Origin of the sequence: Rhizobium oryziradicis, from assembly GCF_001939045.1 — a bacterium.
GTDB lineage: Bacteria > Pseudomonadota > Alphaproteobacteria > Rhizobiales > Rhizobiaceae > Allorhizobium > Allorhizobium oryziradicis.
Genome location: NZ_MKIM01000031.1, coordinates 230685 through 285423 on the forward strand (window position 1 = coordinate 230685; position 54739 = coordinate 285423).

Annotated in this window: 59 protein-coding genes (1 of these 59 running past the window's edge); 25 read left to right on the plus strand and 34 right to left on the minus strand. The window is 56.0% G+C overall.

The genetic code is table 11. The features are described 5' to 3' along the window. Window positions 1-69 precede the first annotated feature (69 nt). The 14 genes from copD to ffh all read right to left on the minus strand — a co-directional run bounded on the left by copD (window position 70) and on the right by ffh (window position 10694). Window positions 70-954 carry a copper homeostasis membrane protein CopD gene (gene copD / locus BJF95_RS20970; RefSeq protein ID WP_075641427.1) on the minus strand — a complete coding sequence of 295 codons (885 nt, stop codon included), beginning with the start codon at window positions 952-954 and terminating at the stop codon, window positions 70-72. After that, entirely contained in the window at window positions 951-1322 is a 372-nt protein-coding gene (gene copC, locus BJF95_RS20975) for a copper homeostasis periplasmic binding protein CopC (RefSeq protein WP_075641428.1), read from the minus strand. The genes copD and copC overlap by 4 nt, the downstream gene beginning before the upstream one ends. Before the next feature lie 41 nt (window positions 1323-1363). Further along, entirely contained in the window at window positions 1364-1957 is a 594-nt protein-coding gene (locus tag BJF95_RS20980; RefSeq protein WP_075641429.1) for an SCO family protein, read from the minus strand. Continuing rightward, complete coding sequence (locus BJF95_RS20985) at window positions 1954-2469, minus strand: copper chaperone PCu(A)C (protein ID WP_075641430.1); 516 nt, start codon at window positions 2467-2469, stop codon at window positions 1954-1956. Before BJF95_RS20985 ends, BJF95_RS20980 begins: the two co-directional genes overlap by 4 nt. An 11-nt stretch (window positions 2470-2480) precedes the next feature. Then, window positions 2481-3260: an ABC transporter ATP-binding protein gene (locus BJF95_RS20990; RefSeq protein WP_075641431.1), complete on the minus strand. Its 780-nt coding sequence runs from the start codon at window positions 3258-3260 to the stop codon at window positions 2481-2483. Next, window positions 3257-4324 (minus strand): FecCD family ABC transporter permease, encoded by a 1068-nt coding sequence (locus tag BJF95_RS20995; RefSeq protein ID WP_075641432.1) that lies wholly within the window; start codon window positions 4322-4324, stop codon window positions 3257-3259. Before BJF95_RS20995 ends, BJF95_RS20990 begins: the two co-directional genes overlap by 4 nt. Then, a complete protein-coding gene (locus BJF95_RS21000) occupies window positions 4321-5430 on the minus strand; it encodes an ABC transporter substrate-binding protein (protein WP_075641433.1) in 1110 nt (369 codons plus the stop codon). The genes BJF95_RS20995 and BJF95_RS21000 overlap by 4 nt, the downstream gene beginning before the upstream one ends. Before the next feature lie 226 nt (window positions 5431-5656). Continuing rightward, complete coding sequence (locus tag BJF95_RS21005; RefSeq protein WP_075641434.1) at window positions 5657-6058, minus strand: DUF2946 family protein; 402 nt, start codon at window positions 6056-6058, stop codon at window positions 5657-5659. 156 nt (window positions 6059-6214) lie between these two features. Further along, window positions 6215-6751 carry a 50S ribosomal protein L19 gene (gene rplS / locus BJF95_RS21010; protein WP_075641435.1) on the minus strand — a complete coding sequence of 179 codons (537 nt, stop codon included), beginning with the start codon at window positions 6749-6751 and terminating at the stop codon, window positions 6215-6217. 188 nt (window positions 6752-6939) lie between these two features. Further along, the gene (trmD, locus tag BJF95_RS21015; protein ID WP_075641436.1) at window positions 6940-7635 is read right to left on the minus strand and encodes a tRNA (guanosine(37)-N1)-methyltransferase TrmD; all 696 of its coding nucleotides are present in this window, start codon (window positions 7633-7635) and stop codon (window positions 6940-6942) included. Next, on the minus strand, window positions 7632-8213 hold the full coding sequence (gene rimM, locus BJF95_RS21020; protein ID WP_075641437.1) for a ribosome maturation factor RimM: 582 nt from the start codon (window positions 8211-8213) through the stop codon (window positions 7632-7634). The genes trmD and rimM overlap by 4 nt, the downstream gene beginning before the upstream one ends. A gap of 138 nt (window positions 8214-8351) precedes the next feature. Beyond that, window positions 8352-8723, minus strand: coding sequence for a 30S ribosomal protein S16 (gene rpsP, locus BJF95_RS21025; protein WP_075641438.1), 372 nt, complete (start codon window positions 8721-8723; stop codon window positions 8352-8354). Window positions 8724-8783: 60 nt separating this feature from the next. Then, window positions 8784-9104 carry a chorismate mutase gene (locus BJF95_RS21030; RefSeq protein ID WP_075641439.1) on the minus strand — a complete coding sequence of 107 codons (321 nt, stop codon included), beginning with the start codon at window positions 9102-9104 and terminating at the stop codon, window positions 8784-8786. Between the two features lie 12 nt (window positions 9105-9116). Then, the gene (gene ffh, locus BJF95_RS21035; protein WP_075641440.1) at window positions 9117-10694 is read right to left on the minus strand and encodes a signal recognition particle protein; all 1578 of its coding nucleotides are present in this window, start codon (window positions 10692-10694) and stop codon (window positions 9117-9119) included. Between the two features lie 422 nt (window positions 10695-11116). On the opposite strand from ffh, the gene BJF95_RS23895 reads away from it, so the two are divergent. The 8 genes from BJF95_RS23895 (at window position 11117) to BJF95_RS21075 (ending at window position 17744) form a co-directional block, all read left to right on the plus strand. Continuing rightward, entirely contained in the window at window positions 11117-11323 is a 207-nt protein-coding gene (locus tag BJF95_RS23895) for a hypothetical protein (protein ID WP_075641441.1), read from the plus strand. Continuing rightward, window positions 11320-11706 (plus strand): hypothetical protein, encoded by a 387-nt coding sequence (locus tag BJF95_RS21045; protein ID WP_075641442.1) that lies wholly within the window; start codon window positions 11320-11322, stop codon window positions 11704-11706. The genes BJF95_RS23895 and BJF95_RS21045 overlap by 4 nt, the downstream gene beginning before the upstream one ends. A gap of 145 nt (window positions 11707-11851) precedes the next feature. Beyond that, window positions 11852-12850 carry an MBL fold metallo-hydrolase gene (locus tag BJF95_RS21050; protein ID WP_075641443.1) on the plus strand — a complete coding sequence of 333 codons (999 nt, stop codon included), beginning with the start codon at window positions 11852-11854 and terminating at the stop codon, window positions 12848-12850. A gap of 71 nt (window positions 12851-12921) precedes the next feature. Continuing rightward, window positions 12922-13833 (plus strand): diaminopimelate epimerase, encoded by a 912-nt coding sequence (gene dapF, locus BJF95_RS21055; RefSeq protein ID WP_075641444.1) that lies wholly within the window; start codon window positions 12922-12924, stop codon window positions 13831-13833. Then, complete coding sequence (gene mtaB, locus BJF95_RS21060; protein ID WP_075641445.1) at window positions 13830-15104, plus strand: tRNA (N(6)-L-threonylcarbamoyladenosine(37)-C(2))-methylthiotransferase MtaB; 1275 nt, start codon at window positions 13830-13832, stop codon at window positions 15102-15104. The genes dapF and mtaB overlap by 4 nt, the downstream gene beginning before the upstream one ends. Window positions 15105-15123: 19 nt before the next feature. Then, window positions 15124-16449, plus strand: a complete 1326-nt coding sequence (gene ftsY, locus BJF95_RS21065) for a signal recognition particle-docking protein FtsY (protein ID WP_075641446.1) — start codon at window positions 15124-15126, stop codon at window positions 16447-16449. A gap of 120 nt (window positions 16450-16569) precedes the next feature. Further along, entirely contained in the window at window positions 16570-17166 is a 597-nt protein-coding gene (locus tag BJF95_RS21070) for a septation protein A (protein WP_139317595.1), read from the plus strand. Continuing rightward, the gene (locus BJF95_RS21075) at window positions 17163-17744 is read left to right on the plus strand and encodes a DUF2585 domain-containing protein (protein WP_075641448.1); all 582 of its coding nucleotides are present in this window, start codon (window positions 17163-17165) and stop codon (window positions 17742-17744) included. Before BJF95_RS21070 ends, BJF95_RS21075 begins: the two co-directional genes overlap by 4 nt. Before the next feature lie 7 nt (window positions 17745-17751). Here BJF95_RS21075 and BJF95_RS21080 read toward each other — a convergent pair whose 3' ends face one another. The 5 genes from BJF95_RS21080 to ccmA all read right to left on the minus strand — a co-directional run bounded on the left by BJF95_RS21080 (window position 17752) and on the right by ccmA (window position 20700). Next, window positions 17752-18351, minus strand: a complete 600-nt coding sequence (locus tag BJF95_RS21080) for a DsbE family thiol:disulfide interchange protein (RefSeq protein ID WP_075641449.1) — start codon at window positions 18349-18351, stop codon at window positions 17752-17754. Then, complete coding sequence (ccmD, locus tag BJF95_RS21085; RefSeq protein WP_075641450.1) at window positions 18348-18518, minus strand: heme exporter protein CcmD; 171 nt, start codon at window positions 18516-18518, stop codon at window positions 18348-18350. Before ccmD ends, BJF95_RS21080 begins: the two co-directional genes overlap by 4 nt. Next, the gene (locus tag BJF95_RS21090) at window positions 18515-19279 is read right to left on the minus strand and encodes a heme ABC transporter permease (protein ID WP_075641451.1); all 765 of its coding nucleotides are present in this window, start codon (window positions 19277-19279) and stop codon (window positions 18515-18517) included. The genes ccmD and BJF95_RS21090 overlap by 4 nt, the downstream gene beginning before the upstream one ends. A 120-nt stretch (window positions 19280-19399) precedes the next feature. Continuing rightward, window positions 19400-20059, minus strand: a complete 660-nt coding sequence (gene ccmB / locus BJF95_RS21095) for a heme exporter protein CcmB (protein ID WP_075641452.1) — start codon at window positions 20057-20059, stop codon at window positions 19400-19402. Further along, on the minus strand, window positions 20056-20700 hold the full coding sequence (gene ccmA, locus BJF95_RS21100) for a heme ABC exporter ATP-binding protein CcmA (protein ID WP_075641624.1): 645 nt from the start codon (window positions 20698-20700) through the stop codon (window positions 20056-20058). The genes ccmB and ccmA overlap by 4 nt, the downstream gene beginning before the upstream one ends. Before the next feature lie 274 nt (window positions 20701-20974). Here ccmA and acnA point away from each other — a divergent pair, with 274 nt between their 5' ends. From acnA to BJF95_RS21115, 3 genes are all read left to right on the plus strand, one after another. Further along, window positions 20975-23668, plus strand: a complete 2694-nt coding sequence (gene acnA / locus BJF95_RS21105; protein WP_075641453.1) for an aconitate hydratase AcnA — start codon at window positions 20975-20977, stop codon at window positions 23666-23668. A gap of 187 nt (window positions 23669-23855) precedes the next feature. Then, entirely contained in the window at window positions 23856-24647 is a 792-nt protein-coding gene (locus BJF95_RS21110) for a DUF1223 domain-containing protein (RefSeq protein WP_075641625.1), read from the plus strand. 412 nt (window positions 24648-25059) lie between these two features. Next, window positions 25060-25458 carry a DUF2794 domain-containing protein gene (locus tag BJF95_RS21115; protein ID WP_075641454.1) on the plus strand — a complete coding sequence of 133 codons (399 nt, stop codon included), beginning with the start codon at window positions 25060-25062 and terminating at the stop codon, window positions 25456-25458. A gap of 21 nt (window positions 25459-25479) precedes the next feature. Here the strand turns inward: BJF95_RS21115 and BJF95_RS21120 are convergent, their stop codons facing one another. From BJF95_RS21120 to BJF95_RS21135, 4 genes are all read right to left on the minus strand, one after another. Next, window positions 25480-26037: a GNAT family N-acetyltransferase gene (locus BJF95_RS21120; RefSeq protein WP_075641455.1), complete on the minus strand. Its 558-nt coding sequence runs from the start codon at window positions 26035-26037 to the stop codon at window positions 25480-25482. Between the two features lie 121 nt (window positions 26038-26158). Next, on the minus strand, window positions 26159-26929 hold the full coding sequence (locus tag BJF95_RS21125) for a Bax inhibitor-1/YccA family protein (RefSeq protein WP_075641456.1): 771 nt from the start codon (window positions 26927-26929) through the stop codon (window positions 26159-26161). 185 nt (window positions 26930-27114) lie between these two features. Then, complete coding sequence (locus BJF95_RS21130) at window positions 27115-29661, minus strand: ABC transporter permease (RefSeq protein ID WP_075641457.1); 2547 nt, start codon at window positions 29659-29661, stop codon at window positions 27115-27117. Beyond that, window positions 29658-30374, minus strand: a complete 717-nt coding sequence (locus BJF95_RS21135) for an ABC transporter ATP-binding protein (RefSeq protein ID WP_075641626.1) — start codon at window positions 30372-30374, stop codon at window positions 29658-29660. The genes BJF95_RS21130 and BJF95_RS21135 overlap by 4 nt, the downstream gene beginning before the upstream one ends. A gap of 93 nt (window positions 30375-30467) precedes the next feature. On the opposite strand from BJF95_RS21135, the gene BJF95_RS21140 reads away from it, so the two are divergent. The 6 genes from BJF95_RS21140 to rlmN all read left to right on the plus strand — a co-directional run bounded on the left by BJF95_RS21140 (window position 30468) and on the right by rlmN (window position 35032). Continuing rightward, window positions 30468-31199, plus strand: coding sequence for an arylesterase (locus BJF95_RS21140; RefSeq protein WP_175577309.1), 732 nt, complete (start codon window positions 30468-30470; stop codon window positions 31197-31199). A 66-nt stretch (window positions 31200-31265) separates the two neighbouring features. Continuing rightward, window positions 31266-31847, plus strand: a complete 582-nt coding sequence (thpR, locus tag BJF95_RS21145) for an RNA 2',3'-cyclic phosphodiesterase (RefSeq protein ID WP_075641459.1) — start codon at window positions 31266-31268, stop codon at window positions 31845-31847. A 62-nt stretch (window positions 31848-31909) separates the two neighbouring features. Beyond that, a complete protein-coding gene (locus BJF95_RS21150; protein ID WP_075641627.1) occupies window positions 31910-32212 on the plus strand; it encodes a 4a-hydroxytetrahydrobiopterin dehydratase in 303 nt (100 codons plus the stop codon). A gap of 53 nt (window positions 32213-32265) precedes the next feature. Then, on the plus strand, window positions 32266-32646 hold the full coding sequence (locus BJF95_RS21155) for a YkvA family protein (protein WP_075641460.1): 381 nt from the start codon (window positions 32266-32268) through the stop codon (window positions 32644-32646). Between the two features lie 402 nt (window positions 32647-33048). Beyond that, window positions 33049-33558, plus strand: coding sequence for an invasion associated locus B family protein (locus tag BJF95_RS21160; RefSeq protein ID WP_075641461.1), 510 nt, complete (start codon window positions 33049-33051; stop codon window positions 33556-33558). 256 nt (window positions 33559-33814) lie between these two features. Further along, window positions 33815-35032, plus strand: coding sequence for a dual-specificity RNA methyltransferase RlmN (rlmN, locus tag BJF95_RS21165; protein WP_425348721.1), 1218 nt, complete (start codon window positions 33815-33817; stop codon window positions 35030-35032). A 17-nt stretch (window positions 35033-35049) separates the two neighbouring features. Here the strand turns inward: rlmN and BJF95_RS21170 are convergent, their stop codons facing one another. After that, a complete protein-coding gene (locus BJF95_RS21170; protein WP_075641463.1) occupies window positions 35050-35691 on the minus strand; it encodes a LysE family translocator in 642 nt (213 codons plus the stop codon). Window positions 35692-35774: 83 nt separating this feature from the next. Next, window positions 35775-36629 (minus strand): SDR family NAD(P)-dependent oxidoreductase, encoded by an 855-nt coding sequence (locus BJF95_RS21175; RefSeq protein WP_075641464.1) that lies wholly within the window; start codon window positions 36627-36629, stop codon window positions 35775-35777. Between the two features lie 196 nt (window positions 36630-36825). Between BJF95_RS21175 and BJF95_RS21180 the strand changes: the two genes are divergently transcribed. After that, window positions 36826-38049 carry an argininosuccinate synthase gene (locus BJF95_RS21180; RefSeq protein WP_075641465.1) on the plus strand — a complete coding sequence of 408 codons (1224 nt, stop codon included), beginning with the start codon at window positions 36826-36828 and terminating at the stop codon, window positions 38047-38049. Between the two features lie 51 nt (window positions 38050-38100). Here BJF95_RS21180 and BJF95_RS21185 read toward each other — a convergent pair whose 3' ends face one another. Beyond that, window positions 38101-39279 carry a multidrug effflux MFS transporter gene (locus BJF95_RS21185; RefSeq protein WP_075641628.1) on the minus strand — a complete coding sequence of 393 codons (1179 nt, stop codon included), beginning with the start codon at window positions 39277-39279 and terminating at the stop codon, window positions 38101-38103. Window positions 39280-39467: 188 nt separating this feature from the next. On the opposite strand from BJF95_RS21185, the gene BJF95_RS21190 reads away from it, so the two are divergent. From BJF95_RS21190 to ppa, 4 genes are all read left to right on the plus strand, one after another. Further along, entirely contained in the window at window positions 39468-41534 is a 2067-nt protein-coding gene (locus BJF95_RS21190) for a M3 family metallopeptidase (protein ID WP_075641466.1), read from the plus strand. A gap of 193 nt (window positions 41535-41727) precedes the next feature. Beyond that, on the plus strand, window positions 41728-43557 hold the full coding sequence (gene typA, locus BJF95_RS21195) for a translational GTPase TypA (RefSeq protein ID WP_075641629.1): 1830 nt from the start codon (window positions 41728-41730) through the stop codon (window positions 43555-43557). A 288-nt stretch (window positions 43558-43845) separates the two neighbouring features. Further along, window positions 43846-44355 (plus strand): GNAT family N-acetyltransferase, encoded by a 510-nt coding sequence (locus BJF95_RS21200; RefSeq protein ID WP_075641467.1) that lies wholly within the window; start codon window positions 43846-43848, stop codon window positions 44353-44355. 127 nt (window positions 44356-44482) lie between these two features. After that, window positions 44483-45010: an inorganic diphosphatase gene (ppa, locus tag BJF95_RS21205; RefSeq protein WP_075641630.1), complete on the plus strand. Its 528-nt coding sequence runs from the start codon at window positions 44483-44485 to the stop codon at window positions 45008-45010. Window positions 45011-45012: 2 nt separating this feature from the next. Here the strand turns inward: ppa and BJF95_RS21210 are convergent, their stop codons facing one another. Together BJF95_RS21210 and BJF95_RS21215 are read right to left on the minus strand one after the other, a co-directional pair. Beyond that, a complete protein-coding gene (locus BJF95_RS21210; protein ID WP_075641468.1) occupies window positions 45013-45324 on the minus strand; it encodes a DUF167 domain-containing protein in 312 nt (103 codons plus the stop codon). 6 nt (window positions 45325-45330) lie between these two features. After that, on the minus strand, window positions 45331-45624 hold the full coding sequence (locus tag BJF95_RS21215; protein ID WP_075641631.1) for a YggT family protein: 294 nt from the start codon (window positions 45622-45624) through the stop codon (window positions 45331-45333). A gap of 143 nt (window positions 45625-45767) precedes the next feature. On the opposite strand from BJF95_RS21215, the gene BJF95_RS21220 reads away from it, so the two are divergent. Next, complete coding sequence (locus tag BJF95_RS21220) at window positions 45768-47006, plus strand: MFS transporter (protein ID WP_075641469.1); 1239 nt, start codon at window positions 45768-45770, stop codon at window positions 47004-47006. Between the two features lie 23 nt (window positions 47007-47029). Here the strand turns inward: BJF95_RS21220 and BJF95_RS21225 are convergent, their stop codons facing one another. The 6 genes from BJF95_RS21225 to hemC form a co-directional block, all read right to left on the minus strand. Next, on the minus strand, window positions 47030-47791 hold the full coding sequence (locus tag BJF95_RS21225; protein ID WP_075641470.1) for a glutamine amidotransferase: 762 nt from the start codon (window positions 47789-47791) through the stop codon (window positions 47030-47032). Beyond that, on the minus strand, window positions 47781-48272 hold the full coding sequence (locus BJF95_RS21230) for a tellurite resistance TerB family protein (RefSeq protein WP_075641471.1): 492 nt from the start codon (window positions 48270-48272) through the stop codon (window positions 47781-47783). Before BJF95_RS21230 ends, BJF95_RS21225 begins: the two co-directional genes overlap by 11 nt. A gap of 10 nt (window positions 48273-48282) precedes the next feature. After that, window positions 48283-49878, minus strand: a complete 1596-nt coding sequence (locus BJF95_RS21235; protein WP_075641472.1) for a heme biosynthesis protein HemY — start codon at window positions 49876-49878, stop codon at window positions 48283-48285. An 11-nt stretch (window positions 49879-49889) separates the two neighbouring features. After that, window positions 49890-51263: a mitofilin family membrane protein gene (locus tag BJF95_RS21240; protein ID WP_075641473.1), complete on the minus strand. Its 1374-nt coding sequence runs from the start codon at window positions 51261-51263 to the stop codon at window positions 49890-49892. 94 nt (window positions 51264-51357) lie between these two features. Next, window positions 51358-52086, minus strand: coding sequence for a uroporphyrinogen-III synthase (locus tag BJF95_RS21245; RefSeq protein WP_075641474.1), 729 nt, complete (start codon window positions 52084-52086; stop codon window positions 51358-51360). A 3-nt stretch (window positions 52087-52089) separates the two neighbouring features. Further along, window positions 52090-53019, minus strand: coding sequence for a hydroxymethylbilane synthase (gene hemC, locus BJF95_RS21250; RefSeq protein ID WP_075641475.1), 930 nt, complete (start codon window positions 53017-53019; stop codon window positions 52090-52092). Window positions 53020-53104: 85 nt separating this feature from the next. Here hemC and tsaD point away from each other — a divergent pair, with 85 nt between their 5' ends. Beyond that, the gene (tsaD, locus tag BJF95_RS21255; RefSeq protein ID WP_075641632.1) at window positions 53105-54202 is read left to right on the plus strand and encodes a tRNA (adenosine(37)-N6)-threonylcarbamoyltransferase complex transferase subunit TsaD; all 1098 of its coding nucleotides are present in this window, start codon (window positions 53105-53107) and stop codon (window positions 54200-54202) included. Further along, window positions 54199-54739, plus strand: partial view of an NAD(P)H-dependent glycerol-3-phosphate dehydrogenase gene (locus tag BJF95_RS21260; RefSeq protein WP_075641476.1) — the 5' portion only. Its footprint extends 452 nt past the window's final position; only the first 541 of its 993 coding nucleotides appear in the window; it begins with the start codon at window positions 54199-54201; its stop codon lies beyond the right edge, outside the window. Before tsaD ends, BJF95_RS21260 begins: the two co-directional genes overlap by 4 nt.

Consider the following 54739-nt stretch of genomic DNA (forward strand, 5'->3'; position numbering starts at 1 on the left):
GAGATATGGCGAAGGCACTTTGTCACAAGTTGTTGTATGATTTCAAGGAATGAAAAACCATTTGCGGGTTTAGATTGGCTCCATCACGCCGAATATAGCCACCAATCCGACCGCGACAGTGGCAAGTGCAATTTCCAAACCTGTTCCAAGCCGCAAAAGCCGAAGAGCGCGGTTGCGATCATGGGTCATAAGCGGCACAAAGCCATAACGATTGATGCAGGCAAGACCCACCATAACCAAAGCCACCGCAATTTTGAGCAGCAAAAGACGCTGATAAGGCACGGCAAGATCTAGCCAGACGTGACCAAGGATCATCCAGCCATTGATGATGCCGGTGAGAAGGGTCAGTGCCACGGCAGCGTGGCCCAAAGTGGAAAATCGCATCAGTGCGGCAATGGAGACGTCCCATTCCTCACCGTTGGGTGGATGCTTCAACAGCAGAAAAACCGGACAAAGCGCGCCGACCCATGCGCCAACAGCCAGCATATGCAAGCCATCATTCAAAGGATGCAGCACACCAAGCAGGCCTGAGTGCATGGCGGCATGACCGTTCATGGTCAGACTTGCCAAAAACAATCCCGCACCCACGGCTAAAGAGATCAAACGATAGGCGGGCAGGCTCATGTAGGTGATTGCCAACAAAAGCGCCAACAGCATCTGCACCGCAAGCGCCCATCCGCTCTCTGTGTCCATGACCAGATCGTGGATCAGGGAGAGGTTGGCGGCATCGCTCCAGCCATCGCCCAACATGGCAGCCTGAAGGGGAATTTTGCAGGCGGCGGACACCACCAACAAGCCGACAGCCAAGGCGGTGAGAGGAGTGAATTGGCGTTGCAGCTTTGCCGCCAGCGCTGGCGCAACGCCTGCCCACAGATAGGCATGCGCGCCCCAAAGCAGGAGCGCGCAGCCATCTGCAACAAACCGACAAATGATCAGAGCGTAATCGGGGGTCACGGCTTGATGGTGAAACTGGTGCTGCCCTTGGATTTATGGCCATCCACCGAGAGCGCATGCCAATCCACCGTGTAAGTGCCGGGTTTCAGCGTGGCATTGAGCGGAACGGTCAGCGCTTTCTTGTCCTCGCTTAAGGTTGGCGTGCCAATCGCGACCTTTTCCTTTTCAGGACCAGTCACCTCAACGCCGGAAAACTTCAATTCGAGGCCTTCGGTGAAGCTCAGATCAATCTCTTTCGGGGCGGTGGCAACGGTTGCTTTGTCAGCCGGTGTTGCGCTTGCCAGATGGGCATGGGCAAAGGCCTGACCGGACAGAGAAAGTCCGGCGAAAACGGTCAGTGCTGCAAGTGTTTTCAAAGATTTGGTCATGGTGTTCTCCAATTGCCGCCCGAACAGGGCTGGCGGATCATTCAGCTTTGTTTCAAGAGTGCATCGCGAATGGTGGCAAGTGCCTGATCTTTTTCAGTCTGGTAAGGGATCATGTCTTTCAGGCGACCATCGGGACCAATCAGCAGTAAAGAGATTGTGTGGCTCATGTGATAATTGCCGTCTTCACTGGGAAGCTTTGCGGCATAGATCATCCAGCCATCGATAACCTTTTTCATCTCTGCCGGATCGCCGGTGATGCCGGTGATCCGGTCGCTGATGGCACTGACATATTGGTGCATGATGTCTGGTGTATCGCGCTCGGGATCAATGCTGAAGAAATAGGCCTTCAGCGGCTTGCCGTCCGGCCCCAGCGTTTTCATCCAGTCGGCCATTTCAAACAGCGTTGTGGGGCACACTTCGGGGCAATGGGTATAACCAAAATAGACCAATGCCGGACTGCCCTTGAAGATCGATTGATCCACCGCCTCGCCCCGATCATTGACCAGCTGAAACCGGGCATTGAAGGGGCCGGGGCGGGGGCTGTCGGCAGCCACCCAGATGATGATACCAATCAAGGCAGAAACAAACACGCCCGCAATGGCCAGAGCGGCAATGACTTTTGGATTTCGGGTCATTTTTTCGGGTCCATCGGCATTTTGTGGTTGGAGTGATCGTGCATGTCGCCGCTCTTATCATCGCCATTGGCGGCAACAACGGTGAATTCAACCTCAACCGGCCCGGCCTTTTCAAAATTCAGCACAGCCTTGATTTTTTCGCCTTGCTGAAAGGGTTTTTCCACGTTCATGAACATCAGGTGGTAGCTGCCGGGCTTCAATTCGGTTTTGGTTTTTGCCGGCACAGCAAGGCCCTGCTTCAGCTCGTTCATGCTCATCACGCCATCAGCGATTTTCATTTCATGCACCTGCACGCTGCGGGCGCGTTGGCTTGTGCCGCCAACCAGCCGGTCATCGGTTGCGCCTTCATTGTCAATGGTCAAATAGCCACCGCCCACCTGCGCGCCGGGCAACATGGCGCGGGCAACGGGATGGATGATGTGCAATTCGCCCACCTTGAAATCGTGGGAAAAGGCAGGCTGTGCCAAAAGGAGGGCACCGACGGCGGCGATGTTGATCAGGAGATGTTTCATGATGAGCTTCCTTAGGCGGCAATTGAGGAGGTGGGTGAGGCAAGTGGGTGGAGCGGAACAATCACGGGCGCGCCGGCAATGTCGGGCAGCAGAATGGCGCGCATGCCATAGACGCGCTCCAGCCTTTCCTCGGTCATCGCATCGGCAAAAGGGCCTTTTGCTTCAAGCCGTCCGGCATGCATCAACACGATCTCGTCGCTGTAGCGGGCGGCGAGGTTGAGGTCGTGAATGGCCATAATGGCCAGCGCGTCGTTTTTCTGAACATAATCGCGAATAAGCTGCATGACCCGCATTTGGTGGGCCATGTCGAGGGCGCTGGTGGCTTCATCCAGCAGCAGCAGCTTGGGCTTTCGGATCAGTCTTTGCCCCAGCAAAACCAGTTGTTGTTGGCCGCCAGAGAGGCTGGTCATGGGCCGGTTGGCCAGCGCCATGATATCAAGGCTTTGCAACATCTCGCCCGCGGCATCCATCTGGCTGTTCTTGATTCTCAACCCCAGCGTTTCATGCTGGCCCAGCAGCAGCACTTGCAGCGCTGTGAGATCGGCATCGACCCGGCATTGCTGGGGCATATGGCCAATCATGGACGGGGTCAGGGCGGTGCCATTCCAGGTGATCTTGCCTGTTGCGGCAAAGCTGCCGGCCAGTGCGCCCAGCAATGTCGATTTGCCCGCGCCATTGGGGCCAATGCAGCTGACCAGCAGGCCCGGCTGCAAATGCAGCGTGACATCATGCACAATCGGCGTTTTACCACGGGTGACATTCATCTGCCGTATCATCAAACCACGGGTCATTGCTTTTGGCCTCCGCTGCGGTTGATAATCAGGGCAAACAACACGGGCACGCCTGCGATGGCGGTGACAATGCCAACCGGCAAAGCACCGGCGGGCGAAATGATTTTGCCAATCACCGAAGCTGCCACCACCAAGACCGCGCCGGACAAAGCCGAGAGCGGCAATGTCAGGCGGTGGTCTTCACCCACAAGGGCGCGGGCCATATGCGGGGCAATCAGCCCGATAAAGCCAATGGTGCCGACAAAAGACACCGCGGCGGCGGTGAGAAGCGCGATCAGCAAAAAACTGCGGCGGCGCACATTTTCAACCGACAGGCCAAGGCTTGTGGCATTGGCATCACCCAATCTGAGCACAGTCAGCTTCCAGCTATCGGCCATCGCAATTGGAAAGCACACCAGCAAAATGCCGCCTGCAACCGCAACGCCGGACCAACTGGCCTTGAGCAGGCTGCCAAACAGCCAGAAGACGATCTGTTGCAGCACTTCCGGACTGGCCAGAAACTGCAACAGGGCTTGCAGCGATTGGAAAAAGAACATCACGGCAATACCGGCCAGCACCAGAAGGCCCGCACTGGCACCGCGCGTCATTGCGACGATATAGACCAGGCCGCAGGCGGCAAGCGTCATAACAAAGGCGAGCAGAGGCGTAGTGATCGAAAGCGGGATCGCGAACGCACCACCAAACATGATGGCCAGTGCTGCGCCAAAGCCTGCGGCTGCCGAAAAGCCCAGCGTAAACGGGCTTGCCAGTGGATTGTCGAGAATGGTCTGCATTTTCAGCCCGGCCAGGCCCAGGCAGGCCCCGACAACAATGCCCATGATGGTTTGCGGCATGCGCAATTGCCACAAAATAATCGCGTTCATTCTGTCTGCGCCCCAGGGGCCGGCCAGAAGCGTTGTCCAGATCTCAGAAAAGCTCATGCCAGATGGTCCGGAAATCAGATCGGCAAAGGCCAGTGCCAGCAAAATGGCCCCAACGATCACAAACGCCAGCCGGTGTCGCTGGCTGGCGCGATGATAACCACGGCGCATACGATCCGCGTGTGTAGGGACGAGCAGAGTCATTGGGCCGCCGCTTTATAAGACAGCATGAACACGCCATCGGCTTTGATCGGCAGCCATTTTGCATAATAGTCGCGCAGGTTCTGAGCCGGATCGATATCCCTAAAGGCAGCAGGATAGAGCTGTTTTGCGATATATTGCGTAAAGGCATAATCATATAATGTCCGCGCCCCGCCATGATAGATGGCAAAGACTTCACCGTTCTTCACGGCTGGCAGCTCCGCCCAACCTGGGCGGGCTAGATAGGCTGCCATGCGCTCCCGCGTGATGTTTGGGTCAGCACCAAAGCCCACCTGCACAGATTGCGGCTTGTTCAACCATTCGGAACCGGCCAGAAAAATCAGGTCCGGCTTTTGTGCCAACACATATTCCGGGCTCAGCGGTCCCCAATTGCCAATTTGCCCCTTGGCAATGTTATGGCCGCCGAGACTGGTGATCAAAGATCCCCACATCGTATCACCATAGGAATTGCCAATGGAATCTGCACCCTTCTGGGCCAATTCGACATAGACTTTCTTGGTGGTGGGGCCTGCGGCCTTGATGCGGGCATCAATATCTGCCATGGCGTTTTGATAGTTTGCGGCCAGCTTTTCGGCGCGGTCTTCGGTGCCCATCACCTTGCCCAAAACCTCGGTGGACAGCACATGTTTGGCAACGGTCTGGCTGTTGAAATCCAGCGTCACCACCGGAATCCCGGCCTCTTCAAAACGATGAACACCGTCGCCCAGCGCGTCATAAGACCATGACGCCAGGATCACCAGATCGGGGCGCGCTGCAATAGCCTTCTCGATCGAGAAATTGCTATCTTCCGTGGAGCCGACATCGGGAATGGAATGCAGGGTCGGCATGGCTTTTTCGTAGGCCGCAAATTGGCTTGGCCGCCAATCTTTCCAGGGGCTGAGGGAGAGGGCAACCACCTTATCGATGGCACCGGGGCCTGCAACGGCCAGGTAATCCTCATAGTAAAAGCCCAACACCACACGTTTTGCAGGTTCTGGCAGTATCACGGTGCGGCCTTTGACGTCAGTCACGGTGATCTCGGCTGCGGCCTGGCCTGCCCATAACACGCTGATGCCGATGAGGGCCGTGGTTATCATTGTTTTGAACATGTATTTTGCTCTCTGATGTCGCATCCATGTCCTGTGCTGCCTGCTCTTTCGAGCGGCGCACCAAGGCATGTGCAACATTGTGAATGTTATTTAGAAAAATTATCGCAAAAGTTGCTCTTCAAGGAAGAACAAGGCATCTGGCAATCGGGATCACGACCCGTGATATTGCGACGCGGTGCACTTGGAGCGTCGTGCTCAAAATCGGAATCGGCCCGATGACAGTCAATCAGGCGATTGGCGGTGCCCGTGGTGATGTGTTGGGGGAGAAAATGCGGGCGAGGACCGGCTCGTCTATTCGCTGATAGGCCTGCTTGCGCTCAAGCTTTGCCAAAAGGCCGACGGTGTCTGCCGGTGTCGGCAGCAGGATGGAAGCCGAAATCCGGCAGGCTTCACAACCGCCATTGGCTTTGTGCTGGTGATCCTGCCCATGGTCTGACGTTGCCTGATCGGCGATACACAGAACAGGCAAGCTGCCGTCTGGAAGCGTATAGGCCACAATCTCGGTGGGCGTCAGGTGTGCGTGCGACAGGCTGGGGGCCTTATGGGCAAAGCCGACGGCAACAAGTGAGAGCATGCACAATGCATGCAACACCATCTGCCATGTCATGAGCTTTGCGCGCACGGTCATCCCCTGTTCCTCGTGTGAGTGGTAACAGCGGCCTTGATGATCTTCAAGAGAGTTTGGCGCACAACACATGCGGCGCGTGGCCGCAGACGCGACCTTTCAGCCAATAAAAAAGGCGACCCGAAGGCCGCCTTTTCTCAAAACCCGAAGGTTTAATGCTTATTCAGCGGCTGGCTCGGCAGCGGCTGCAGCTGCGGCGGCTTCAGCAGCGGCTGCTGCTTCTGCTGCGGCCTTTTCAGCGGCCAGTACCTGTGCTGCTGCTACCTTTTCGGCTTCCAGACGTGCCTTTTCTTCGGCAGCGGCAGCGCGTTCAGCGTCGTTCAGCTTGCGGGCGCGGGTGCCGGTGTTTTCAACGATACGAGCAGACTTACCGCGACGGTCGCGCAGGTAGTACAGCTTGGCGCGACGCACCTTACCGCGACGAACGATTTCAACGCCTTCAACCATTGGCGAGTAAACAGGGAATACGCGCTCAACGCCTTCGCCGTAAGAAATCTTGCGAACAGTGAAGCTCTCATTGATGCCGCCGCCCGAACGAGCGATGCAAACGCCTTCGTAGGCCTGTACACGAGTACGTGTGCCTTCTGTCACGCGCACGTTAACGCGAACGGTGTCGCCTGGTGCGAATTCAGGAAGAGTGCGCTTGGCTTCGATCTTGGCGGCCTGTTCGGCTTCCAACTGTTGAATGATGTTCATAGGTCTAACCTTTTCAAGTTCTTCTAAAACAGCCAGAGCGCTCAACTGTGGTCCCTTGGTCATTGCCTCAGGTGTACGCCTTGCGGCGGGAGCGGTGTCGTGTTCTTTGTTTGCTGGTAGACGGGACAAGGCCCATTTCCGACGCTGCCCATATAGCAATTCCTTGGGCTTGTCATCCCTTTGGCTGCTTATTTTTGCTGTTTTTGTGACTCTGACAACAAATCTGGCCGCCGCTCGCGGGTTAGCTTCAACGCTTCTGCATTTCGCCATTTTTCAATGGCGGCATGATTGCCAGATGTCAGCACGGCCGGAATTTCACGCCCCTCAAACACCTGTGGTCGGGTGTAATGTGGATGTTCCAAAAGCCCGCCTTCAAAGCTCTCATGCAGGCCGGACAGATCATTGCCCATCACTCCGGGAATGATCCGCACCACGGCATCCAAAAGCGTGAGTGCCGCAGGCTCGCCGCCGGAGAGAATATAGTCGCCAATCGACACTTCTTCGAGATTGCGCGCCTCAATCACCCGCTGGTCAACTCCTTCAAAACGGCCACAGACAATCACCACGCCGTCGCCACTGGCAATCTCGCGCACGCGCTTCTGGCTCAAGGGCTTGCCACGCGGGCTCATCAACAGTCTGGGGCGGTTATCATCGGCAATGCTGTCGATGGCGCTTGCCAGCACATCGGGTTTCAGCACCATGCCAGCACCACCGCCCGCAGGCGTATCATCAACACTTCTGTGCTTGTCGCTGGCAAAATCGCGGATCTGCACCGCGTCAATGGCCCATTGGCCACGCTCGAGGGCGCGACCGGCAAGGGATACGCCCAGATGCCCCGGAAACATTTCCGGGTAGAGGGTTAAAACCGTGGCCTTGAAGGTCATTCTGAACGCTTGCCTTTGGCAGGCGGCGTGCCATCTGCATTAAAAGGTGGCGTGCTGCCATCATCAATCAAACCGGCAGCTTCCGGATCAATCAGCAGCTTTCCGCCCTCAAGATCAATTTCCAGCACGGCAGCTTCCGTGAAAGGAATGAGAACAGGGCGCTTGGCCGGAGCCCGGACTTCCAAGAGATCGCCTGCGCCGAAATCGAAAACCGCAGAGACAGTGCCATAGCTCTTGCCATCCGCATCCACCACGTCCAGCCCTTCCAGATCGGCATAGAAGAATTCGTCATCGTCCAGATCATCATCAGACAGCGCGCTGCGATCCACAAACAGTTCCAGCCCGTTCAAGGCTTCTGCCGCGTTGCGATCATTGATACCACGAAAGCGCACGACAACCACTGTTTTGGCTTCGCGCACATCCAGCACTTCAAATTCGCGGCCATCCTTGGCATGCAGCTTGCCATAATCGCCAATCGCCATGGGATCGGCGGTGAAGGATTTCACCCGTACTTCGCCTCGCAGGCCCTGAGCCGCACCGATCACGGCCATCAGCACCGGATTTTCAAGCTTGGTCATGGGCGCGCGCGTTCCTTCTCAATTGGTGGTTGGCTGAATTCATGTTGGAGCATCATTATGCAAAAAATCATGGAAAATAAACGCAAAAAGCGGGCACCATGTTGCCATGCTGCCCGCTTTTTAAATCTTGGCTACAAATTATTCAGCAGCTTCAGCTGTTGCAGCAGCAAGAGCATCAGCCTTCTGCTTCTTCTCAGCCAGACGCTCAAGAGCGCGCTTGCCTGGCTTTGCCTTTTCAGGGTTGCTGCGCGCTGCGCGTTCAGCCAGACCAGCTTCGGCCAAAAACTTCAAAACGCGGTCTGTAGGCTGTGCGCCCTTTGCGAGCCATTCCTTGATGCGGTCGGCGTCCAGCTCAACGCGCTTTTCAGCGTCCTTGCCGAGCATTGGGTTCCAGGAACCAACCTTTTCAAGGAAGCGGCCGTCGCGAGGCGAGCGAGCGTCAGCAATAACGATCTGGTAGTAAGGACGCTTCTTGGAACCGCCGCGAGCAAGACGAATTTTCAGGGACATGGGTAACTCCTAGGTTTTTATACGATCATCTTTGATGATCGGTGTTTGTTGAGGCCGCCGTCAGGCGGTCTGTTGGGTATTGCTGCCGTGTTCAGCAGCGATGGCTTCATGATGCCGGATGACTTCCTTGATGATGAAGTTCAAAAACTTCTCAGCAAAATCCGGGTCCAGCTGCGCGTCGTTGGCCAAGCGCCGCAGACGTTCAATCTGGTATTCCTCGCGTGCCGGATCGGCAGGCGGTAAATCGTATTTGGCTTTCAGCACGCCCACAGCCTGGGTGCAGCGAAAACGCTCGGCCAGCATGTGAACCAATGCCGCATCGATATTGTCGATCGACTGGCGGTAGCCGGATAATTCCTGTTTGATGGCGGGATCAATCATCAGTGTCTATCCTCACTTCTTCTTTGGGAGGCCGGGAAGGCCCGGAAACCCTCCACCAAGACCCGGTAATTTTCCACCACCCAGGCCGGGAAGACCACCACCCATGCCACCAAGACCTGCCCCACCAAGGCCAGGAGGTGGTTTGATGCCAGCCGCTTCAGCCTGCTTTGCAAGGGCTTCCAGCTGCTTGGGGTCCATGCCGGACAGATCAGGCATGCCGCCCATTCCGCCGCCCAGACCCATTTTGCCAGCAAGGCCGCCCATCAGCTGCTTCATCATGCCGCCGCCCTTTTTGCCGCCCATCATTTTCATCATGTCGGCCATCTGGCGGTGCATTTTCAAAAGCTTGTTGATCTCGGAGGCATCCGTGCCGGAGCCTGCCGCAATACGCTTTTTGCGGGAATGCTTGAGAATATCCGGGTTCGAGCGTTCGGCCTTGGTCATCGACGAGATGATGGCGATCTGACGGCCAAACATCTTGTCATCCAACCCGGCGGCTGCCACCTTATCTTTCATGCCAGCCATGCCCGGCATCAGACCCATAATGCCGCCCATGCCGCCCATTTTCTGCATCTGGCGCAGCTGGTCGGCAAGGTCGTTGAGGTCAAACTTGCCCTTGGCCATTTTTTCGGCCATGGCCTTGGCTTTTTCGGCATCAATATTCTCGGCGGCTTTTTCCACCAGCGAAACAATGTCGCCCATGCCCAGAATACGGTCGGCAATACGGCGCGGATGAAATTCATCCAGCTCGTTCATGCGCTCGCCAATACCGATCAGCTTGATCGGCTTGCCGGTGACGGCGCGCATGGAGAGCGCTGCACCGCCGCGGCCATCGCCATCCATACGGGTCAGCACAAGGCCGGTGATGCCCACGCGTTCATCAAAATTGCGCGCCAGATTGACGGCGTCCTGACCGGTCAGCGCATCGGCCACCAGCAGAATTTCGTGTGGCTTGGCGTTCTTCTTGATGTCGGCCATTTCGACCATCAAGGGCTCATCAATATGCGTGCGGCCTGCGGTGTCGAGAATCACGACATCATGGCCGCCCAGCTTTGCGGCCTGTACGGCGCGGCTGGCAATATCGGTGGGCGATTGGCCTGCAATGATCGGCAGGGTATCAATGCCGGTCTGCACGCCCAATTGGCGCAATTGTTCCTGCGCTGCCGGACGGCGGGTGTCCAGCGAGGCCATCAGCACTTTTTTGCGATCACGATCGGTGAGGCGCTTGGCAATCTTGCCGGTGGTGGTGGTTTTACCCGAGCCTTGCAGACCCACCATCATGATCACAACGGGGGCGGCAGCGTGCAAATCAATGCCCACGCCTTCAGTGCCCAACATCTCCACCAGCTCATCATGAACGATCTTGACGACCATCTGCCCGGGCTTGATGGACTTGAGCACAGCCGCACCAACGGCCTTTTCGCGCACCTTGTCGGTAAAGCTGCGCACAACTTCGAGGGCGACGTCGGCTTCCAGCAGAGCACGGCGAACCTCCCGCAGCGCCGCCGAGACATCAGCCTCGGAGAGCGAGCCACGGCCGGTCAGTCCATTCAGAATGGAACCAAGGCGGTCCTGCAGGTTATCAAACATCGCATCTTCCTCATTGTTTCAAAAGTGTTGGCTGCTTTTGAAACTTTGTGTGTTTCGTTGAAAAAAACAAGACGCAAAGCCCAACGACACCCGAGGGCGCATCGCGCTGTCGGGTGTTGACCTCCGGGAACTCTTTATACCTTTTCGGGTCCCGGTCGGCGGCTCGGAGTCTTATCTCTTCGCAGATTTGGCAGGGGTAAACAGGATTTTGGCCGCAGAGTCAAGAAAAATGCCGATTTGTTGCCGAAGCTCGGTTTCTTGGAGTGAAAGTAGCCGACATCACGATGTGGATCCTCTTGCTCTGGTATTTCTTTGTAATTTTAGGATTAAAATCAAAAAAATGTCCCTTTCTTGAAATCTACAGTTGAAATTCTGTCTTTTAATTCCCACGTACGAACTGTAGTTAAGTGAAGGGGCAGGAAATGGAAAATATTTCAAGTATTCAATCTTACAAAATTTCATCAATGGCTGAGGCAGATGAATATTTGTCTGAACTTTTATCTCAAGAGAGATATCGTTCTCTGGATGAAATTGAACGACGTGCGGCAGTGTATATTGTTGATAGGGATATAGCGGAATACTTCCTCAATAAAGGACGCGAGCTTTTAAGTGAGAGGACTGCGATTTGACGGATTTGGATGTATATAGTTTACCGGCTTCTCTTGTTGATGAAGCTTGGATCAAGGCGGATGAGGCGCTTCAGCGCTACTCTGTGAGTACAGCTAGTGTAAGTGACGACGATGTCAGGAAATTAAGTTGCTCCATGATTGCGACCTTGAGCGAGTTGCGGACCATGTTTGACGGTAAAGTCTTTAAACAGGTACTTAATAATTGCGGATATGATGTGCAGCACGAATTTAATCAGGCTGTCGCGTATGCTTCGGGCAATGTGGACGATTCAGACATCATTGAGCCATTAAATGGTTACTTGAGTGCGCACGCGCACCTAAACAATACATGCCATTCACTTGATAAGCTGCGTGCTTTGGTTCCAAGAACTCAGCGCTCGTGATGGAAATGGTGACGTTGGTTAAGCCGGTCAACGTCACCCGTATTTGCTGAGCATTTCGTCACTTCCGAGCTTTTAATTACCGGGATTAATCCTATCTGATTGCCAGGACTGTGCAGTCACCTCTTTGCAAGAGCAATCAAAATTCATGGCAAAAAACCCTTACTTTTCCGGCACGGTCTCAGACCATTTTGACGGAACGCGCTTTTACAATCCCGGCGGGGTGTTGCCGCTGGGATTTTCGCAAGTGCTGCGCTGGAAATTGAATGGGCAAAAATCTCGATGGCCCAAGCGGATCGATTTGCCTGTGGGCGCGGCCAAGCCTTCTTCGCACGTTGAGGGTGATGGGTTGCGGGTGACGATGATTGGTCATGCCTCCATGCTTGTTCAGGTGTGTGGGCTGAACATTCTGTTGGATCCGGTCTGGCAAGAGCGGGTCAGTCCGGTGTCTTTTGCGGGGCCAAAGCGGGTGGTGGAGCCGGGGGTGCGGTTTGAAGACCTGCCGCCGATTGATATCGTGCTGGTGACGCACAATCATTATGACCATCTCGACATCAAAACGCTTGATCGGCTGCATCACGCTTTTCATCCGCTGTTTATCACGCCTTTGGGCAATGACCGAATCATCCATAAATCGGTGCCGCTTGCGAATATCCGGGTGGTGGATTGGGGTGATCATATTGAGGTTGCCGATGGGGTGCGGATCACCGCCGAGCCGAGCCATCACTGGTCGGCACGCGGTATGAATGACCGCTGCATGGCGCTGTGGGCGGCGTTTGTGATCTCGACCCCGGTGGGGCGCATCTATCATATTGGCGACACTGGCTTTCATGATGGCATCAATTACCGCGCTGCCACTGAGAAATATGGTGATTTTCGTTTGGCGATTTTGCCGATCGGGGCCTATGAGCCGCGCTGGTTCATGCGCGGCCAGCATCAGAATCCGGAAGAGGCGGTGGAAGGCTTTCAACTGTGCAAAGCCGCTTTTGCTGTTGGCCATCACTTCGCAACCTTTCAGCTCACCGACGAGCCGATGATGGAGCCGGTAGAGCATCTGGCAGAGGCACTTTCCAAAGCGGGTATAGCACAGGAACGTTTTCGGCCTTTGCGGGCTGGTGAGGTTTTCGATGTGCCGATTATAAGGTAGAGTGGCAAAGACTGGTAATTCTGGTTGAATTCCGCCATATAGCGCTGAAACGCGCTAAGAAAGTGGAGCCCATGGGCAATTTGGTCGAATTTGCAAAGATGAACGGACTTGGAAACAAGATTCTGGTTGTTGACATGCGTGGCCAAACCAAACCCGTGACGCCGGAAGCTGCCATTGCACTGGCACAAGACCCCGCCACCAATTTCGATCAGATCATGGCGATCCATGATCCGAAGCTGGATGGCACTTTTGCCTATATCGACATTATCAATTGCGATGGCACGCGGGCGCAGGCCTGTGGCAATGGCACCCGCTGCGTGGTGCAGGCTTTATCAGCCGAAACGGGCTTGAAGGCTTTTACCTTCCAGACGCTGGCGGGCATTCTCAATGCTGTTGAGCATGAAGATGGGTCGATCTCGGTGGATATGGGCACGCCGGTGTTTGAGTGGAATAAAATTCCGCTCTCGGAAGAATTTCATGACACCAGCCGGATTGAATTGCAGATCGGGCCGATTGATGCACCGATTTTGCATTCGCCATCGGTTATGTCGATGGGCAATCCCCATGCGATCTTCTGGGTGGATCGTGACCCGATGAGCTACGATCTGGAGCGATTTGGGCCGCTTTTGGAAAATCATCCGATGTTTCCGGAAAAGGCCAATATCACGCTGGCGCAGGTGACATCGAAATCCACCATGATCACCCGCACCTGGGAGCGTGGGGCCGGGTTGACGCTGGCTTGTGGCTCTGCGGCCTGCTCGGCGGGTGTCTCGGGTGCCCGCACCGGGCGCACGGAGCGTAAGGTGGTGATCACGGTGGCCTCCAGCCCCAATCAACAAGCCCTGACCATCGAGTGGCGCGAGCGCGACAACCACGTCATCATGACCGGGGCTGCGGAATGGGAATGGTCGGGCCAACTCGATCCTGTTACCGGAGCATGGCAACGTAGCGATGAGGTTTTGAGCGAGGCATCAGGCTCGTGAGCGGCATTGATGTCATCACCTTCGGCTGTCGTCTCAACACCTATGAATCGGAAGTGATGAAGGCCGAGGCGGCTAAGGCTGGCCTCAACAACGCCATTCTGGTCAACACCTGTGCTGTGACGGGCGAGGCGGTGCGGCAAGCGCGCCAAGCCATTCGCCGCGCACGGCGGGAAAATCCAGAAGCGCGGATTATTGTCACCGGCTGTGCGGCCCAGACGGATGCCGCTGGCTTTGCCGCCATGGCGGAAGTGGATATGGTGCTGGGCAATGAGGAAAAGCTCAAGGCCGAACACTATCGCGCTCTACCGGATTTCGGCGTGGCCTCTGAGGAAAAGCTGCGCGTCAACGACATTATGAGTGTCACGGAAACCGCACCGCAAATGGTGGCCCATATTGATGGCCATGTGCGCGGGTTTTTGCAGGTGCAAAACGGTTGTGATCATCGCTGCACATTCTGCATCATTCCGTTTGGACGCGGCAATTCCCGTTCCGTCCCCATGGGGGCTGTGGTGGAGCAGGCCCGCAAATTGGTGGAAAGCGGCTATATTGAAGTGGTGCTCACCGGCGTGGATGCCACCAGCTATGGCGCGGACCTTCCGGGAACACCGACGCTTGGGCTTTTGGCCAAGACACTCTTGAAGCAAGTGCCGGAAATTACCCGGCTAAGGTTATCCTCCATCGACAGTATTGAGGTGGATCAGCATCTTTTCGATTTGATTGCTGAAGAGCCGCGCTTTATGCCGCATCTGCATCTGTCTTTGCAGCATGGCGATGATATGATTTTGAAGCGGATGAAGCGGCGGCATTCGAGCGCGGATGCGCTTGCATTTGCCAAACAGGTGCGCGCCCTTCGCCCCGATTTCAGCTTTGGTGCGGATATGATCGCTGGTTTTCCGACCGAGACGGAAGAGATGGCGCAAAATTCTGCGCGGCTTGCGGAAGAGATCGGCATTGCGCATTTGCATGTTTTTCCCTACAGCCCGCGCCCTGGCACACCGGCTGCAAAAATGCCGCAGCTCGATCGGGCCGTGGTCAAACAGCGGGCGGCCGCTTTGCGGGCTATGGCTGAAAAACTGCACAGCAACCATTTGCAGGGTTTGGTGGGAACACGCCAAAAGCTGCTGGTGGAGCGCAATGAATTGGCTCATAGCGAAGACTTCACCCTCGTGGCGGTGCCGGGTTATCAGCCCGGAGCGCTTATCGAGGCTAACATTTCCGGTCACAATGGCCGTCACCTGACACTTGAACCCGCAAGCCCTGTTGCGGCCTGATCAAAGAAAAGCAAGACCCATGGCCATCGGTTTCTTCAAAAAAGTCTTCACCTTCAGCTCGGAGAAATCCACCGATGCGGTGGTTGTCGAGGAATTGACGGCGGAAGAACGCGAAGCCGTTGCGGCTGCCAGTCTGCCGAAGCAGCGTACCCCCGACGTTCCCGTGGTCACTGACCCGGTGCTGCCGGAAGAGATGGAAACCGCAGGTGGTCCGGCCAGCGATGTGGCAGTTGAGCGCGTTGAGCCGGATTCGGATGATCTGGACGTCGTGCCAATGGCGCTGCTGGAAATGGAAGAGGCTCAATCGACAGATGCGTCTTCCTCTGCGGAGCTGGTTAATGATGAGCCAGCCAAAGAGATTGCGTTGCCAAAGGGCTTTTCTACCTCCACCGTGGTTGCGCCGGAACCGGAAGTGCCGCAGGAAAAACTGAGCTGGTTCCAGCGCCTCAAAGCAGGCCTGTTTCGCACCTCCTCGCAGCTGACCGGGCAGATTGCCGCCCTGTTTACCAAGCGCAAGCTGGATGATGACACGCTGGAAGAGCTGGAAGATTTGCTGATTCAGGCCGATCTTGGCGTGGAAACCGCGATGCGGGTCACCGGCGCACTCTCCAGTGAACGTTACGGCAAGGATGTCACCGGGGAGGATGTGACCCGGATCATGGCCTCGGAAATCGTCAAGGTGCTTAAGCCGGTGGCCAAGCCGCTGGCGCTGGATCTCAACCACAAGCCGCATGTTATTCTGGTGGTGGGTGTGAATGGCACCGGCAAAACCACCACCATTGGCAAGCTGGCCGCCAAGCTCTCTGGTTCCGGCCTCAAGGTGATGCTGGCGGCGGGCGACACTTTCCGTGCCGCTGCCATTGAACAGCTGAAAATCTGGGCTGATCGCACCGGCTCCGGCTTTATTGGCACCAAACTCGGGGCTGATGCGGCGGGCTTGGCCTATGATGCGTTCGAAAAGGCAAAGGCCGAAAAATCTGACGTGCTGATCATCGACACCGCTGGCCGCTTGCAAAACAAGACCGAGCTGATGGCCGAGCTGGAAAAGATTGTCCGTGTGCTGGGCAAGCTTGATCCCGATGCACCGCATACGGTGTTGCAGACGCTGGATGCCACCACCGGCCAGAATGCCATGAATCAGGTGGAGATTTTCCGCAATATCGCCGGCGTCAACGGTTTGGTGATGACCAAGCTGGATGGCACGGCGCGCGGTGGTATTTTGGTGGCCATTGCTGCCAAGCATAAATTGCCGGTCTATTTCATTGGCGTTGGCGAGGGCGTGGATGATCTGGAGCCGTTTGAGGCCGAAGATTTTGCCCGCGCCATTGCCGGTGTAAACGCATAGAATTTGGTCCGTAAATCGACGTAATCTTTGATAAGACAATTTGAAGCCAAGAAGCCAAAGAGTGTGAAAACCGTGATCGAAAAAAGCCAGCAACCAAGTGAAACAGAGAAACACAATCCGATGCTAAAAATGGTGTTGGAGCTGGGGCCATTGCTGGTGTTTTTCTTTGGCAATTTGCGTGGGGAATGGCTTGCCAAACAATTTCCGGCACTGACGGCGGTAGGCGGGCCACTGTTGATTGCCACGGCGCTGTTTATGGCGGCCACCGTGTTGTCGCTGATCGTCTCCAAGATTGTCTTCAAGCATTTGCCGATCATGCCTTTTGTGTCCGGCATTGTGGTGCTGATTTTCGGCTCGCTGTCGATCTGGCTTCAGGACGAGACGTTTATCAAGATGAAACCCACCATCGTGAATGCGCTGTTTGGCGTGGTGCTGCTGGGTGGCCTGTTCTTTGGCCGCTCACTTCTGGGCTATGTGTTCAATGCCGCATTTCAGCTCGATGATGAGGGCTGGAGAAAGCTCACCCTTCGTTGGGGCATTTTCTTTCTGTTTCTCTCGGTGCTGAATGAAGCTGTGTGGCGCAATTTTTCCGATGAAGTCTGGGTGAATTTCAAGGTTTGGGGCACCATGCCCATCACCATCATTTTCACTCTGGCGCAGATGCCATTGATTATGAAACATTCTTTGGAAAACAAGACAGACGAGAGCGGCAAGTGAACCCAACCGCAAAGCCTCATCAGGCGGCTTCTTTCTGGCTGTTTATCCCGCTGATCATCCTCATTGTTCAGGTGGTGGCTGAGCATTTTATGGGGCGGATCTGGATTTGCTCCTGCGGATACATCAAGCTGTTTGAGCCGGGCGTGAACACGCCGGGCAATTCCCAGCATCTGGCCGATTGGTATACGCCGTCGCACATCATTCACGGCTTTCTGTTTTATGGCCTTGGCTGGCTGGTGTTGCGAAAAGGCTCGTTTGGTCAGCGCCTGACTCTGGCCACCCTGATCGAAGCCGCATGGGAATTGCTGGAAAACTCGCCGATCATCATTGATCGTTACCGCGACAGCACCATGGCCGTTGGCTATGCAGGTGACAGCATTCTCAACTCGGCCATGGATACGGTGTTTATGGCGCTGGGCTTTTTGTTTGCCTCTCGCGCGCCGATCTGGCTGACCATTGCGATTGCGCTGGTGTTTGAGCTCCTCACCGGCTACCTCATCCGCGACAATCTCACCTTGAATGTGCTGATGCTGGTGTGGCCGGTGGATGCGATCAAGGCGTGGCAGGGCGCGCTTTAAGAGAGCCCTATTTTTTCGCCAGCACTTTGTCGATGGCGGGCAACAACCCCTGTTCAATGGACTGGGCATCAAAAGGCCCCACGCGCTTATAAACAATCGTGCCATCCGGTGCGACAAGGTAGCTTTCCGGGATACCATAGACGCCCCAGTCAATCGCCGCCTTGCCGTTGGGATCAATGCCGATTGCCTTGTAGGGATTGCCCAATTCGCCAAGGAAGCGCAGCGCGTTATCGCTCTTGTCCTTGTAATTGATGGCGACGATTTGAATGCGCGGGTCTTTGCTCAATTCTTTCAAAAACGGGTGTTCATCGCGGCAAGGCACACACCACGAGGCAAAGATATTGACCAGCGTGAGCTTGCCTGAAATGGCCGCACTGGTCAGCGCTGGCAGGCTGGCACCGGCAAGCGGCGGCAGGTTCAGCGACGGGGCCTTGGTGCCAATCAGGGCTGAGGGAATCTCGGCTATATTCTTGCCGTTGACATCTTGATCATAGAGCATTTTTCCGGCAATGCCGACAATGGCGGCAAACACCAAAAGCGGAATGGCGGCTACGCCATAGCGTGATAATGCGCTTTTGCGCGGCTCTGGAGGGCTGTTATCGCTCATGAGCTGGCCTTGTCCGCGCTGGAGCGGCGGCGAATGCCGGAGGCTTCGAGCGCTTTCAGTTCTTTTTGTCGTGCTCGGCCATCCAGAAAGACCCAGGCGATGAGACAGAGCACAATCAGGCCAGCCGCCCCGTATGACGTGTTGATGTAAAAAGCGTAATGGCTCATGTGTCGTCCTGCCCGGCTTTGCGCGCGGCCATTCTGCGTTGGGCGGCAATGCGACGTCGCCAGATTTCGTTGCGCATGGCCGCCATGTGTAGGGTGAAAAACAGCAGCGTTGCGGCAATCGCCATCACCAGCAACGGCTTGAGAAAGGCCGGATCAACCGCCGATCCGCCCATGCGGAGGATGCTGGCGGGTTGATGCAGCGTGTTCCACCATTCCACCGAGAATTTGATAATCGGAATGTTGACGAAGCCCACCAGAATCAAGACTGCACTGACGCGGGCCGCTTTGGAGGGATCATCCATGGCGCGGTTGAGCGCAATCAGCCCCAGATACATTAAAAACAGCACGAAAACCGAGGTCAGGCGCGCATCCCACACCCACCATGTGCCCCACATGGGCCTGCCCCAGAGCGAGCCGGTGACCAAGGCAATCAGCGTGAAGGCGGCACCAATGGGTGCTGCGGCCTTATGGGCCACATCGGCCAACGGATGACGCCAGACCAGTGTGCCAATGGCCGAGATGGCCATGACGGTGTAGCACATCATCGACAGCCACGCGGCAGGCACGTGGATATACATGATCCGCACCGTATCGCCTTGCTGATAATCGCTTTCCGAGGTGAAGCTGAGGTAAAGCCCAATGGCAAACAGAAGGGCGGTGATGCCGACCATCCAGGGCAGCACAATGCGCACCAGCGCCAGAAACCGGGTTGGGTTGGCGAGATCGGAAAGCTTGGTGATGGCGAGGCTTGTTTCGGTCATGTTGCCTTTTATCGTGAGATCTTCGTTGCGGCAATTGAAATTTGCAATCTTGAGTAGTTATATCCTATCAGTCTTCTGTGTTGGTCTTACACTCTTTTCATGACTGCCTCTTGGCACAGATCAATCGGCGGTATTTCGCAATGCCAATGCCGCGGCAAGCGGGCCAATGACGGCAAAAAACAAGGTCAGCGCGCACAGAAACAAAAATGGCGGCAAGAAGGGTGCTGGCTCCTCGACGGCAGCATAGGAGGCGCTGACACCAAAAATCAGCACCGGAATGGAAAGCGGCAAGACCAGGATGGAGACCAGCAAGCCACCGCGCGGCAGCGCCACCGCCACAGCCGCCCCCGCCGCCCCAATGAAGGTGATCGCTGGAGAGCCAACCAGCAGGGTCAGCATCACGGCACCAATCGACACTTCATTCATATTCATAAACAGGCCCATCAGCGGCGAGGCGATCACCAGCGGCAGGCTGGTGGCCGTCCAATGGGCAAGGCATTTGATGAAGACGGTGAGCACCAGCGGCGCTTCCTGCATCAACAAGAGATCCAGCGAACCGTCGTCACGGTCGGCCTGAAACAGCCGATCCAGCCCCAAAAGCGCTGCCAGCAGCGCCCCAATCCAGACAATGGCAGGACCGATGCGCGCGAGCAGGTTCATATCCGGCCCCACACCAAAGGGAATGACGGCAACGACCGTGAGGAAAAACAAAACGCCAATCAGCGCTCCGCCACCGGCGCGCATGGAGAGTTTGAGGTCGCGAAGGAAAAGGGCGATCACACCATCTCCTCCAGATCATCAAACTCAAATCCGCGCATCTCCAATTGCTGGGCGTTGTCTAGCCCAAGCGGCTGATGGGTTGCGGCCAAGGCCATGCCGCCGCTTCTCAAATGATTGCGCACCATGGCGGAAAACATGGCGTCGGCTTTGGCATCAAGGGCGGCAGTTGGCTCGTCGAGAATCCAGACCGGCCGATAGGCCACCAGCAGGCGGGCCATGGCAAACCGGCGTTGCTGACCAGCCGAGAGATAGCCGTAAGGCAGATGGGTGATGGAGGAGAGGCCGATCACGTCTGCGGCCTCTTCAATGCTCAAACCTGTGCCACCCTCAAAACCGCCAAGGAAGTCTTTCCAGAAATGCAAGTTTTCAGACACACTTAGCTCTGCCTTCATGCCATTGCGATGGCCAAGATAATGGCAGGCCTCTCTCGCCGGGCGTGATTCGGTGCCTTGCGATTGAAATGTGACTTTGCCACTTTCGGGGCGGATAAATCCGGCTACCACCCGCAGCAGTGTGGATTTTCCCGAGCCATTTCGGCCCGTCAGCACCAGGGCTTCACCGCTGTTGACGCAAAAGTTGAGCTTTCGAAACAGCAGGTCTTCCCCGCGTTTTGCCGACAAATTCTCGGCTTTCAACTGCATCATTTGCTTCTTGTTTAGCAAAGCTTTAGTGCCTTTAAAAAATTGTGCCATTTGGCTGTTCTACACTCTGGAACAGTTCTTAGAAATTATCTATAAGACCTGCAACCACGCCAGCGACCGGCGTGTTCATCATCCTAGAGCCGAACTTGAAGTTTGCGTAAAGCGATTTTCACGGGCGGACAGCGGAAATGGTCGTACCCGCATCCTGATGTGCATGAAGTGCATAGGCGTCCGCACGTATGTGTTGGCTATCAGTATTCAGCGGGGTTCTACCTTGTCCAAGTCACTTGACAGCTTTAATTGCCGGTCGACGCTTACCGTCGACGGTAAGGACTATGTCTATTTCAGTATCCCGAAGGCCGAGGCAAACGGTCTGGCTGGCGTTTCCAAGCTGCCTTACTCCATGAAGGTTCTGCTGGAGAACCTGCTGCGCAACGAAGACGGCCGTTCCGTCACCAAGGCCGACATTGAAAACGTGGCTGCCTGGCTCGTTGACAAGGGCACCGCTGGCAACGAAATCGCTTACCGTCCGGCCCGTGTGCTGATGCAGGACTTCACCGGCGTTCCTGCCGTGGTTGACCTTGCTGCCATGCGCGACGCGATGGTCAACCTTGGTGGCGATCCTGAAAAGATCAACCCGCTGGTTCCTGTTGACCTCGTCATCGACCACTCGGTTATCGTTGACGAATTCGGCACGCCAACCGCTTTTGCCCGCAACGTTGAGCTGGAATATGAGCGCAACGGCGAGCGCTACCGCTTCCTCAAGTGGGGCCAGCAGGCGTTCAAAAACTTCCGCGTTGTTCCTCCGGGCACCGGCATCTGTCACCAGGTGAACCTCGAATACCTCGGCCAGACGGTCTGGACCAAGGACGAAGACGGCGAAACCACGGCCTATCCTGACACTTGCGTTGGCACCGACAGCCACACCACCATGATCAATGGTCTGGGCGTGTTGGGCTGGGGCGTGGGCGGTATCGAAGCGGAAGCGGCCATGCTTGGCCAGCCGGTTTCCATGCTGTTGCCGGAAGTTATCGGCTTCAAGCTGACTGGCAAGGTCAAGGAAGGCGTCACCGCCACCGACCTCGTGCTGACCGTTGTGCAAATGCTGCGCAAGAAGGGCGTTGTGTCCAAGTTCGTTGAATTCTTTGGCCCCGGCCTGGATTCGATGTCTTTGGCTGACCGCGCCACCATTGGCAACATGGGCCCAGAATATGGCGCAACATGCGGCTTCTTCCCGGTTGATGGCGAAACCATCAACTACCTCACCATGTCTGGCCGCACCAAGGACCGGATTGCCCTGGTTGAAGCCTATTCCAAGGCGCAGGGCATGTGGCGTGATGGCGATGGCGCTGAACTGGTGTTCACCGACACGCTGGAACTTGACCTTGGCGACGTTGTACCATCCATGGCCGGTCCAAAGCGTCCGGAAGGCCGCTTGCCTTTGGAAACCATTGCACCAAACTTCGCAACGGCGCTGGAAGGCGATTACAAGAAGCCTGGCCAGCTCAACAACCGTTACGCGGTTGAAGGCACTGACTTCGATCTCGGTCATGGCGATGTAGCCATTGCAGCGATCACCTCTTGCACCAACACCTCCAACCCGAGCGTGTTGATTGCAGCTGGCCTTCTGGCACGCAATGCTGTTGCCAAGGGTCTGAAGTCCAAGCCATGGGTCAAGACATCGCTGGCACCTGGATCGCAGGTGGTTGGTGAATATCTGGCCAAGTCCGGCCTGCAGGTCTCGCTCGATGCTCTCGGCTTCAACCTCGTTGGTTTCGGCTGCACCACCTGCATCGGCAACTCTGGCCCGTTGCCAGCGCCGATCTCCAAGACCATCAACGACAAGGGCCTGATCACCGCAGGCGTGCTTTCGGGCAACCGTAACTTTGAAGGCCGTATCTCGCCGGACGTTCAGGCCAACTATCTGGCATCTCCGCCGCTGGTTGTTGCTTACGCGCTGGCCGGTTCGGTCCAGAAGGATCTGACAGCTGAGCCTCTGGGCGAAGATCAGGATGGCAATCCAGTGTTCCTCAAGGACATCTGGCCAACCTCGAAGGAAATTCAGGAATTCATCCTGAAATACGTCACGCGCGAGCTGTATGAAAGCAAGTATGCCGACGTGTTCAAGGGCGATGAAAACTGGCAGGCCGTTCAGGTTCCTGCTGGCCAGACCTACGCCTGGGACGACAACTCCACCTATGTTCAGAACCCACCTTACTTCGTGGGCATGGGCAAGACCGGCACTGGTCTCAAGAACATCGAGGGCGCGCGCGTTCTCGGCCTGTTCGGCGACAAGATCACCACCGACCATATCTCGCCAGCTGGCTCCATCAAGGCGGCTTCGCCTGCGGGCGCTTACCTGCTGGAGCATGGCGTTGGCGTGGCCGACTTCAACCAGTACGGTACCCGTCGTGGTAACCACGAAGTGATGATGCGCGGCACGTTTGCCAACATTCGTATTCGCAATCACATGCTTGGACCAAACGGTAAGGAAGGTGGCTACACCATCGAATATCCGTCCAAGGAAGAAATGTCGATTTACGATGCGGCCATGAAGTACAAGGAAGCTGGCGTTCCGCTGGTGATCTTTGCGGGCGTGGAATATGGCAACGGCTCGTCGCGTGACTGGGCTGCCAAGGGCACCAACCTGCTCGGCGTTCGCGCCGTGATTGCCCAGTCGTTTGAGCGTATTCACCGCTCCAACCTGGTGGGCATGGGCGTTGTTCCTTTCGTGTTTGAGGAAGGCACCACCTGGGCCAGCCTCAACCTGAAGGGCGACGAAACCGTGACGATCGAAGGTCTCGAAGGCGATATCAAGCCACGCGAAACCAAGATTGCCAAGATCACTTACGCTGACGGCACCGTGAAGGATGTTCCGCTGATCTGCCGCATCGATACGCTCGATGAAGTGATCTACATGAACAATGGTGGCATTTTGCAAACCGTTCTGCGCGATCTGGCGTCCTAAGCCGTCTCGGCATTCTTGAACAACAACGGCCGCCGGTGTTACAACCGGCGGCTTTTTCGTAAGCGATATCAGGAACTGATGGATTTCACCCCAACGTGACTTGGTATTGATCTGTGCTATGCGTATCTTTGGTCGATCGGAAAATGGCGCTGCGGGTTCTCTGCTGCGGTATGATAGGTTTGTTTTGATGGTTTTGACACAGATTGCGAAACTTGCGGCACGGCTGCTCATGACGATGGTCATGGGCTCAGTCTGCTTTTCGGTCGCAATGGCGCAGGATGGCCGGTCGCTGAAGGGTGTTGTTGAGCTTTTCACCTCGCAAGGCTGCGTTTCCTGCCCTCCCGCGGATCGTGCCTTTGAGACCCTTGTCAACCAGCCAGATGTTGTGGCGCTGGCCTATCACGTGGACTATTGGAATTACCGGGGTTGGGTCGATACGCTCGGATCTGCCGACAATACGGCGCGGCAATATGCCTATGCCAGAAGCTTTGGCCGCAGCGGCGTTTATACACCGCAAGCCGTGCTCAACGGGCGTGTGCAAATGAAGGGCACGGATTCGCAAGCGCTGTCTGGCAAAATCGACACGTTGAAATCCAGTGGTGACGGGCTGACAGTCAAGGTCAATGCCGACATTCGCGGCGATGAGCTTGCGGTTAATATTGGCAGTGGCCAAGGACAGGCCGATGTTGTTGTGGTCTATTTCAAGCGGCGCAAAGAGGTTGATGTTCTAAAAGGTGAGAACAAGGGGCAGCGCATCACTTATCTGAACAGTGTCACGGATATTCAATCCGTGGGCATGTGGCGTGGTGATGCTGTCAATATTTCGCTGCCCGCCAAAGTGTTGCGCACCGATGGTTGTGATGGATTTGCGGTTTTGCTGCAATCATCGACCCCGGCTGGCGATCCGGGTAAAATTCTGGGTGCCGCCATGGTGTTTGCGCCAACGCCGACTGTTAATCCGGCGGACTATAAACCGTGAGACTCGGCGTCTTGCTGGGAAATTAAAAGTGGTCTGGCAGTGCCGTTTGCCTGACGAATTGATCGCCAACACCGCTCTTTTTGTAAACATCGGCTGATGTTTTGACTGTCGCGAAGAGAAGAGCGGGTCCGGCCAATGCATTGGGGCTGGGGGTAAGGGGTCAATGCATCAGACCGGACCCTGACGCGTCTGCGCCAGAAGCAGACATGGCTCTAAAAATGGGGCGCTGTTTTGACCAAATTGGGGCATATCAAAAAAATCTATCCAAAAGTGGTAAGGTTTGCCTGAAGCCCTAAACCTTTGCCCGCCGTATATGGCACGCCGTGCTGTCGGACATATTCCGGCACTTGCAATTTGGTGCCCGTCAGGCAAACTGTCACTGGTTTGTCATCATACGTGTGAAGGAGCCAGCATGACTGATCAGCCGGATTTATCCCGTGAGGGCCGCGAGCGGCAGGCAAGCAGCCCAGCGCCTGTGATTGATCTTAAGGAATATCGCAAAACCGATGATCCCTTGCCCGTTACCTTCCATCGCACAGAACTTGATGCGATTCTCTGGGTCTACGGGCGGATGGTGGGTGAAGGTGAGTGGCGCGATTACGCTTTGGATCATCTCCGGGACAAGGCGGTGTTTTCGGTGTTCAAGCGCTCCGGCGAGCTGCCGCTCTATCGAATCGAGAAAAATCCAAAGCTTGCCGCCAAGCAGGGGGCCTTTTCCGTCATCAACACCAACGGAATGGTTCTCAAGCGGGGGCATGATTTGCGACAGGTGTTGAAAGTGTTCGATAAGGTTTTGAAGCTGGTTGAATAGAGCGCTGTAGGGCCGGTAAAGCTAAGCCTTGAACAGGCTTCCCGGATAGGCTTGCTCATCCGGCAAAGTCTGTTGGCCCTCGCCAAGGCTGATCTGCATGAACACCGTGTCCAGCCACTGACCCATTTTGAAGCCGGATCCGGCAATGCCGCCTGTATGGGTAAAGCCAAGACGTGTGTGTACACCAATGGAGGCCGGACTTGCGCCACCGATGACGGCAATCATCTGCCGAAAGCCGAGTGTGGTGCATTGCTCAATCAGGGCTTTCAGCAAAGCCTTGCCAACGCCTTTGCCTTGGGCATCTGCGGCGAGATAAATCGAATCTTCCACCAGCCAGCGATAGGCCGGGCGTGTGCGAAATGGCCCCGCATAAGCATAGCCCAGCAAAGCACCGTCATGCGCTTGCGCGACAATATAGGGATAGGACTGGCTCAGAATTGTTGCCATGCGTTGCGCCATTTCCGTCTCGTCCGGCGGGGCAATCTCATAGCTGGCGGTGCCGTTCAGCACGGAGTGCCGATAAATTGCGGTAATGGCGGGAATATCGGCGGGGGTCGCAGGGCGAAGCGAAAAGGTCATGGCTCAGCAGCTTATGTTGTTCTTGTGGCTTCTCTTTCACAAGTGCCGATGTCTCGCAAGATAGAAATAAAAAGGGCGGCTCAATAGCCGCCCAATTCTTTTGATCTTGCTGTCACAGCTGTTAGCGACGGTCGCCCATAAAGCGGAGCAGGAACAGGAAGAGGTTGATGAAGTCGAGGTACAGCGTCAGCGCACCCATGATAGCCTTGCGGCCAGCGGTATCGGCACCGTCGCCATCAAAATACATTTCCTTGATCTTCTGGGTGTCGTAGGCAGTGAGGCCTGCGAAAATCACCACGCCAAGAGCCGAGATAACAAAGGCCATGGCCGAAGATTGCAAGAAGATGTTGACCAGAGATGCGATGATCAGACCAAACAGACCCATCATCATGAACGAACCCATGGCCGACAGGCTGCGCTTGGTGGTGTAGCCATAGAGCGACAGGGCACCAAAAGACGCGGCTGTCACAAAGAAGGTCTGCACGACGCTCTGGCCGGTATAGAGCAGCAGGATGGACGACAGCGACAGACCAACAAGACCGGCATAGACCAGAAATGTGGTGCGGGCAGCAGAAACGCTCATCGACTGGATTTTAAAGCTCAGGAAAAACACCAGAGCAACAGGGGCCAGCATAACAACCCATTTCAGCGCGCTACCATAAAGCGCGACACCAAGGCTTGTCAGCATGATGCCGTTGCCAAACTGTCCAACAGCCTGGGCCGGGTCAGTCGTGGTTGCCAGCATTGCGATCAGATAGGCAGCAACACCGGTAATCGCCAAGCCCAAGCCCATCAGGTTGTAGACCTTGAGCATATAGGTGCGAAGGCCCTGATCGATTACTTCAGCGGAACGAGCGCCCGTCTGAGCCTGATAATTGCGAAAATCAGACATTTTTTCCTCTCATTTAAGCTCCGGGTTGGTCACGGTGCGGGACCCAAGTTTGGACTTAAGTCCCCGGCGCCGCTGCGGAGCTCCAGCATGCGTGATCTCAATATGTGGCTATTGTGCCTTTCATACAAGAGCATTTGCCTTAAACTCTGGTAATGAAAGCGTCATCGGGCTGCAAATTTTGCGTTTTATAGCTCCCTCAACACCGGGGCGGCTTTTTGCCCCAGCACCCGCCACGTGCCAATCAGGCCAATGCCGATGGTGGTGACCAGTGCCACAGCCACGGTAATGACCGCAACACTGGGCAGGAAGCTGGCCGGCAGCTTCATGATCTGCGACACCACATACCAACCGGCAACGCTGCCCGCCAACAGCGCGAAGATGGCGGTGGCCAGTCCTAGCAGCAGATATTCATAGGTAAAGGCGCGGATCAGCATGGAGCGGGTGGCTCCCAGCGTTTTCAAAATCACCGCATCATGGGTGCGGCCACGGTTGCCAGCAGCCAAAGCCCCGGACAGCACCAGCACGGACGAAATCAGCGCAATCGCGGCAGCGGCGCGAATGGCGGTGGCCAATTGGCCCACCAGATCATTGACCACATCCAGAGCATCCTTGACCCGCACACTGGTGATGGTGGGGAAGGCTTTGGTGACGGTGCGCAAAATATCAGCCTCTTGCGCAAGGCTGGCATTGGGTTCGGTCAGGGTGGCAATCCAGGCATGCGGGGCACCGGCAAAGGTATTGGGCGAGAACACCATAACGAAATTGATCGACAGCGATTGCCAGTCCACCTTGCGGAAATTGGCGATTTTGGCAGTGATGCTGCGGCCCAGCACGTTGACAGTGACGCTGTCACCGAGCTTAAGGCCCAGCTCCTTTGCCTCTTGCGCTGAAAACGACACCAGCGGTTCGCCCTTGTAATCGGGTGCCCACCATGTGCCTTCCACAAGGGTTGAGTTTTTCGGCAACTCGGTCTCATAGGTGATGCCGCGATCACCGCGCAGCACCCAGCGGCCTTCCGGCGGCACGTTCATTTTGGCCACATCCTGACCATTGAAGGCGATGATGCGACCGCGCAGCATTGGCACTTCGGTGATTTTGCCTTGCGGTGCCTGGGTTTTCAGGATGGTGCGAAACTCATCCAATTGGCTGCGCTGAATATCAACAAAGAAAAAATTCGGGGCTTTTTCGGACAATGTGCCGGTGAGATTGCGTCGCAAATTGCCATCAATCATCGCAAGCGTCACCAAAAGCGCCAACCCCAGACCGAGCGAGAGAATAACCGAGGGCGTGAGTGCGCCGGGCCGGTGGATATTGCCGACGGCGAGGCGAAGGGCGGGTGAGGGCAGCCGAGGGGCCCTGCGCGCAAGGGCCGCCACGCCATAGGCCACCAGCCGCAAAACCACAAAGCTGGCCGCCATGGCAATCAGAAAAAACAGTGCTAAGCGGCGATCATAGGCCGTGAAAATTGCCAAACCACCAAGCGCCAGAATGGCCAAGGCTGCCACCAGCACATAGGGCCAGGACGGCAGGCGGCGGGTCTCGAAGCCCTGCTCGCGAAACAAGGCGGTTGCGGGCACTTCGCGGGCATGGCCCAGCGGCATGACCGCAAAAGCCAGCGTGGTGAGAATGCCAAACACCAGCGCCAGCACCAGTGCGCGCGGATAGATGGTCATATCCGCCTCAATCGGCAGGAACTGCGCCAGATAGGAACTGGCAATCCACGGTGAAACGATGCCGATGACCAGGCCAAGGGCGATGCCGACGCTGGCAATCATGATGATTTGAAACAGATAGACCATGACCACCACGGAGGCGGGCGCGCCCAAGCATTTCAGCGTGGCAATCACGCTGCGCTTGCTATCGAGAAAGGCGCGCACGGCATTGGCCACGCCCACACCGCCGACAATCAGCGCGGTTAAGCCGACAAGCGTGAGAAACTGCGAAAAGCGATTGATGTTTTCTGTCAGGTTGGGTGCCGCCCGATCGCTGGTGCGCACCGACCATCCGGCGTCTGGAAAACTGGTCTTGGCCTGATCCTGAATGGTTTTCAGCGGCGGCGCTTCAGGCTTTAGCTTGATTTTGTAGACATGCTCCACAAGGCTGCCGGTTTGGATAAGACCGGAGGAGGTCAGCGCCGCGTTGCTGGTGATCAGGCGCGGGGCAAAGCCAAAGCCTTCGGAGACGGCATCCGGCTCGGTATCGATGGTGCCGGTGATGATCAGCTTTGCCGAGCCAATCAGCAGCGTGTCGCCAATTTTCAGACGAAGCCGATCCAGCAAAAGCGGAGCTGCCACCGCGCCAAACGAATCGCCGGTTTTTGCCAGCAATTCCGGCAAGGGCTTGTTCGGATTGGCTTTGAAACTCCCGTATAGCGGATAGGCCGTATCAACCGCCTTTACTTCCACCAGCGACTGGTCAGAGCCATCGGGCAGGCGCGCCATGGAGCGCAAGCCCGTGGAAGTCGAGACCACGCCGAGCGCGCGCAAAAAATCGGCCTCTTGCTGATTGGCTTCGCGGTTGTTCAGCTCAAAGCGGATATCTGCCCCCAGCAGCGATTGGCCCTGCGTGGCAATCGAGCGGGTGATGGCGGTCGAAATCGAATTGACGGCGGCAATTGCGCCGGTGCCAAGAGCTATGCAGGCGAGGAAAATATAAAAGCCTTTCAAGCCGCCGCGCATTTCACGCAAGGCCAACCGAAAGGCGGTTCTGAGACGTTGCATAAACCCGCTCATGCCCTGATAGCCCCGGCAGAGTGCGCCTCAGCAGACGCGTCATCCGGCTCAATCCGGCCAGAGCGCACCTTGATCTGGCGCGAGCATCGGCTGGCCAGAGACGTGTCGTGGGTCACCAGAACCAGTGTCATCTGGCGCTCGGCCTGTTTGGCAAACAAAAGATCGGCAATCTGCCGCCCGGTGGCACCGTCGAGATTGCCGGTGGGCTCGTCCGCAATCAGGACCGTGGGCGAGGGGGCAAGGGCGCGGGCAATGGCCACACGCTGCTGCTCGCCGCCCGAAAGCTGGCCGGGATAATGGTTGAGGCGATCTCCAAGCCCAACCGCCTGCAATTCCTTGGCGGCGATGTCGAACGGGTTTTTGATATTGGCCAGTTCCAGCGGCACGGCAACATTTTCCAGCGCTGTCATATTGGCAATCAGGTGGAAGGACTGAAACACGATACCGATGTTTTGACCGCGAAACGTGGCCAGCGCGTCTTCTCGCAAATTGTGAAGGGCGGTGTCATTGATGATGATCTCGCCCGAATCCAGACGCTCTAAGCCCGCCAGCACCATCAGCAAGGTGGATTTACCCGAGCCGGAGGGGCCAACAATGCCGATGGATTCGCCCATTGCGATGGAGAGATCAATGCCTTTGAGGACGTGAACGGTGGCGGCGGCGTTGCCAAGCGTCAGATCGGCTTTTTTCAGCTCAATGATGGTTTTTTTCACGCGCATTCCGTCCTATATGAAATTTGACAGGCAAAGCTGCCCGTTGGACACGCTTGGTTGGCAATCATGTCCCTGTGCGAATTTAGGAAAGCCATCATGGGTTTTAAAGCGGTTGGCCTTCAATTAGGCGCAGTAATGCTGAGTTTCATGGCGATTTCGGGTGCAACCCCTGCCACCGTGTGGGCGCAACAGGCCGCGCCAGCCCAGCAAGAAGCCCCAATGGAAGATGTTGTTCCCGATGCGCCCGTTAGTGAAAAGCAGGTGCAGATCATCGGTCTGGGCGACAGTTTGATGGCGGGCTACCAGCTCCAGGGTGACGAATCGCTCACCAGCCAGCTTGAAAAAGCCCTGCATGACAAGGGTCTTAACGTCAGCATCGGCAACGCGGGCGTCTCGGGCGATACCAGCGAAGGCGGATTGGCGCGGGTGGACTGGTCAGTGCCTGATGGCACCGACGGGGTGATTTTGGAACTGGGTGCCAATGATGCGCTGCGCGGCATTGCGCCAGAGGCGACTGAGAAAAATCTTTCCATGATTATCGAGAAATTGCAGGCCCGCAAAATGCAGGTTCTGCTGGTTGGTATGATTGCCCCGCCAAACATGGGCGGCGATTACGCCAAGCGGTTCAACGGCATCTATAAGCGCTTGGCAGATCGGTATAAAGTGCCGCTCTACCCCTTTATTCTGGATGGCGTTGCAACCAACCCCAGCTTGAAGCTGAGCGATGGCATGCACCCCAATGCGCAAGGCGTGGGCGTGATGGTGCAACATATGTTGCCGATCATGCAGAGCTTCACAAAAGCTTTGGAGGATAAGATCAATTAAGATCTTGCTTACTATTTGCAAGCATGATTCCTTGTTAGCATCTGCAAAAGATTCGGGGAGCTCTCTATGCCAAGATTGTTCACTGCCCTCGAAATTCCGCGTAACGTTGCATTGAGCCTTTCTTTGCTGCGCGGTGGGCTACCAGGAGCTCGATGGATTGATGTGGAAAATTACCACATCACCCTCCGCTTCATCGGCGATGTGGATAACCGCACCGCAGATGAAATTGTGGATCGGCTGGATCGGATTGATCGGCCAGAATTTCAGATCAGTTTGAACGGTATTGGCTCTTTCGGGTCGAAAAAGCCGCATTCGATCTGGGCGGGTGCCACGCCAAATGCTGAAATGACCGCCCTGCAAGGCGAAATAGAGCGCATCTGCCAGCGCATTGGCCTGCCACCGGACCCTCGAAAGTTCACGCCCCATGTGACGCTGGCGCGGTTGAAATCAGCGCGGTTGGACGACGTTATTCACTACCTATCAGGGCGCGGCAATTTCCAGACCGCGCCCTTTTTTGTGCCGCGCTTTGTGTTGATGTCGTCAAAGGATTCGGTTGGTGGCGGACCTTATCTCAGCGAGGAGTATTTCCCGCTTTATGAGATACGCTCAAATATGGCCCCTGCCCTCAGCGCCGAGTACCCGCTCTAGCATTCTGCTTGGCGGCTTCTTCCGGCTGGCCTCGATGGCCAGCCAAGACCAAGGACATGATGATGCGATATGAAAAGCTGAGCAATGAGGCGGTGGCACTGGCGCTCTCAGAGCTTGATCACTGGATGCTTTGCGAGGATCAAACAGCGATCAGCAAGGAGTTTGCCTTTGGTGATTTTACGCAAGCGTTTGGCTTTATGACGGAATGCGCGCTGGTGGCCGAGAAAATGGACCATCATCCCGAATGGTTCAATGTTTACCGCCGTGTCGATGTGCGGCTCACCACCCACGACGTCAACGGTTTGACGGCGCATGATTTCAAATTGGCGGCCGCCATGGACAAGATTGCGGCGCGTCGGGTTTGACCTGATGGACAGGCATCACCATATCCTTGGGATACGAGGCAAGGATGGTTGCAATGGATGACGTGAAAATCGGCGAAATCCTGCTACCCGGCGATGAGGCCAAGCAGGAGCGTCAAGAAAAAACGGTGTTGAAGAAATTCTGGCCGACCATGAAAAAGGCGATCCGCCATGTTCCGTTCAGCCGGGATGTGGTGGCGGCATTTTATTGTGCCACAGACCGCAACACGCCGCTCAGAGTGCGCGGTATTTTGCTGGCGGCGCTGGGCTATTTTGTCATGCCGATTGATGCCATTCCCGACATGCTGGCCTTTGTTGGTTTTACCGATGATATCGCCGTTCTGACCACCGCACTTGCGCTGATCAACGGCCATATCAAGGATGCGCATTATGATGCTGCCGATCTGGCGCTGGCGGATAAGGTGGAGGCCGAATAGGTCTGAGCGTGCTGGGCTTGCATTGAAGTGAAGAGAGACCCGCTAATTCTCTTTTGAGGCGCTGCTCTCTCATTTGTGAAGAGGCAATGGATTTATGTGCTTTTCAGTCTAAATCCTGCCCGATTTTCTGTGTTGTTCCATTTGGTGCATGAGTGTTTTGGGTGGCCTGTGCGCTACTCAAGATTGGCCTTCTGTGCCAATTTCGTCGTCACTGGATCATTCATGCGTGAATATGTCGGGTTTCGAGGGGTCAATTGCGCAAGTGTTGACGATTTGGTAACCAAAATTAAGTCAAATTGAATGCGATTTCGAGGCTCGATTGGTTGGCGCGACGGCTGTTTTTAGTTTGTGCGACAGATTGGCTGGATTTCAACTTCGACGAATAGAAGCGGCGGTAAGAAAATGTTTGTAAAAAGAATCGCAACGGCATTGGCTCTTGTACTCGGCTTTACTGGCGTGGCGATGGCACAAGCGCCAAGCCCCACGCGGATCGAACAATTCAAGGCTTGGGGAGCTTATTCCTACAAGTCGGGAAAAAACACAGTTTGCTATGTTTTGTCGGTGCCCACCACCAAGGAGCCGGCATCGGTCAACCATGGCGATATTTTCTTCATCGTATCGCAGCGCCCGGGCCAGAATATTTCATACGAGCCACAGGCGATGATGGGCTACACGCTCAAGGCTGGCTCCAAGGTTACGGTGAAAATCGACAACAAGAGCTTCACCATGTTCACCAAGGACAGCGCCGCCTGGGTTGAAAATGCGGCTGAAGAGCCTGCTCTTGCTGCGGCGATGAAATCGGGCAAGACCATGTCGGTCAGCGCATTTTCCGCCCGTGGTACGCCAACCAGCTACACCTATTCTCTGCAGGGCATTTCCGATGCCTTCAAGCGCATTGAAAAGTGCAAGTAAGCTGAACATTCATTGTGGGTTTTATAAGGGCCGGTTTTCCGGCCCTTTTTGATTTTGGATGACGCGGCGGTTTTTTAATGATAAGTGCGCGACAACTGTGGCCTTGAAGGCCATTTCGCCCACGTCTGCGGATGGTGTGGCGAGCGCATATTTCTTGAAACGCGAGATGTGAAATCAAAGATGGCGATAGCCCGCATGCGTGTGCGATGGCGGTTGCCTCTGGTTTTGATGAGGTGAAGCAATGGCTGCCACGGACATGATGATTGAACGGGAAAAGCCCGTGAGAACTGCGGCGCTGGCCGACAACACCAAACCAAGCCTGATCGGCGTGACCCGCGAAGAGATGGGCGACATGCTGCGCGAAAAAGGCGTGGCTGAAAAGCAGATCAAGATGCGCGTGTCGCAGATCTGGAATTGGATTTATGTGCGCGGCGTCTCTGATTTTGATCAGATGAGCAATGTGTCCAAAGATATGCGCGAGGTGCTGAAAAAGCATTTTACCATTGGTCGCCCGGAGATTGTCGAAGAACAGGTCTCCAACGACGGCACCCGCAAGTGGCTGTTGCGCTACCCACCGCGCGGCGCTGGTCGCCCGGTGGAGGTCGAATGCGTTTATATTCCCGAAGAAGGCCGGGGTACGCTGTGCGTGTCCAGTCAGGTCGGCTGCACGCTGACTTGCACCTTCTGTCACACCGGCACGCAAAAGCTGGTGCGCAATCTCACCGCTGAAGAAGTGCTGAGCCAACTGTTGCTGGCCCGCGATCGGCTGGGTGATTTCCCGGATCGCGATGCCCCCGTTGGCACCATGGTGCCGAATGAAGGCCGCAAGATCACCAATATGGTGATGATGGGCATGGGCGAGCCGCTCTATAATTTTGAGAACGTGAAAAAGGCACTTCTGATAGCATCAGACGGCGATGGGTTGTCGCTGTCCAAGCGCCGCATTACCCTTTCTACCTCCGGTGTTGTGCCGGAAATTTATCGCACAGGTGACGAGATTGGCGTGATGTTGGCGATTTCGCTGCATGCCGTGACCGATGAGCTGCGCGATCTGCTGGTGCCGATCAACAAGAAATACCCGCTGAAGGATCTGGTGGAAGCCTGTCGCAACTATCCGGGCCTCTCCAACGCCCGGCGCATTACCTTTGAATATGTCATGCTGAAGGATGTGAACGACAGCTTGGAAGACGCCAAAGGCCTGATCAAACTGCTCAAGGGCATTCCAGCCAAGATCAATCTTATTCCGTTCAACCCATGGCCCGGCACCAATTACCAGTGCTCGGATTGGGACCAGATCATGAAATTCGCCGATTTCATCAATGCGGCAGGCTATGCCTCGCCAATCCGCACCCCCCGTGGTCGTGATATTCTGGCAGCTTGCGGCCAGTTGAAGTCTGAGTCGGAGCGCATGCGCAAGACCGAGCGCCTGGCATTTGAAGCGATGATGATTGTGGGCCACGGCGAGGACGATTGATCCTCGCCAATTTGGCTTCACCGCGCCTGCGTCATCAAAATCTTGGCGGCAAACACCGAAAACACGCCTGCAAAGGTGTAATCCATGCCGCGCAGAACCTTGGGGTTTTCCTGTAGCCAATTGGCGAGCTTGTGGGCCGCCAGCACGATGGCTATGGTGACGGGTAGCGACACCAGCATGAACCAACCGCCGAGAAACAGCAGTTTTCCGGTGACGTCTGGATCATGGGCGGTCACAAACTGTGGCAGAAAAGTCATGAAAAAGATGATGACCTTGGGATTGAGCAGATTGACCCAGATACCATTGAAAAAAGCGCTTTTCACCGAGCCTTTTGCTCCGGTTTCGGCTTTGGCCACGAATTTCGAGCCTTTGCGCACCGCCTGAAAGGCCAACCACGCCAGATAGGCAGCACCGCCGCTTTTCAAAATCAAAAAGGCCGTTGGCGAGGCAACAATCAGCGCCGAGACACCAAACGCAACCAGCATGGTGTGAACGGCAATACCGAGATTGGTGCCGAGCAACACCGCAAGGCCTGCCGCTTTGCCATCGCGCAAAGCGCGGCTGATGGAGAGCGTCATATCTGGCCCCGGCGTTGCGGCCAGCAGCAGGCAAGCGGCGGTAAAGGCCAGAAGAGTGGGCAGGCTGGGTATGAAATTCATGGCAGTGCTCGCAAAAAAGCCCGATAAGGGTTCATTCCTATCGGGCTTCACTGGTTTTGCCAATATGCTACTCTTTCACGATATTATTTTGAAAGATGCGCCTGAAAGGCTTCGGTATAATCAGGATGCCAACGTGACAGCGGCGGGCGGTTTTCAATGATGTCGCCAGCAGCCCAGGCGATGCGCTTTTCATCCAGGCTGCGCGGCACATCATTATCCGGGCAGAGAATGTAGAAATCGCCGTTGTGCAGGCTTTGCATCATGAAATCGGCGGTTTGTTCCGCAGTCCATGCGGCGGGCGGCTTTTCTGTGCGGCCATTGGCGGTGAGGCCGGTGAACACAAAGCCCGGAATCAGCAAATGGGCCGATACGTTGCAATTTTCCGTATTGCGCAACTCATGTTGCAAAGCCTCGGTGAAGGCTTTGACGCCTGCCTTAGCAACATTATAGGCGGGATCACCGGGGGGCGTGGTGATACCCTGTTTCGAGCCGGTGTTGATGATGATGGCAGGTTCGCTATGGGCGATCATGCCGGGCGCAAACACCTGAGTGCCGTGGATGACGCCCATGAGGTTAACCGCCAGCACGTTATCCCAATTGACCTGCGGGCCAAACAGGCTGCTGCCGGGCTGAATGGCGGCATTGTTCATCAGGAGGTGCACATGGCCGAACCGCTGGATAACGGCGCGTTCCAGCGCCTCCAGTTCGTCGCGCTTGGCCACGTCTGTTTCAATGGCAACAATATCGCTTTCGGGATTTTCAGAGAGAGCGGCCACATCGATACGGGCTTGCGCCAAAGCATCGCCTCCGAGGTCGACCAGCACAACACACATGCCTTTTTCGGCCAATATTTTGCATACGGCCAGCCCGATCCCTGAGGCTGCACCGGTTACCACTGCGACTTTGCCTTTGGCAATGACGGATTGGATGTCTGTCATGTCTTGCTCCTTACGTCGCTGTTGCGATTAACCTTGAGGATATGGGGCAGTTTATTGGCAAGTCAATTCGGGTGCGGCTATTGCACTGTTGTGTGGCTTCACCCTTGCATGATGGGATAATCCGGCTAAAAGTGCCTCAAACCCAAGGAGGCCCGGTTGAGTGGTCTCGCCCAAAGCACACGGACTTTGAAACATCATGGCACTTCCCAAAGACGTAAAGAAGGTCGTTCTCGCCTATTCCGGCGGTCTTGACACCTCGATTATCCTGAAATGGCTGCAAACAGAGCTTGGAGCAGAAGTCGTCACCTTCACCGCTGACCTTGGTCAGGGCGAAGAGCTGGAGCCTGCGCGCAAAAAGGCAGAAATGCTCGGTATCAAGGAAATCTTCATCGAGGACGTGCGCGAAGAATTTGTCCGTGATTTCGTCTTCCCGATGTTCCGCGCCAATGCGGTCTATGAAGGCGTTTATCTGCTGGGCACGTCTATTGCCCGCCCGCTGATTTCCAAGCACCTGATTGAGATTGCCAAGAAAACCGGCGCTGACGCCATTGCCCATGGCGCGACCGGTAAGGGTAACGACCAGGTTCGTTTCGAGCTGTCGGCCTATGCCCTGAACCCAGACATCAAGATCATTGCCCCTTGGCGCGATTGGGCCTTCAAGAGCCGCACCGATCTTCTGGCCTTTGCCGAGCAGAACCAGATTCCGGTTGCCAAGGACAAGAAGGGCGAGGCCCCGTTCTCGGTGGATGCCAACCTGCTGCACTCTTCGTCTGAGGGCAAGGTTTTGGAAGATCCAGCCCAGGAAGCACCGGAATATGTGCATATGCGCACCATTTCGCCGGAAGCTGCTCCCGACAAAGCCACCATCATCAAGGTTGGCTTCCGCAAGGGCGATGCCTGCTCGATCAACGGTGTTGAAATGTCGCCAGCCACGCTGTTGGCTGAGCTGAACACCTATGGCCGCGAAAATGGCATTGGCCGTCTCGATCTGGTGGAAAACCGTTTCGTCGGCATGAAGAGCCGTGGCATTTACGAGACCCCCGGCGGCACGATTCTTCTCACCGCGCACCGCGCCATTGAAAGCATCACGCTCGACCGTGGCGCTGCTCACCTGAAAGATGAGCTGATGCCGCGTTATGCCGAACTGATCTACTACGGCTTCTGGTTCTCGCCAGAGCGAGAAATGTTGCAGGCGATGATCGACAAGAGCCAGGAACATGTTGAAGGCGAAGTGACGTTGAAGCTCTACAAGGGCAATGTCATGGTGATTGGCCGTGAAAGCGACAAGTCGCTCTATTCCGACCAGCTCGTCACCTTTGAAGACGATCAGGGCGCTTACGACCAGAAGGATGCTGCGGGCTTTATCAAGCTCAATGCGCTGCGTCTGCGCACCTTGGGCAAGCGCAATTTGTCCAAGTGATTGCCGTACTGTGATGGCTCAGACCGCTGCCGGGACACCGGTGGCGGTTTTTTATGGCGCTTTTCTCCAAGCCCTTCGAAAGCCAAGATAGGCAAAAATCGCCAGAAATTCCATGGCGGGAATAATGGTGCCAAAGGCGGTCAGTGGATCACTAAGCCACGCGGCCCCTACGCCGCCCAGAAAGCCGCAGCCCATTTGCACAAAGCCCAGTAGCGCTGAGGCTGAACCCGCCAGCTTGGGGTGGGGTGTGAGGCCTGCCGTGGTGATATCGGGAATCACAAAGGCCATGCCGAACGAGCAGATGGCAACCGGCCCCATTATTGAGAGATAGGTGGGGGTGATCAGATGGGTGGAGAGAAAAATCAGCACACCGCCAAGACCCGCAAGCGTCAGACCAAAGATCAAAGCACCCCCGATGGGCAGTTTTTTAGCAACCAGCCGCAAGGCGACGGAGCCGAGAAAATAAGAGCCGGTCTGCATCAACATGCCAAGGCCGAATTGCGAGGGTGTCAGCCCAACCTTGTTGATCAGCACAAAGGGCAGCATGGTGGATTGCGCATAAAGCGCACCGACGCAGCCACCCAGCACAAGAGCAGCAAACAGCACCCGCAGATCGACTATCAGGGTTGCATAAGCGATTATCAGCCGCGTGGGGCGAATCAGGCTGCGGTCTGGCGTGATGGTTTCTTTCATCAGCAAGGCCACCACCATGAAACTTGCAATGCCAAAGCCGACCATGAGAAAAAACACCGATTGCCAGCCAAACGCCGCCAGTGCCAAGCCACCCACCGTTGGCCCCATGGCCGGGCCAACGGCCAGCATAATGCCGATCATATTGAGAATGCGCGCCGCTTCCGTGCCTGCAAATTGATCGCGCACAATGGCGCGTGACACGGTAACGCCCACGGATGCGCCAATGCCTTGAATGATACGCCCTGCCAGCAGCATATCCACCGAGGGTGCAAAGGCGGCCAAAAGACTGCCAATCAGGTAAATGCTCAGAAAAAACAGCGTTGCACGGCGGCGGCCAAAGGCATCGGAACAGGGGCCAGACAGCAATTGCGCACAGGCAAAACCGGCAAAATACAGCGATAGACTGAGCTTAATGGCCGCATCGGTGGTGCCAAAGGCATGCACCAACTGCGGCATGGCCGGGGTGTAGATCGACATCGAGAGCGGACCAATCATGGTCAGCAGGGCACCCAGCATGGACGTGCGGTTTTCGCTCATGCGGGCAGGCGGTGTTTGGGATTGGGTCATTGTAACGTCACTGGCGAGGGAAATCTGCGTGTGTTGTTTCTTGCTAACGCAATCAGATTGGAATTGAAATTGCTGAACGCGCTTTCGTGCCGCAAGGCGTGACAATTCCAAAATGGGTGCCTATATCTTTCATAGAATTTTGATGAAGGAATCGCCCCATGAGCCAGAGTGAAAAATCCTATTCCACCGTCACCGAATGGAATGGCCCGCACGGCTTGCCTCGGTTTGAGCTGATCAAGGATGAGGATTTTGCGCCGGCCTTTGAAGCGGCTCTTGCTGAACACAATGCCGATATTGATGCGATTGCGGGTGATCCGTCCGAGCCTACGTTTGAAAACACCATTGTGGCGCTGGAACTTGCCGGAGATGTCCTATCGCGCGTCTCCGCCTTGTTCTGGAACAAGGCCGGTGCCGATACCAACAAGGTGATTCAGGCGCTGGAGCGTGAGATTGCGCCGAAAATGTCGCGCCATTATTCGAAAATCAGCATGAATGCTGCGCTCTTTGCGCGCGTTGATGCACTGTGGGAAAAGCGCGACAGCCTTGGCCTCTCGCTGGAGCAGACCCGTGTGCTGGAGCGCCATTGGAAAGGTTTTGTCAAAGCCGGAGCCAAATTGGGCAAAGATCAGCAGGAGCGGTTAGCTGCGATCAATGAACGGCTGGCAAGTCTTGGTGCCAACTTTGGCCAGAATGTTCTGGGCGATGAAACCGATTGGGCGCTGCCGTTGAGCAGCGATGAAGAGCTGGTTGGCCTGCCTGACTTTCTCAAAGATGCTATGGCTTCGGCCGCCAGCGCACGCGGCAAGGGCGAGGCCTATGTGGTGACGCTGTCGCGCTCCATCATCGTGCCTTTCCTTGAATTTTCCGAGCGGCGCGATTTGCGCGAACAGGCTTTCAAGGCTTGGGTGGCGCGTGGCGAAAATGGCGGTGAGCGTGACAATCGCGCTATTGTCAAAGAAGTGCTGGCGTTGCGCGACGAGAAGGCCAAGCTGCTGGGCTACAAGAATTTTGCCGCTCTCAAGCTCGACAACACTATGGCGAAAACCCCGGAGGCCGTGAACGATCTGCTGATGCAGGTCTGGGATAAGGCGGTTAAGCAGGCAGGCGTGGAAGAGCAGGAATTGGCAGCGCTGATTGCCAAGGACGGCAAGAACCACGAAGTTGCCCCTTGGGATTGGCGCTTCTATGCCGAAAAGCTGCGCACAGAACGCTTCAATTTCTCTGAGAGCGAGCTGAAACCCTATCTCCAGCTCGAAAAAATCATTGAAGCCTGCTTTGCCGTTGCCAAAAAGCTTTTTGGTATTACGGCCGTGCCGCTGAAAGACGTGGTGGGCTATCACCCCGATGTGCGGGTGTTCGAAATCCGCGAAGCCGATGGCACCTTAAAGGCGCTGTTCCTTGGCGATTATTTTGCAAGGCCTTCCAAGCGCTCGGGTGCCTGGATGAGTTCTTTCCAGTCGCAGCACAAGCTGCCCTTGAAGAATGGTGTTAAGGGCGAATTGCCGATCATCTACAATGTCTGCAATTTCGCAAAGCCTGCCGAGGGCAAGCCAGCCCTTTTGTCTTTGGATGATGCCCGCACGCTGTTTCATGAATTTGGTCACGCGCTGCACGGCATGTTGTCGGATGTCACCTATCCGTCTGTGTCGGGCACAGGTGTTTCGCGGGACTTTGTCGAGCTGCCTTCGCAGCTCTATGAGCACTGGCTGACAGTGCCGGATATTCTGAAAACCTATGCCGTGCATTATCAGACAGGTGAGGCCATGCCGCAGGCGCTGTTGGATAAGGTGTTGGCCGCGCAAACCTTCAATGTCGGTTTCAACACTGTGGAGTTCACCTCTTCGGCGCTGGTGGATATGGCGTTTCACACCATGGACAAGCCGGTGGAAGACCCGATGGCGGTGCAGGCCGAGGTGCTTGCCAAAATCGGCATGCCTGCATCCATGGTCATGCGCCATGCCACGCCGCATTTCCAGCATGTGTTTTCCGGTGATGGCTATTCGGCTGGTTACTATTCCTACATGTGGTCGGAAGTGCTGGATGCCGATGCTTTTGCAGCCTTTGAGGAAACAGGCGATGCCTTTAATGCCGATATGGCAAAGCGGTTGAAGGACAATATCTATTCCATCGGCGGGGCGGTGGATCCGGAAGAAACCTACAAAGCCTTCCGTGGCCGTCTGCCAAGCCCGGAAGCCATGCTGAAAAAGCGCGGTCTTGCGGCGTAAGGCTTTGTCGCAAATTCTGTGACGATTTGGTGAAATTTGCCCGCTCAGCGGGCAAAGATTGGCGTTTGAAAGGGTGGTGGAGCGAATCGAATCGCCTGCCCCCCTTTCGCATTTGCAAAAAACAAGGTATGAGCGCCTCAAAGTAACAGGCGTGCCACCGGCATTTGCGCCAGAGCCATCAGAGATCCTTATTATGAAAATTCGCAATATCGCGATCATTGCGCACGTTGACCATGGGAAAACTACCCTTGTTGACGAACTCCTGAAGCAATCCGGTTCGTTCCGTGAAAACCAGCGCGTTGCAGAACGCGTGATGGACTCAAACGATCTGGAAAAAGAACGCGGTATTACCATTCTCGCCAAGGCAACCTCGGTGGAGTGGAAGGGTGTTCGCGTTAACATCGTTGACACCCCCGGCCACGCCGACTTCGGCGGCGAAGTTGAGCGTATTTTGTCGATGGTGGACGGTGCAATCGTTCTGGTTGATAGTTCTGAAGGCCCAATGCCACAGACCAAGTTTGTGGTTGGCAAGGCGCTGAAGGTTGGTCTTCGTCCCATCGTTGCCATCAACAAGATCGACCGTCCCGATGGTCGTCATGAAGAAGTGATCAACGAAGTCTTCGACTTGTTCGCAAGCCTGGATGCCACCGATGAGCAGCTCGACTTCCCAATCCTCTACGGTTCTGGCCGCGATGGCTGGATGAACGTCAACCCTGAAGGTCCAAAGGATCAGGGTCTGGCTCCTCTGCTCGATCTGGTGTTGCAGCACGTTCCTGAGCCAAGCGTTGGCGACGAAGACGGCGCGTTCCGCATGATCGGCACCCTGCTCGAAGCCAACCCATTCTTGGGTCGCGTTATCACCGGTCGTATCCATTCTGGCTCTATCAAGCCAAACCAGTCCGTGAAGGTTCTGGGTCAGGACGGCAAGGTTATCGAAACCGGCCGTATCTCCAAGATCCTCGCATTCCGTGGCATTGAGCGCACAGCCATTGATGAAGCCCATGCTGGTGACATCGTCGCCATTGCGGGTCTGTCCAAGGGCACGGTTGCCGATACATTCTGCGATCCGTCGGTGTCTGAGGCGCTGGAAGCCCAGCCAATCGATCCGCCAACGGTGACCATGTCCTTCCTCGTCAACGACAGCCCGCTGGCTGGCACCGAAGGCGATAAGGTTACCAGCCGCGTCATTCGTGACCGTCTGTTCAAGGAAGCCGAAGGCAACGTTGCCCTGAAGATTGAAGAATCAGAAGGCAAGGATTCGTTCTTCGTGTCTGGTCGTGGCGAATTGCAGCTGGCCGTTCTGATCGAAACCATGCGTCGCGAAGGCTTTGAGCTGGCTGTGTCGCGTCCGCGCGTTGTGATGCACAAGGACGAGAACGGCACCCTGATGGAGCCGATCGAAGAAGTTGTGATCGACGTGGATGAAGAACATTCCGGCGTTGTTGTTCAGAAAATGTCTGAGCGTAAGGCTGAAATGACCGAACTGCGTCCTTCGGGCGGCAATCGCGTGCGTCTGGTGTTCTTTGCACCAACCCGTGGTCTGATCGGTTACCAGTCTGAACTGCTCACCGACACCCGTGGTACGGCGATCATGAACCGTTTGTTCCATGATTATCAGCCGTTCAAGGGTGAAATCGGCGGTCGTTCCAACGGCGTTCTGCTGTCCAACCAGTCCGGTGAAGCCGTGGCCTACGCCATGTTCAACCTGGAAGATCGTGGCCCGATGATCATCGAGCCAGGCGAAAAGGTTTATGCAGGCATGATCGTCGGCATTCACTCGCGTGATAACGATCTGGAAGTGAATGTGTTGAAGGGCAAGCAGCTCACCAACATTCGTTCTGCCGGTAAGGACGAAGCTGTGAAGCTGACCCCGCCAATCCGCATGACGCTGGACCGCGCTCTGTCGTGGATTCAGGACGATGAGCTGATGGAAGTGACGCCAAAGTCCATCCGTCTGCGCAAGTTCTACCTCGACGCCAACGACCGTAAGCGTTTTGGCAAGGCACGCGCTGCTCAGGGCTGATTGTCAGTTCTTTTCGGGTTGAAAATTTCATACCCCGTCCGGTTCGGACGGGGTATTTTTTTGTGCGTATCGCCTCTGGTCACTCTTGCTGAGATGCTTAAGGATCTGTTAATTTTAACCGATGAGGTTAATGAAAGTCTGTGGGTAAGGGTGTCGCTAAACTGCTGGACGGATTCTTTTTGGCCGAATCGGTTTAATGGAACTCATGCAACACATTTGAAATAGGGGATGGCGTGTCCGTCTCCCTCTTAAGCGGCCCTATTGCACCGGCGCAACCAGAGTGGCGTTATGAAAACGTTGTCCATTGACGTGCGTCCGGCGGCTCCGGGCGATGCAGTCGCACTGTCCGATGTGCATCGGCAGGCGTGGCAATATTGCTATAGCGGTGTGATACCGCATAAGCCGCTGTCGAACATGATGGAGCGGCGCGACATCGCATGGTGGCGAAAGGCCACCCGTGGTCCGGCAACGGTGCTGGTGGTTGATATTGGCGATACCATCGCAGGTTATGCCACTTTGGGCCTCAACCGGGCTCGCGGACTCCCTTATGATGGCGAGATCTATGAGATCTATATGCGGCCTGAATATCAGGGCGTTGGGCTTGGCCATGTGCTGTTTAACGAAAGCCGCCGTGCGTTGAAATCCTTCGGCTATCAAGGTCTGGTGGCGTGGTGCCTTGAAGATTGCGATGCGGCTGTCAGCTTTTTTCGCGCCAATGGCGGTGTTGATCTGGTTGAAGGAACGGAAGATTTCGATCACGTCAGCTTGAAGAAGCTGGGCTTTATCTGGCAACGCTGAGGTTTGAAACCTGTGCCGCGATGCGCCTTGGTGCATGCTTTCTTGGCTATGCATCTCACGGCCAGTTGATTTGCCACCAGAAACCCTTTACGACACCGGGGATTTCAACAATCCCATGGGGTTAGATATGCGTATTGATGCAATCTCTATCGGCAAGAACCCACCTGATGACATCAATGTTATCGTTGAGGTGCCAATTGGTGGCCAGCCGATCAAGTATGAGATGGACAAGGACGCCGGTGCGCTGATCGTTGACCGCTTCCTTTATACTCCGATGCATTATCCGGGCAATTACGGGTTTGTGCCGCATACTCTGTGTGAAGACGGTGACCCGATTGACGTGTTGATCTGCAACACGCGCCCTCTGGTGCCCGGCTGCGTCATCAACGTGCGCCCAATTGGCGTTATGCTGATGGAAGATGATGGCGGCAAGGATGAGAAGATCATTGCTGTGCCGGTGCAGAAGCTGACCCGTCGTTACGACAAGGTTCAAAACTACACCGACCTGCCAGAGATCACGCTGAAGCAGATCCAGCACTTCTTTGAGCATTACAAGGATCTGGAACCCGGCAAATGGGTCAAGATCGGTGACTGGATGGATGTGGATGTTGCCAAGCAGCTGATCCTCGATTCCATCGAGCGCGCCAAGAAGTAAGATCAGGCTGTCAGCTTATCGAGCTTTCCAATCAAATCCTCCGGGTTGCCATCGATCCGGAGGATTTTTTGTCGGGCGGTATCGCCAGAGACCAGCGTTATCGACGATTTGGCAATGCCCATTCGCTTGGCTAGAACCGCAATCAAGGCCTTATTGGCCTTGCCCTTTTCGGGCACGTCGCTGACGCGCACTTTCAAATGCGCTTCACCATTGCTGTTTCGCTCAACGCCATCCACACCATCGCGCCCGCCGTTGGGTGTCAGCCGAACAGCGAGGCGAATATGATCGTCAAAAACCCGGTAGGGCAGGCTCACAGACGTTTAGGATAGCAAGATGGGTGCCAGCGTGCTCCACATCAATTGCCGCACAAAATAGATGATCAGCAGCAGGATGATGGGCGAGATGTCGATGCCACCCAGATCCGGCATGATACGGCGAATGGGCCGCAGCACCGGCTCGGTGACATTGTAAAGGAACAGACCGATCTGGCTGACAAACCGGTTGCTGGAATTGATAACATTAAAAGCGTAGAGCCAGGAATAGATAGCACTGGCGATCAGAATCCAGGTGTAAAGGTCAAGGGCCAGGTCAATCGTTTTCAGCAGGGCCAGCATGGCAGTCTCCATTTGCGTGTTATTCGCAGATGTAGCTATTGAGACCGGATCGGGCAAGTGTTGCCTTGCCAGCTGCGTTGATTCATGTTTAACGCAAGTATGTTGACGCGCCAGACCCCCACTGGCTGGAGAAATTGACCGCTATGTCCGTATTGCAACAGGCTGACCGTTTTGCAGCATTCAGGCATGCTGCCTATGCCAAGTTTTTCATGGCACGGTTTTTGGCCGCCTTCGCCATTCAAATCGTCAGTGTTTCTGTCGGCTGGCAGATGTATGAAGTGACTGGCAACGCGCTCTATCTCGGTTTGATTGGTCTGGTGCAGTTTTTGCCCGCCCTTTTGCTGGTGCTGGTCACAGGCACGGTTGCGGATCATTTCAATCGGCGGGTGATTGTTGCAATTTGCCTGGGTGTTAGCGCTGTCTGTGTCGGATTGCTGCTGGTCTTGACCATAAACAATGCGTTTGCACCGATTCCGGTGCTGTTGATCATGACGATTTTTGGCATTGAGCGGGCCTTCATGGGGCCCGCGGTGTCATCTCTGGCCCCCAATCTGGTGCCGGAAAAAGATCTGGCCAATTCCTTTGCCTGGAATGCCTCGTCCTGGCAGACGGCGTCCATTCTCGGCCCTGTTGCGGGCGGCTTGCTCTATGGCGTCGGTGCCAGCGTTGCTTATGGCGTGGCGCTTGTGTTTATGGCGGCGGGCACGCTGTTTATTCTGCTGGTGCCAAAGCCAGCCAAGAGAACAAACAATGAGCCCAAAACCCTGACCTATCTGCTGGCTGGATTTAAATTCATCCGCCATGAAAAAGTGGTGCTGGGGGCGATTTCGCTTGATCTGTTTGCGGTTCTCTTGGGCGGGGCTGTGGCACTGATGCCGATTTATGCCTCGGATATTTTGACGATGGGGCCGCTTGGCCTTGGTATTTTGCGCTCGGCTCCCGGCGTTGGTGCCATTCTGATGGCAACGTTTTTGGCAACCTTTCCAATCCGCCACCGCGCGGGCCTGCTGATGTTCCTAGGCGTTGCCATTTTCGGCATTGCCACCGTGATTTTTGGCGTCTCGAAAGTCTGGTGGATTTCGGCCATCGCTCTTGCCGTGATGGGCGCTGGCGACATGATTTCGGTTTATGTGCGCGAAACCCTGCTGGCGCTGTGGACGCCGGATGCCGTGCGTGGCCGGGTCAATGCCGTGAACTCGGTGTTTGTCGGGGCATCCAATGAGCTGGGCGAGTTTCGCGCTGGCACCATGGCGCATTTGATCGGGCCGGTTGCCGCCGTGGTGGTGGGCGGTGTTGGCACCTTGGCAGTGTCGGTTATCTGGGCCCTGGCTTTTCCAAAATTGCGCACCATTGATACGTTGGAAAATCCCGACCTCAAATAGAGATTCTTGTTTATGCATCTGATTTATCCGAAAACCGGTTCCCACTTTTCGGTTCGATGCTGTAACACCTCATCCTTGAAAACAAGATCGAGGAAGTCGGATAACCACGCTTTCAACGGTGCATCAAACAACATGCGGCCTTCCAGATGGTCCCGGCCTTTTTGCGCGTTGGGCATGGTAAAGCGTGAGGCCCCATGCACCACCCAGCGCTGCATCATGGCGCGGGTCAATTCGGCATGAAACTGCACGCCGAATGCCTTCTCGCCATAGCGGATGGCTTGATTGGGGTAGGTGTCGGATGTGGCCAGCAAGGTTGCGCCGTGCGGTAGATCAAAACCCTCGCGATGAAATTGGTAGACCATTTTCGGCCATTTCATCAACAGCCTGCCGTGATGGGTCGGCTCAATCGGATACCAGCCAATTTCCACCAGCTCTTTCGTATGGGGTTGCACCCGGCCGCCCAAGTGGCGCACCAGCATTTGAGCACCAAGGCAGATGCCGAGATAGGGGCGGTTTTCCTTGAGCGGAACGGAAATCCAGTCGATCTCGTGCTGGACGAAATGTTCGGGATCATTGGCGCTCATCGGCCCGCCAAACACCACAACACCGCTGTGGTCATCCAGGGTTTCGGGCAGGCGATCGCCAAGGGCCGGGCGGCGAATGTCGAGCGGAAATCCTTTTTCAAGCAGCATTTGCCCAACACGGCCCGCACTGGAACGCTCCTGATGCAGAACGATCAGAACAGGCCGTCTTCCTGACAGCCGCCCAACGGGATCAGGGGGCATCACTATCTCCGGCTATATCGCCAGATTGACCCGCGCGTGCCGCTGCATTTTGCCGAGAAATGATGCGGTCGCGATCCGATACGGCGAGCAGATCGGCAATGCGCCACAAGATGTGGTCTTCCATCTCATTGCGCACGCCATCAGCATAGACAATGTCCCACAGCACACCCACCAGCTCAAGCCGCTGGTCACTATCCAGTCGCCGCTTCAACTCGGATGTGAAATGATAAAAATCGACCGCTTCATTTTCCGCCCGCTTTCCCGCTGCCAGAAGAGCCTCCAGCTTGCTATTATCCAGCGGGTAATGATCTTTGACACTTTTGCGCAAAACCTTGCGTTCTGCCTCGCTGATGGTGCCGTCCGCTTCCATCACCTGAAAGCAAAGCGCCACAATCAGCACGCGGGTGTCGTCCATTGCGAACTCGCCGCTTTGCGGTGTGTTCACAAGCGTTTGAATAAAGGCATTCAGCCTTTCCAGCATAGTATGTCCTTCACAAGATATTCAGTCGGGCTTTTTCGTCGGCAGTATTGCCGGGCTTGCGCACGCCGGGATCATCCGGCGGTCGGCCAAAGAACGGCTCGGGGGCTGCATCTTTGGACCCGTTTGCGTTTTTGGGTGTGGTTGGCAGCGGCTTGGGCGTGACAACTTTCACGCTCTCCTGCCTCTCCGCCGTTTGTTCGGCAACAGGTTGCGATTTAACCTGATCTGGCTTGACCTGATCCGATTTCGCGAGTGCCGGAAGTTCGGCAAGCGCTGAGGCACCACTCACCACGGTCCCGTCTTCTATTGATCCTGACACTTGCGCGTAGGGCACTTTCCACTCAAACGCATCAAGCTTGCCGCTGATCGGAGAATAGGGCAGCCATTTTTCCGAAACCTGACCCTCGGCCACCCAAGCCGGATCGCGCGGTGCTTTCAGAGCTTGCGCCATCCAGTAGCGAATGCGGGCCTGATCGCCGGTTTCAGCATCTTCAATGTCCGCCAGCAGCAAAAATACCCGCTCGCAGGCCCGCATGCGGGCTGCGGCTTCGGCTTTGGCGCGTGCCTTGATGAAATCATGCGCTTCCAACGCCATTTCGGCAACAATCATCAGGGATTCGACATTGTTGGGTTTGAGATGTTCAAGCCGTTCGGCCCGTTTCAGCCTGTCCATGGCCCCATCGCCGCTACGGGCGCGCACATAGACCCTTGCAATGTCGGGGTGCGGTTCAAGCTTCCATGCGCTTTCCAGCACAGAACCGGCTTTGCGCAAATTGTCTTCGCGCAGCAGGGCGCGGGCGGCAGTTGTTGCGGCTGGCACCAGATCCTTGGCGAGCTTCAAGGCGTTCATGGCATTGTCGCGGGCAAGAGCCGGGTCTCCGTCCAGAAGATCCATTGCTTTGGCGGTGAGCAAGACGGCCTTCATACGATCGGCCTCGCTGCGGCTGCTGACGCCTGCCACGCGCTGGCGGTCGAGCAGCAAAATGGCTTCGTCCCAATTGCTGGTCTGACAGCGGTGTTCCAACGTTGCGGTGGCCGCCCACGGCAGATACGGCGCTTCTTCTGCGGCTTTTTCGGCATATTGCCGTGCGGCCTCATGGGCACCCAGCCGGGTTGCCTCGAGATAGAGACCACGCAGGCCAAGCTCGCGGGTTTCGGGATCAGCAACCATTTGCTCATAGATGCGGCGGGCATGGTCGTGCTTGCCCTCAATCATCGCGGTTTGCGCTTCCAGCATCATGATCAAGGGCTCTTGATCGGCACGGATCAGCCCGCGTGCGCGCGAACTCATCCGATGGGCCAATTGCGCATTGCCTGCACCTGCGGCAATCAGGCCAGTTGAGAGCGCTTGATAGCCACGATCGCGCTTGCGGGCGCGGAAATAGCGGCGAACAGAGTGTGGAGAGGTCCAGATGGTGCGTATCAGCCACCAGCCGATCATCACCACGGCAACAAGCGCCACAATCATGGTAGCGGCAGCCGTGAGGCTCATTTCGATCAACTGGCCCTGCCAGACGATCTGCAATTCACCGGGCCGATCAGCCAGCCACGAAAAACCAAAGCCAAGGGCGAGGATCAGAAGAACATAGACAATAACACGGATCATATTGTTTCTCCTCAGCCTTGCCGCCCGGCAACCGAACGCGCCAGCGCGTCGGATACCTGAGCTTCCACAGCAATGCTGGCATCAAGGGCTTTTTTGAAAGAGGCAGAAACGTTCCGGCCCGCTTCCGGCAGGGTTTCCCACTCGGCTGCCGCTCCCTTGAGGTCGCCATTGCGGATCTTGTCTTCAATGCGCGCAACAATGGCCGATGGGCTATCACCTGCAACATTGCCCACCGGGCGCACCTTGATGATCGACATGGCGCTGGCCATCAGCCGCTCACCAATATTGGCGCTTTCAGCCGGTTGGTTGATAGCCGATAAAATGCTGTCAGCCACCGGGCCAAAGCGCTGCAACAGCTCGGCGCGTGATGCCGTGCCGGTTGTGGCATAGGGCTCAAGGGCTTTGACGGCGGGGTCTTCCGGCACAATGCTGCCGAGCGTGCGCAATTCGGCCAGGAACGGCCCGCCGCGGTCTGCTGCGGTTTTGAGGGCCGATGCGGCAATGGCGCGGGCCACTTCAATATCGTCGCGGGGCCTATCCAGCTTGGTCTGAATGGCGGTGAGCTTGTCGGAGAGATCGCTCTGGCCACTGGTCAGGCTTTGAATGCGACCTGTGACATCCGATTTCAGCTGATCAATGGTTTGTTCCGTGCTGGCAAGCTTGGTCTGAAGCTCCGTTATGGTGGTGGGATCAACGCTCTCGGCAGGGTTTTGCTTGGCACTTTCAAGCTGGGCAAGGCGAGCTTCCAAAGCCGATGTATCGGCGGCAGGCTGCCCCTTGGCCACCATCTGTTTCAGGCTTTCCACCTCTGCGCTCAGGGCTGCGACCTTGTCACTGTTGCCAGATCCCATAGCAGGCAAAAGGCCAGCATATTGAATGCTGCCAGCGGCAAGCAGCGCAATCAAGCCCCCGGCAATGCCTGCGGCCAGCAGGCTGGATGTGTTGCTGGAGGAGGGGGCGACTGGTGCCGCTTGCTCTTCCTCAGGCCTTGGCGCATGGGCGGCAAAGGCGGAGGTGCTATTGCTTTTTTCCGTGCCGTCTTCTGCCTCAGGATTTTGCGCCTCAGCAGCAGCTTTTGCCTCACTCTCTGGCTCAGATTTTGATGCGTCCTCGAAGGCGTGATTTTCGGCCGGTGTCTCGGGCTCGGGGGTGTGCGATGCTGGCGTGGCCGCTATTTCGGCATCCACCTTTTGTGGCTCCGGTGGCGGCGCAGTTGCTTCGACTGCGGGTTCCTTGCTCGATTGCTTGCTCGGTTCCGTGGTCGGTTCCGGGGAGGTCGCCGGTTCTTCAGGCGGCTTTTCCGGCGCAATCTCCGTTGCCTTCAGGTCGATGATAACCGGTTCTTCGGTCGTTTTCGAACGGCGTGGGGGTTTTCCCGAAACCATGGCAACCTCGCTTTCAATCTCTATTGGGTTGAAGTTAGTCAGGGATGAGCCGGAAGGAAAGGGGGAAGCGTGATTTTGCCGATATACCTTTGGCTCAAAGCAAAGAGAGCAAGCTTTCCTCGTTTGGGTCTAGGGCGACAAAAAGCCTGGTGTTGAAGGGAGGCGACACGGGGTCCGCAACGTTTTGGCTCAAACATAAAAAGCGTGCCGAGGCAAAAAGTTCCATGTTTTTTGCGTTAAAAGGCAGGGCGCAAAACCGCTTTGCGGTCTCAGCCGAATAAAGCAGCACCGCGTCAATCGGCTTATCGTCAAGGTGTTGGGCAATGTCGCGCTCTTGGTAGGCAATGGTTTCCATGCGATAGGCCTCGCAAACGCGATAGGCCATGCCGTATGTGTCCAGCGCGCGCTCCAATGCTTTGGCACGCGGATACCCGGCCAGATAGAGAAGAGGTGCTTCATCCGCCTGATGCTGGGCCTGAGACTGGACATGCAGCAGGTCTGCCAGCGCCGCACCATCGCCGTCTGCGGTGCGCACCTGTTGGAAGCCCAGTGCTTTCGCCGCTTTTGCCGTCGTCGATCCCACAGCAAAGAGGGGCGTGGAAAAGTGATGGTGCAAAGTGTCTTTTATCGCGGCCAGCGTCGCGATGGCTTCAGTGCTGGTCACAATCAGGGCCGAATGGGGTTGCTGAAGGGCTGTGAGCGCATGATCTGGCGCATAAACAGGTTTGGCAAGCGGCAGCATGGCGGCCTCGAAACCCGAGCGAAGAAGGCGTTTGGCCGTTTTTTGCCCCGCCCTCTCTGCTCGCGTCACCAAAACACGCATGTGTTACGTCCATCCCTCAAAAAAGCCCGGTCCGGCCTTGGCGCGAACCTTTTCGCCTGCATCCCAGCCCAGTTTGAAGCCGTCGTCGCAACGTCCTTCTGCCTCGACCGAATGGGAAACCTGCCCATCTGGGGTCAAGATTGTGCCCGTGAGGCGAATGTTTTCGCCATCGGAAAGCGCAAAACCGGCAATCGGCGTGCGACAGGAGCCATCAAGTGCTGCCAGAAAGGCACGCTCGCATGAAACCGCGTCAAAAGTCGGGCGATGGTTGAGCGGTTCCAGCAGATCCTGCACGCGGCGATCACCAATGCGGGCCTCAATACAGATAGCCCCTTGCGCCGGCGCTGGTGGAAAGCGCTCGATATCGAGATATTCCGTGATCACATTTTCTTTATCCAGCCGCTTCAAACCGGCAACGGCCAAAAGCGTGGCATCAACCTGCCCCTCGGCCAGCTTTCGCAATCTGCTCTCCACCGCGCCGCGATAGGTGATGACCGAAATATCAGGGCGCAAGCGTCGGATCAGCGCCTGACGCCTGAGCGAGGCAGAGCCAATCACGGCTTTATCAGGCATCTCCATCAATTTTGGGGCTGTGCGGCCAATAAAGGCATCGCGCATGTCTTCACGCGGCAGATAGGCGGCAATTTCCAAACCATCGGGCAGGGCAGTCGGCATGTCCTTGGAAGAATGCACGGCAAAATCCAGCTCGCCGGTGGTCAGCTGTTGCTCCAGCTCCAGCGTGAAAAGACCCTTGCCGCCAATCTCGGCCAAGGCGCGATCGGTAATACGGTCGCCGGTGGTGGAGAGTACGACAATTTCGAACATTTCCGCATCAAGGCCATGGGCTGCCACCAGCCGGTCGCGAGTTTCATGGGCTTGCGCAAGCGCCAAAGGGCTGCCGCGTGTGCCGATACGGAAAGGTTTCGTTTGCATCCAAGGTCATCCATTGTTACCGGAGGGTCTCGTACCCATGTTTCGCTTCTATCGCAATCAACCAAATCGACGCAACTTACAGTCCATGGCAGATTCTCTGAAAATTCTCGGTATTGAAACCAGTTGCGATGAAACCGCAGCCTCCGTTGTTGTGCGTCATAGCGATGGTCGCGGCGAAATCATCTCCGATGTGGTTTTGAGCCAGCTTGACGAGCACAGCGCCTATGGCGGCGTGGTGCCCGAAATTGCGGCCCGCGCCCATGTCGAGGCGCTGGATGTGTTGATTGAAGAAGCGCTGCTAAAGGCAGGCATGACGCTCAATGACGTTGATGCCATTGCCGCCACCTCTGGCCCCGGCCTGATTGGCGGCTTGCTGGTGGGGCTGATGACGGCAAAGGCCATTGCCAAAGCCGCCAACAAGCCACTCTACGCCATCAATCATCTGGAGGGCCATGCGCTGACAGCAAGGCTCACCGATGGTATTCAATTTCCCTACCTGATGCTTTTGGTGTCTGGTGGCCATACCCAATTGGTGCTGGTGCGTGGTGTGAATGATTATCAGCGCTGGGGCACGACCATTGATGATGCGCTGGGCGAGGCCTTTGATAAAACGGCCAAGCTTTTGGGCCTTCCTTATCCCGGTGGCCCGGCGGTGGAAAAAGCCGCCTTGAATGGCGATGAAAAGCGCTTCAATTTTCCGCGTCCATTGGTCGGCGAGGCGCGATTGGATTTTTCCTTCTCCGGTTTGAAAACCGCCGTGCGCCAGGCAGCAGAAGCGGCAGCGCCGGTGAGCGATCAGGATATCGCCGATATCTGCGCATCCTTCCAGCGCGCCATTGCCCGCACCATGGATGACCGCATTGGTCGCGGGCTGGAGCGGTTTAATGCTGAGTTTCCAAATCCCGTTGAACAACCCGCCTTGATTGTTGCCGGTGGTGTGGCCGCCAATCGGGCTTTGCGAGGCGCTTTGCAAAGCCTGTGCGACAAGCATGGTTTTCGCTTTGTGGCACCCCCTCATCATTTGTGCACCGATAATGCCGCGATGATTGCCTGGGCTGGCCTTGAGCGCATGGCGCTGGGCCTGCCTGCCGATGATCTCACTGTTGCGCCGCGCTCGCGCTGGCCGCTGGACAGCAATGCCCAAGCCATGCTTGGCTCTGGCAAACGCGGAGTAAAGGCATGAGCAACGCAGGAAACGGGCAACATCATATTGCCGTGATCGGCTCTGGTGCCTTTGGCACGGCTTTGGCAACCGTGATGGCGCTGGAAGGGCGCGCAAAAGTCACGCTGATTGGCCGCGATCCGGCCCTGATTGCCGATTTGCAGGCCGACCATCTGCACGACGCTGCCTTGCCCGGGGTCTATTTGCCCGATGGGCTGGCGTTTTCTGCCGAGCCAGATGCTGTCTCGGATGCCGATATTGTGTTGTTTGCCATGCCATCGCAGGCGCAGGCCGATGCCGCCGCAACTTATGGCCCTTATCTTCAAACGGATGCCATGGTTGTCACCTGCGCCAAGGGCATTGATCGGCAAAAAACGCGCCTGTTGAGCGATATTTTGGAAGAAAAACTGCCCTATCACCCGATTGCCGTGCTGTCGGGGCCGGGCTTTGCCATGGACATTGCCCGTGGTCTGCCCACTGCCATGGCGCTGGCGGCAAGCACGTTAGAGCAGGCCGAAGTGCTGGCCCGTGCTCTGTCTACTCCGACGTTTCGGCTTT

What these genes read in the sequence shown, in the direction of transcription:
- BJF95_RS21200 (WP_075641467.1), top strand. Translation starts at nt 43,846, where the DNA reads ATGAAAACGTTGTCCATTGACGTGCGTCCGGCGGCTCCGGGCGATGCA.
- BJF95_RS20980 (WP_075641429.1), bottom strand. Translation starts at nt 1,957, where the DNA reads ATGACCCGAAATCCAAAAGTCATTGCCGCTCTGGCCATTGCGGGCGTG.
- BJF95_RS21130 (WP_075641457.1), bottom strand. Translation starts at nt 29,661, where the DNA reads ATGAGCGGGTTTATGCAACGTCTCAGAACCGCCTTTCGGTTGGCCTTG.
- BJF95_RS21155 (WP_075641460.1), top strand. Translation starts at nt 32,266, where the DNA reads ATGGATGACGTGAAAATCGGCGAAATCCTGCTACCCGGCGATGAGGCC.
- typA (WP_075641629.1), top strand. Translation starts at nt 41,728, where the DNA reads ATGAAAATTCGCAATATCGCGATCATTGCGCACGTTGACCATGGGAAA.
- BJF95_RS23895 (WP_075641441.1), top strand. Translation starts at nt 11,117, where the DNA reads ATGGAAAATATTTCAAGTATTCAATCTTACAAAATTTCATCAATGGCT.
- BJF95_RS21240 (WP_075641473.1), bottom strand. Translation starts at nt 51,263, where the DNA reads ATGGTTTCGGGAAAACCCCCACGCCGTTCGAAAACGACCGAAGAACCG.
- BJF95_RS21160 (WP_075641461.1), top strand. Translation starts at nt 33,049, where the DNA reads ATGTTTGTAAAAAGAATCGCAACGGCATTGGCTCTTGTACTCGGCTTT.
- BJF95_RS21030 (WP_075641439.1), bottom strand. Translation starts at nt 9,104, where the DNA reads ATGATTGATCCCGCCATCAAACAGGAATTATCCGGCTACCGCCAGTCG.
- ccmA (WP_075641624.1), bottom strand. Translation starts at nt 20,700, where the DNA reads ATGCAGTTGAAAGCCGAGAATTTGTCGGCAAAACGCGGGGAAGACCTG.
- BJF95_RS21000 (WP_075641433.1), bottom strand. Translation starts at nt 5,430, where the DNA reads ATGTTCAAAACAATGATAACCACGGCCCTCATCGGCATCAGCGTGTTA.
- BJF95_RS21050 (WP_075641443.1), top strand. Translation starts at nt 11,852, where the DNA reads ATGGCAAAAAACCCTTACTTTTCCGGCACGGTCTCAGACCATTTTGAC.
- BJF95_RS20990 (WP_075641431.1), bottom strand. Translation starts at nt 3,260, where the DNA reads ATGACCCGTGGTTTGATGATACGGCAGATGAATGTCACCCGTGGTAAA.
- BJF95_RS21230 (WP_075641471.1), bottom strand. Translation starts at nt 48,272, where the DNA reads ATGCTGGAAAGGCTGAATGCCTTTATTCAAACGCTTGTGAACACACCG.
- thpR (WP_075641459.1), top strand. Translation starts at nt 31,266, where the DNA reads ATGCCAAGATTGTTCACTGCCCTCGAAATTCCGCGTAACGTTGCATTG.
- rlmN (WP_425348721.1), top strand. Translation starts at nt 33,815, where the DNA reads ATGATGATTGAACGGGAAAAGCCCGTGAGAACTGCGGCGCTGGCCGAC.
- BJF95_RS20995 (WP_075641432.1), bottom strand. Translation starts at nt 4,324, where the DNA reads ATGACTCTGCTCGTCCCTACACACGCGGATCGTATGCGCCGTGGTTAT.
- BJF95_RS21080 (WP_075641449.1), bottom strand. Translation starts at nt 18,351, where the DNA reads ATGAGCGATAACAGCCCTCCAGAGCCGCGCAAAAGCGCATTATCACGC.
- BJF95_RS21150 (WP_075641627.1), top strand. Translation starts at nt 31,910, where the DNA reads ATGCGATATGAAAAGCTGAGCAATGAGGCGGTGGCACTGGCGCTCTCA.
- BJF95_RS21215 (WP_075641631.1), bottom strand. Translation starts at nt 45,624, where the DNA reads ATGCTGGCCCTGCTGAAAACGATTGACCTGGCCCTTGACCTTTACACC.
- BJF95_RS21190 (WP_075641466.1), top strand. Translation starts at nt 39,468, where the DNA reads ATGAGCCAGAGTGAAAAATCCTATTCCACCGTCACCGAATGGAATGGC.
- BJF95_RS21170 (WP_075641463.1), bottom strand. Translation starts at nt 35,691, where the DNA reads ATGAATTTCATACCCAGCCTGCCCACTCTTCTGGCCTTTACCGCCGCT.
- hemC (WP_075641475.1), bottom strand. Translation starts at nt 53,019, where the DNA reads ATGCAAACGAAACCTTTCCGTATCGGCACACGCGGCAGCCCTTTGGCG.
- BJF95_RS21115 (WP_075641454.1), top strand. Translation starts at nt 25,060, where the DNA reads ATGACTGATCAGCCGGATTTATCCCGTGAGGGCCGCGAGCGGCAGGCA.
- BJF95_RS21225 (WP_075641470.1), bottom strand. Translation starts at nt 47,791, where the DNA reads ATGCCCCCTGATCCCGTTGGGCGGCTGTCAGGAAGACGGCCTGTTCTG.
- BJF95_RS21070 (WP_139317595.1), top strand. Translation starts at nt 16,570, where the DNA reads ATGCTAAAAATGGTGTTGGAGCTGGGGCCATTGCTGGTGTTTTTCTTT.
- BJF95_RS21175 (WP_075641464.1), bottom strand. Translation starts at nt 36,629, where the DNA reads ATGACAGACATCCAATCCGTCATTGCCAAAGGCAAAGTCGCAGTGGTA.
- BJF95_RS21185 (WP_075641628.1), bottom strand. Translation starts at nt 39,279, where the DNA reads ATGAGCGAAAACCGCACGTCCATGCTGGGTGCCCTGCTGACCATGATT.
- BJF95_RS21110 (WP_075641625.1), top strand. Translation starts at nt 23,856, where the DNA reads ATGGTTTTGACACAGATTGCGAAACTTGCGGCACGGCTGCTCATGACG.
- BJF95_RS20985 (WP_075641430.1), bottom strand. Translation starts at nt 2,469, where the DNA reads ATGAAACATCTCCTGATCAACATCGCCGCCGTCGGTGCCCTCCTTTTG.
- copC (WP_075641428.1), bottom strand. Translation starts at nt 1,322, where the DNA reads ATGACCAAATCTTTGAAAACACTTGCAGCACTGACCGTTTTCGCCGGA.
- rpsP (WP_075641438.1), bottom strand. Translation starts at nt 8,723, where the DNA reads ATGTCCCTGAAAATTCGTCTTGCTCGCGGCGGTTCCAAGAAGCGTCCT.
- ftsY (WP_075641446.1), top strand. Translation starts at nt 15,124, where the DNA reads ATGGCCATCGGTTTCTTCAAAAAAGTCTTCACCTTCAGCTCGGAGAAA.
- rimM (WP_075641437.1), bottom strand. Translation starts at nt 8,213, where the DNA reads ATGACCAAGCTTGAAAATCCGGTGCTGATGGCCGTGATCGGTGCGGCT.
- BJF95_RS21090 (WP_075641451.1), bottom strand. Translation starts at nt 19,279, where the DNA reads ATGACCGAAACAAGCCTCGCCATCACCAAGCTTTCCGATCTCGCCAAC.
- BJF95_RS21005 (WP_075641434.1), bottom strand. Translation starts at nt 6,058, where the DNA reads ATGACCGTGCGCGCAAAGCTCATGACATGGCAGATGGTGTTGCATGCA.
- BJF95_RS21245 (WP_075641474.1), bottom strand. Translation starts at nt 52,086, where the DNA reads ATGCGTGTTTTGGTGACGCGAGCAGAGAGGGCGGGGCAAAAAACGGCC.
- ppa (WP_075641630.1), top strand. Translation starts at nt 44,483, where the DNA reads ATGCGTATTGATGCAATCTCTATCGGCAAGAACCCACCTGATGACATC.
- dapF (WP_075641444.1), top strand. Translation starts at nt 12,922, where the DNA reads ATGGGCAATTTGGTCGAATTTGCAAAGATGAACGGACTTGGAAACAAG.
- trmD (WP_075641436.1), bottom strand. Translation starts at nt 7,635, where the DNA reads ATGACCTTCAAGGCCACGGTTTTAACCCTCTACCCGGAAATGTTTCCG.
- BJF95_RS21180 (WP_075641465.1), top strand. Translation starts at nt 36,826, where the DNA reads ATGGCACTTCCCAAAGACGTAAAGAAGGTCGTTCTCGCCTATTCCGGC.
- tsaD (WP_075641632.1), top strand. Translation starts at nt 53,105, where the DNA reads ATGGCAGATTCTCTGAAAATTCTCGGTATTGAAACCAGTTGCGATGAA.
- BJF95_RS21125 (WP_075641456.1), bottom strand. Translation starts at nt 26,929, where the DNA reads ATGTCTGATTTTCGCAATTATCAGGCTCAGACGGGCGCTCGTTCCGCT.
- BJF95_RS21220 (WP_075641469.1), top strand. Translation starts at nt 45,768, where the DNA reads ATGTCCGTATTGCAACAGGCTGACCGTTTTGCAGCATTCAGGCATGCT.
- BJF95_RS21235 (WP_075641472.1), bottom strand. Translation starts at nt 49,878, where the DNA reads ATGATCCGTGTTATTGTCTATGTTCTTCTGATCCTCGCCCTTGGCTTT.
- ffh (WP_075641440.1), bottom strand. Translation starts at nt 10,694, where the DNA reads ATGTTTGATAACCTGCAGGACCGCCTTGGTTCCATTCTGAATGGACTG.
- BJF95_RS21120 (WP_075641455.1), bottom strand. Translation starts at nt 26,037, where the DNA reads ATGACCTTTTCGCTTCGCCCTGCGACCCCCGCCGATATTCCCGCCATT.
- ccmD (WP_075641450.1), bottom strand. Translation starts at nt 18,518, where the DNA reads ATGAGCCATTACGCTTTTTACATCAACACGTCATACGGGGCGGCTGGC.
- rplS (WP_075641435.1), bottom strand. Translation starts at nt 6,751, where the DNA reads ATGAACATCATTCAACAGTTGGAAGCCGAACAGGCCGCCAAGATCGAA.